Annotated in this window: 63 protein-coding genes (1 of these 63 running past the window's edge); 48 read left to right on the top strand and 15 right to left on the bottom strand. The window is 43.3% G+C overall.

The window, feature by feature from the left end; translation table 11 throughout:
• Nucleotides 1-356 precede the first annotated feature (356 nt).
• The 7 genes from IRJ18_RS15155 to IRJ18_RS15125 form a co-directional block, all read right to left on the bottom strand.
• Nucleotides 357-3,728: a glycosyltransferase gene (locus tag IRJ18_RS15155; protein WP_194107159.1), complete on the bottom strand. Its 3,372-nt coding sequence runs from the start codon at nt 3,726-3,728 to the stop codon at nt 357-359.
• 61 nt (nt 3,729-3,789) lie between these two features.
• On the bottom strand, nt 3,790-3,951 hold the full coding sequence (locus tag IRJ18_RS15150; protein ID WP_228072883.1) for a FeoB-associated Cys-rich membrane protein: 162 nt from the start codon (nt 3,949-3,951) through the stop codon (nt 3,790-3,792).
• A gap of 62 nt (nt 3,952-4,013) precedes the next feature.
• Nucleotides 4,014-5,210 carry a hypothetical protein gene (locus IRJ18_RS15145; RefSeq protein ID WP_194107158.1) on the bottom strand — a complete coding sequence of 399 codons (1,197 nt, stop codon included), beginning with the start codon at nt 5,208-5,210 and terminating at the stop codon, nt 4,014-4,016.
• A gap of 9 nt (nt 5,211-5,219) precedes the next feature.
• Nucleotides 5,220-6,068: a type 1 glutamine amidotransferase gene (locus tag IRJ18_RS15140; protein WP_194107157.1), complete on the bottom strand. Its 849-nt coding sequence runs from the start codon at nt 6,066-6,068 to the stop codon at nt 5,220-5,222.
• Nucleotides 6,069-6,074: 6 nt separating this feature from the next.
• Nucleotides 6,075-7,172 (bottom strand): carboxylate-amine ligase, encoded by a 1,098-nt coding sequence (locus tag IRJ18_RS15135; RefSeq protein ID WP_194107156.1) that lies wholly within the window; start codon nt 7,170-7,172, stop codon nt 6,075-6,077.
• A 131-nt stretch (nt 7,173-7,303) separates the two neighbouring features.
• Nucleotides 7,304-8,362, bottom strand: coding sequence for an ATP-grasp domain-containing protein (locus IRJ18_RS15130; protein ID WP_194107155.1), 1,059 nt, complete (start codon nt 8,360-8,362; stop codon nt 7,304-7,306).
• 66 nt (nt 8,363-8,428) lie between these two features.
• Nucleotides 8,429-9,139 carry an esterase family protein gene (locus IRJ18_RS15125; protein WP_194107154.1) on the bottom strand — a complete coding sequence of 237 codons (711 nt, stop codon included), beginning with the start codon at nt 9,137-9,139 and terminating at the stop codon, nt 8,429-8,431.
• Between the two features lie 268 nt (nt 9,140-9,407).
• Between IRJ18_RS15125 and IRJ18_RS15120 the strand changes: the two genes are divergently transcribed.
• From IRJ18_RS15120 to IRJ18_RS15090, 7 genes are all read left to right on the top strand, one after another.
• Entirely contained in the window at nt 9,408-10,223 is an 816-nt protein-coding gene (locus IRJ18_RS15120; RefSeq protein ID WP_228072881.1) for an alpha/beta hydrolase, read from the top strand.
• Between the two features lie 247 nt (nt 10,224-10,470).
• A complete protein-coding gene (gene map / locus IRJ18_RS15115; RefSeq protein ID WP_194107153.1) occupies nt 10,471-11,235 on the top strand; it encodes a type I methionyl aminopeptidase in 765 nt (254 codons plus the stop codon).
• Nucleotides 11,236-11,401: 166 nt separating this feature from the next.
• A complete protein-coding gene (gene typA, locus IRJ18_RS15110) occupies nt 11,402-13,213 on the top strand; it encodes a translational GTPase TypA (protein ID WP_194107152.1) in 1,812 nt (603 codons plus the stop codon).
• Nucleotides 13,214-13,350: 137 nt separating this feature from the next.
• Complete coding sequence (locus IRJ18_RS15105; RefSeq protein ID WP_194107151.1) at nt 13,351-14,670, top strand: flippase; 1,320 nt, start codon at nt 13,351-13,353, stop codon at nt 14,668-14,670.
• Nucleotides 14,667-15,314, top strand: coding sequence for a class I SAM-dependent methyltransferase (locus IRJ18_RS15100; RefSeq protein WP_194107150.1), 648 nt, complete (start codon nt 14,667-14,669; stop codon nt 15,312-15,314). The genes IRJ18_RS15105 and IRJ18_RS15100 overlap by 4 nt, the downstream gene beginning before the upstream one ends.
• Nucleotide 15,315: 1 nt before the next feature.
• Nucleotides 15,316-16,089, top strand: coding sequence for a class I SAM-dependent methyltransferase (locus tag IRJ18_RS15095; RefSeq protein ID WP_194107149.1), 774 nt, complete (start codon nt 15,316-15,318; stop codon nt 16,087-16,089).
• Nucleotides 16,090-16,152: 63 nt separating this feature from the next.
• Nucleotides 16,153-17,055, top strand: coding sequence for a glycosyltransferase family protein (locus IRJ18_RS15090; protein ID WP_194107148.1), 903 nt, complete (start codon nt 16,153-16,155; stop codon nt 17,053-17,055).
• Nucleotides 17,056-17,061: 6 nt separating this feature from the next.
• Here IRJ18_RS15090 and IRJ18_RS15085 read toward each other — a convergent pair whose 3' ends face one another.
• Nucleotides 17,062-17,898, bottom strand: coding sequence for a hypothetical protein (locus tag IRJ18_RS15085; RefSeq protein WP_194107147.1), 837 nt, complete (start codon nt 17,896-17,898; stop codon nt 17,062-17,064).
• 21 nt (nt 17,899-17,919) lie between these two features.
• Complete coding sequence (locus IRJ18_RS15080; RefSeq protein WP_194107146.1) at nt 17,920-18,312, bottom strand: acyl-CoA thioesterase; 393 nt, start codon at nt 18,310-18,312, stop codon at nt 17,920-17,922.
• A gap of 437 nt (nt 18,313-18,749) precedes the next feature.
• On the opposite strand from IRJ18_RS15080, the gene rplC reads away from it, so the two are divergent.
• From rplC to rplQ, 29 genes are all read left to right on the top strand, one after another.
• A complete protein-coding gene (rplC, locus tag IRJ18_RS15075; RefSeq protein ID WP_194107145.1) occupies nt 18,750-19,367 on the top strand; it encodes a 50S ribosomal protein L3 in 618 nt (205 codons plus the stop codon).
• Between the two features lies 1 nt (nt 19,368).
• The gene (rplD, locus tag IRJ18_RS15070) at nt 19,369-20,001 is read left to right on the top strand and encodes a 50S ribosomal protein L4 (RefSeq protein ID WP_194107144.1); all 633 of its coding nucleotides are present in this window, start codon (nt 19,369-19,371) and stop codon (nt 19,999-20,001) included.
• Between the two features lie 2 nt (nt 20,002-20,003).
• Nucleotides 20,004-20,294: a 50S ribosomal protein L23 gene (gene rplW, locus IRJ18_RS15065; RefSeq protein WP_194107143.1), complete on the top strand. Its 291-nt coding sequence runs from the start codon at nt 20,004-20,006 to the stop codon at nt 20,292-20,294.
• An 8-nt stretch (nt 20,295-20,302) separates the two neighbouring features.
• On the top strand, nt 20,303-21,127 hold the full coding sequence (rplB, locus tag IRJ18_RS15060; RefSeq protein ID WP_194107142.1) for a 50S ribosomal protein L2: 825 nt from the start codon (nt 20,303-20,305) through the stop codon (nt 21,125-21,127).
• Nucleotides 21,127-21,393 carry a 30S ribosomal protein S19 gene (gene rpsS, locus IRJ18_RS15055; RefSeq protein WP_194107141.1) on the top strand — a complete coding sequence of 89 codons (267 nt, stop codon included), beginning with the start codon at nt 21,127-21,129 and terminating at the stop codon, nt 21,391-21,393. Before rplB ends, rpsS begins: the two co-directional genes overlap by 1 nt.
• A gap of 6 nt (nt 21,394-21,399) precedes the next feature.
• Complete coding sequence (rplV, locus tag IRJ18_RS15050; protein ID WP_194107140.1) at nt 21,400-21,828, top strand: 50S ribosomal protein L22; 429 nt, start codon at nt 21,400-21,402, stop codon at nt 21,826-21,828.
• A gap of 6 nt (nt 21,829-21,834) precedes the next feature.
• Nucleotides 21,835-22,698 carry a 30S ribosomal protein S3 gene (gene rpsC / locus IRJ18_RS15045; RefSeq protein WP_194107139.1) on the top strand — a complete coding sequence of 288 codons (864 nt, stop codon included), beginning with the start codon at nt 21,835-21,837 and terminating at the stop codon, nt 22,696-22,698.
• A 54-nt stretch (nt 22,699-22,752) separates the two neighbouring features.
• Nucleotides 22,753-23,175: a 50S ribosomal protein L16 gene (gene rplP, locus IRJ18_RS15040; RefSeq protein WP_194107138.1), complete on the top strand. Its 423-nt coding sequence runs from the start codon at nt 22,753-22,755 to the stop codon at nt 23,173-23,175.
• A gap of 138 nt (nt 23,176-23,313) precedes the next feature.
• Nucleotides 23,314-23,523, top strand: a complete 210-nt coding sequence (gene rpmC, locus IRJ18_RS15035) for a 50S ribosomal protein L29 (protein WP_194107137.1) — start codon at nt 23,314-23,316, stop codon at nt 23,521-23,523.
• 11 nt (nt 23,524-23,534) lie between these two features.
• Nucleotides 23,535-23,789: a 30S ribosomal protein S17 gene (gene rpsQ, locus IRJ18_RS15030; protein WP_194107136.1), complete on the top strand. Its 255-nt coding sequence runs from the start codon at nt 23,535-23,537 to the stop codon at nt 23,787-23,789.
• Between the two features lies 1 nt (nt 23,790).
• Nucleotides 23,791-24,159: a 50S ribosomal protein L14 gene (rplN, locus tag IRJ18_RS15025; protein ID WP_073405786.1), complete on the top strand. Its 369-nt coding sequence runs from the start codon at nt 23,791-23,793 to the stop codon at nt 24,157-24,159.
• Between the two features lies 1 nt (nt 24,160).
• Nucleotides 24,161-24,502 (top strand): 50S ribosomal protein L24, encoded by a 342-nt coding sequence (rplX, locus tag IRJ18_RS15020; protein ID WP_194107135.1) that lies wholly within the window; start codon nt 24,161-24,163, stop codon nt 24,500-24,502.
• Nucleotides 24,502-25,065 carry a 50S ribosomal protein L5 gene (gene rplE, locus IRJ18_RS15015; RefSeq protein ID WP_194107134.1) on the top strand — a complete coding sequence of 188 codons (564 nt, stop codon included), beginning with the start codon at nt 24,502-24,504 and terminating at the stop codon, nt 25,063-25,065. Before rplX ends, rplE begins: the two co-directional genes overlap by 1 nt.
• The gene (rpsN, locus tag IRJ18_RS15010) at nt 25,058-25,327 is read left to right on the top strand and encodes a 30S ribosomal protein S14 (RefSeq protein WP_194107133.1); all 270 of its coding nucleotides are present in this window, start codon (nt 25,058-25,060) and stop codon (nt 25,325-25,327) included. The genes rplE and rpsN overlap by 8 nt, the downstream gene beginning before the upstream one ends.
• 220 nt (nt 25,328-25,547) lie before the next feature.
• Nucleotides 25,548-25,946, top strand: coding sequence for a 30S ribosomal protein S8 (gene rpsH / locus IRJ18_RS15005; protein ID WP_194107132.1), 399 nt, complete (start codon nt 25,548-25,550; stop codon nt 25,944-25,946).
• Between the two features lie 22 nt (nt 25,947-25,968).
• On the top strand, nt 25,969-26,526 hold the full coding sequence (gene rplF, locus IRJ18_RS15000) for a 50S ribosomal protein L6 (protein ID WP_194107131.1): 558 nt from the start codon (nt 25,969-25,971) through the stop codon (nt 26,524-26,526).
• A gap of 5 nt (nt 26,527-26,531) precedes the next feature.
• Nucleotides 26,532-26,882: a 50S ribosomal protein L18 gene (gene rplR, locus IRJ18_RS14995; protein WP_194107130.1), complete on the top strand. Its 351-nt coding sequence runs from the start codon at nt 26,532-26,534 to the stop codon at nt 26,880-26,882.
• 12 nt (nt 26,883-26,894) lie between these two features.
• The gene (gene rpsE / locus IRJ18_RS14990; RefSeq protein WP_194107129.1) at nt 26,895-27,413 is read left to right on the top strand and encodes a 30S ribosomal protein S5; all 519 of its coding nucleotides are present in this window, start codon (nt 26,895-26,897) and stop codon (nt 27,411-27,413) included.
• 6 nt (nt 27,414-27,419) lie between these two features.
• The gene (rpmD, locus tag IRJ18_RS14985; RefSeq protein WP_173415966.1) at nt 27,420-27,599 is read left to right on the top strand and encodes a 50S ribosomal protein L30; all 180 of its coding nucleotides are present in this window, start codon (nt 27,420-27,422) and stop codon (nt 27,597-27,599) included.
• Nucleotides 27,600-27,603: 4 nt separating this feature from the next.
• Nucleotides 27,604-28,050 carry a 50S ribosomal protein L15 gene (gene rplO, locus IRJ18_RS14980; protein WP_194107128.1) on the top strand — a complete coding sequence of 149 codons (447 nt, stop codon included), beginning with the start codon at nt 27,604-27,606 and terminating at the stop codon, nt 28,048-28,050.
• A gap of 6 nt (nt 28,051-28,056) precedes the next feature.
• Nucleotides 28,057-29,403, top strand: coding sequence for a preprotein translocase subunit SecY (gene secY, locus IRJ18_RS14975; RefSeq protein ID WP_194107127.1), 1,347 nt, complete (start codon nt 28,057-28,059; stop codon nt 29,401-29,403).
• A 16-nt stretch (nt 29,404-29,419) separates the two neighbouring features.
• Complete coding sequence (map, locus tag IRJ18_RS14970; protein ID WP_194107126.1) at nt 29,420-30,202, top strand: type I methionyl aminopeptidase; 783 nt, start codon at nt 29,420-29,422, stop codon at nt 30,200-30,202.
• Between the two features lie 74 nt (nt 30,203-30,276).
• Complete coding sequence (gene infA, locus IRJ18_RS14965) at nt 30,277-30,495, top strand: translation initiation factor IF-1 (RefSeq protein WP_100342660.1); 219 nt, start codon at nt 30,277-30,279, stop codon at nt 30,493-30,495.
• Nucleotides 30,496-30,509: 14 nt separating this feature from the next.
• The gene (gene ykgO / locus IRJ18_RS14960) at nt 30,510-30,626 is read left to right on the top strand and encodes a type B 50S ribosomal protein L36 (protein WP_022833269.1); all 117 of its coding nucleotides are present in this window, start codon (nt 30,510-30,512) and stop codon (nt 30,624-30,626) included.
• Nucleotides 30,627-30,701: 75 nt separating this feature from the next.
• Nucleotides 30,702-31,079, top strand: a complete 378-nt coding sequence (gene rpsM / locus IRJ18_RS14955) for a 30S ribosomal protein S13 (RefSeq protein WP_194107125.1) — start codon at nt 30,702-30,704, stop codon at nt 31,077-31,079.
• 130 nt (nt 31,080-31,209) lie between these two features.
• The gene (gene rpsK, locus IRJ18_RS14950) at nt 31,210-31,599 is read left to right on the top strand and encodes a 30S ribosomal protein S11 (RefSeq protein WP_194107124.1); all 390 of its coding nucleotides are present in this window, start codon (nt 31,210-31,212) and stop codon (nt 31,597-31,599) included.
• Between the two features lie 65 nt (nt 31,600-31,664).
• Complete coding sequence (rpsD, locus tag IRJ18_RS14945) at nt 31,665-32,273, top strand: 30S ribosomal protein S4 (protein ID WP_194107123.1); 609 nt, start codon at nt 31,665-31,667, stop codon at nt 32,271-32,273.
• A 95-nt stretch (nt 32,274-32,368) separates the two neighbouring features.
• The gene (locus IRJ18_RS14940) at nt 32,369-33,361 is read left to right on the top strand and encodes a DNA-directed RNA polymerase subunit alpha (protein ID WP_194107122.1); all 993 of its coding nucleotides are present in this window, start codon (nt 32,369-32,371) and stop codon (nt 33,359-33,361) included.
• Nucleotides 33,362-33,551: 190 nt separating this feature from the next.
• Nucleotides 33,552-34,172: a 50S ribosomal protein L17 gene (rplQ, locus tag IRJ18_RS14935; protein WP_194107121.1), complete on the top strand. Its 621-nt coding sequence runs from the start codon at nt 33,552-33,554 to the stop codon at nt 34,170-34,172.
• A 74-nt stretch (nt 34,173-34,246) separates the two neighbouring features.
• On the opposite strand, the gene IRJ18_RS14930 is transcribed toward rplQ, so the two are convergent.
• Together IRJ18_RS14930 and IRJ18_RS14925 are read right to left on the bottom strand one after the other, a co-directional pair.
• On the bottom strand, nt 34,247-35,173 hold the full coding sequence (locus tag IRJ18_RS14930; protein ID WP_228072879.1) for an MBL fold metallo-hydrolase: 927 nt from the start codon (nt 35,171-35,173) through the stop codon (nt 34,247-34,249).
• Between the two features lie 372 nt (nt 35,174-35,545).
• Nucleotides 35,546-36,223: a peptidase associated/transthyretin-like domain-containing protein gene (locus IRJ18_RS14925; RefSeq protein WP_194107120.1), complete on the bottom strand. Its 678-nt coding sequence runs from the start codon at nt 36,221-36,223 to the stop codon at nt 35,546-35,548.
• A gap of 92 nt (nt 36,224-36,315) precedes the next feature.
• Here IRJ18_RS14925 and IRJ18_RS14920 point away from each other — a divergent pair, with 92 nt between their 5' ends.
• From IRJ18_RS14920 to IRJ18_RS14910, 3 genes are all read left to right on the top strand, one after another.
• Complete coding sequence (locus tag IRJ18_RS14920; RefSeq protein WP_194107119.1) at nt 36,316-36,729, top strand: GNAT family N-acetyltransferase; 414 nt, start codon at nt 36,316-36,318, stop codon at nt 36,727-36,729.
• 161 nt (nt 36,730-36,890) lie between these two features.
• Entirely contained in the window at nt 36,891-38,018 is a 1,128-nt protein-coding gene (locus tag IRJ18_RS14915) for a M42 family metallopeptidase (RefSeq protein ID WP_194107118.1), read from the top strand.
• Between the two features lie 69 nt (nt 38,019-38,087).
• Nucleotides 38,088-38,987 carry a nucleotidyltransferase family protein gene (locus tag IRJ18_RS14910; RefSeq protein ID WP_194107117.1) on the top strand — a complete coding sequence of 300 codons (900 nt, stop codon included), beginning with the start codon at nt 38,088-38,090 and terminating at the stop codon, nt 38,985-38,987.
• Nucleotides 38,988-39,148: 161 nt separating this feature from the next.
• Here IRJ18_RS14910 and IRJ18_RS14905 read toward each other — a convergent pair whose 3' ends face one another.
• Nucleotides 39,149-39,541 (bottom strand): T9SS type A sorting domain-containing protein, encoded by a 393-nt coding sequence (locus IRJ18_RS14905; RefSeq protein ID WP_194107116.1) that lies wholly within the window; start codon nt 39,539-39,541, stop codon nt 39,149-39,151.
• A gap of 325 nt (nt 39,542-39,866) precedes the next feature.
• On the opposite strand from IRJ18_RS14905, the gene IRJ18_RS14900 reads away from it, so the two are divergent.
• Nucleotides 39,867-42,173, top strand: coding sequence for a glycoside hydrolase family 31 protein (locus IRJ18_RS14900; protein WP_194107115.1), 2,307 nt, complete (start codon nt 39,867-39,869; stop codon nt 42,171-42,173).
• Nucleotides 42,174-42,331: 158 nt separating this feature from the next.
• On the opposite strand, the gene dnaK is transcribed toward IRJ18_RS14900, so the two are convergent.
• Entirely contained in the window at nt 42,332-44,242 is a 1,911-nt protein-coding gene (dnaK, locus tag IRJ18_RS14895) for a molecular chaperone DnaK (RefSeq protein ID WP_194107114.1), read from the bottom strand.
• A gap of 380 nt (nt 44,243-44,622) precedes the next feature.
• Between dnaK and IRJ18_RS14890 the strand changes: the two genes are divergently transcribed.
• From IRJ18_RS14890 to msrB, 4 genes are all read left to right on the top strand, one after another.
• Nucleotides 44,623-46,950 (top strand): penicillin-binding protein 1A, encoded by a 2,328-nt coding sequence (locus IRJ18_RS14890; RefSeq protein WP_194107113.1) that lies wholly within the window; start codon nt 44,623-44,625, stop codon nt 46,948-46,950.
• Between the two features lie 164 nt (nt 46,951-47,114).
• Nucleotides 47,115-50,318: a DPP IV N-terminal domain-containing protein gene (locus IRJ18_RS14885; RefSeq protein WP_194107112.1), complete on the top strand. Its 3,204-nt coding sequence runs from the start codon at nt 47,115-47,117 to the stop codon at nt 50,316-50,318.
• A gap of 120 nt (nt 50,319-50,438) precedes the next feature.
• Nucleotides 50,439-51,041 (top strand): fasciclin domain-containing protein, encoded by a 603-nt coding sequence (locus IRJ18_RS14880; RefSeq protein WP_194107111.1) that lies wholly within the window; start codon nt 50,439-50,441, stop codon nt 51,039-51,041.
• Nucleotides 51,042-51,418: 377 nt separating this feature from the next.
• On the top strand, nt 51,419-51,898 hold the full coding sequence (msrB, locus tag IRJ18_RS14875) for a peptide-methionine (R)-S-oxide reductase MsrB (protein ID WP_194107110.1): 480 nt from the start codon (nt 51,419-51,421) through the stop codon (nt 51,896-51,898).
• On the opposite strand, the gene IRJ18_RS14870 is transcribed toward msrB, so the two are convergent.
• Nucleotides 51,888-52,244, bottom strand: a complete 357-nt coding sequence (locus tag IRJ18_RS14870; protein ID WP_194107109.1) for a GIY-YIG nuclease family protein — start codon at nt 52,242-52,244, stop codon at nt 51,888-51,890. The two genes, msrB and IRJ18_RS14870, sit on opposite strands and share 11 nt — an antisense overlap.
• Nucleotides 52,245-52,327: 83 nt before the next feature.
• Here IRJ18_RS14870 and IRJ18_RS14865 point away from each other — a divergent pair, with 83 nt between their 5' ends.
• The 4 genes from IRJ18_RS14865 (at nt 52,328) to bioD (ending at nt 55,347) form a co-directional block, all read left to right on the top strand.
• Nucleotides 52,328-53,107: an XRE family transcriptional regulator gene (locus IRJ18_RS14865; RefSeq protein ID WP_194107108.1), complete on the top strand. Its 780-nt coding sequence runs from the start codon at nt 52,328-52,330 to the stop codon at nt 53,105-53,107.
• A gap of 63 nt (nt 53,108-53,170) precedes the next feature.
• Entirely contained in the window at nt 53,171-53,545 is a 375-nt protein-coding gene (locus IRJ18_RS14860) for a Spy/CpxP family protein refolding chaperone (protein WP_194107107.1), read from the top strand.
• Nucleotides 53,546-53,620: 75 nt separating this feature from the next.
• On the top strand, nt 53,621-54,742 hold the full coding sequence (locus IRJ18_RS14855; RefSeq protein ID WP_194107106.1) for an aminotransferase class I/II-fold pyridoxal phosphate-dependent enzyme: 1,122 nt from the start codon (nt 53,621-53,623) through the stop codon (nt 54,740-54,742).
• On the top strand, nt 54,739-55,347 hold the full coding sequence (gene bioD, locus IRJ18_RS14850) for a dethiobiotin synthase (protein WP_194107105.1): 609 nt from the start codon (nt 54,739-54,741) through the stop codon (nt 55,345-55,347). Before IRJ18_RS14855 ends, bioD begins: the two co-directional genes overlap by 4 nt.
• Nucleotides 55,348-55,459: 112 nt before the next feature.
• Here the strand turns inward: bioD and IRJ18_RS14845 are convergent, their stop codons facing one another.
• On the bottom strand, nt 55,460-56,454 hold the 3' portion of the coding sequence (locus IRJ18_RS14845) for a RagB/SusD family nutrient uptake outer membrane protein (protein ID WP_194107104.1). Its footprint extends 409 nt past the window's final position; only the last 995 of its 1,404 coding nucleotides appear in the window; its start codon lies beyond the right edge, outside the window; it ends in the stop codon at nt 55,460-55,462.

Here is a 56,454-nt window from a genome sequence, read left to right as displayed (position 1 = left end):
ATAACGGCATCAGGAAAATCGTTTTATATCATTTCATTTAGGTTTAAAAGGACATACCCCTCCACCCCTCTCAAGAGGGGAATCGCACAAGCCACGCCTTTCTACCGCCATTGTTGGTGTTGTCACCAACAATTTCTAAAGAGACTGCGCAGTGTTTTTGGAGACAAACCAACAGCGGCCCGAAGTGAATATCCTGTGGGATGCCGGAATAAATTCGGCATGACGATGTGGGATGGGGAGATGTTTCCTATCGCCACTGTTGGTGTTGTCACCAACAATTTCTAAGGCTCCGGGCAAGTTGTTGATGACAAACCAACAACGGCCCTGAAGGCATGGCGATGTGGATAGGATGGAAGTTATTTCCCGCTGGCGCCGGGTTTCATTTTTACCGTACCGGTGCGTTTTAATACGCCCCAGCCGCTTAACTCGCCTTTTAAGGCCCGGCGGACCGATTTAAACAGCACCCAATACATTAACTGACGCCACACAAAACGCTGCGGGATAATGTAAACCAGCTTTTTGTAGTCCTCTTTCTCCATCCAGAAGGCCAGCATAGATACCAGCAGATCTATCACAATAAACACCGTGTAGTAAGCGATGATCTTCCCGGGTTTATCACTAAACAAACCAAATATCATTAATATATCGGCCAGCGGCGAGAACAGCGGCAGTGCAATTTGGAACAGCAGGATGTTAGGCATACCCACCATGCCAAAAAATTTATATTTTTTGTTGAAAAGGGCATCCTTGTTTTTCCAGAAGCTTTGTATCACGCCGAAACTCCAGCGGAAACGCTGTTTCATCAATGCGCTCAGGGTTTCAGGGGCTTCGGTGTAGGCAATAGCATCGTCGCAGTTACGCACAATGTAACCCAATTTCAGGATACGCATGGTCAGGTCGCAATCCTCGGCCAGGGTATCGGTTGTAAACCCGCCCGATTTAAATATGGCCGATTTACGGAACGCGCCAATAGCGCCCGGCACTACGGTAATGCTGTTTAACAGGTCGAAAGCGCGGCGGTCCATATTTTGGGCGGTAATATATTCAATAGCCTGCCAGTTAGTGATCAGGTTATGGGTGTTGCCCACTTTTACGGTACCCGCAACCGCGCCAATCTCGTCGTCGGTAAAATAGCGCATCAGGTGGTAAACCGCGTCGGTTTTTAGTTGGGTATCGGCATCAATACAAATTACATATTCGTATTGGGCATGGGTAATACCAAAGTTAAGGGCGGATGCCTTGCCACCGTTGGGTTTAGTTAATACTTGTACCAGCGGATGATCGCCATAGGCTTTAGTAACTATATCCAGCGTTTTATCTTTTGACCCGTCATCAATAAATATAATTTCGAAAACCGGGTATTCCGTCAGTAGCAAACTTTCAATGGTGCGTATAACAGTAACCTCTTCATTATAACCGGGTACAATAATACTTACCGGCGGCAGCATAGTCGGGTCGGGCATGTGTTCTTCTTCCCGCTTGTTGTCAAAATACTGCCTGAATGCTAATATGCCAATTAAAAGTATCCGGCCAATGGCCAGGAAAATGGCCGTAAGGAAAATATATTGCAATATCCAGTTACTGTAAAAATAGCTGGCAATAAAAATATCATACAGCGTACCGGTAACACCGCTGTTGGCATCGTCTTTTATAGCCGGCATCAGGTCGTCGCGCTTTTTATCCAAAATATCGGCAATAGTAGTAAACTGGTAGCCGTGACTTTTAAAGTAATGGATAATGGCAGGCAGGGCTTTTACGGTTTCTTCGCGGGTATCGCCGCCGGCATCGTGCAGCAATATCATCGAACCCTTATCATGATCGCGAATGGTGCGGGCAATAATACTATCGGCGGTTACGCCGGGTTGCCAGTCCCATGGGTCGATAGATTCGCCGATGTTAATATAGCTTTGGCGGCGGCTTTCGGCCACGGGGATAACCTCGGCCAGTGTTTGCGGCTCAGCATCGGCGTTAAAAGGCGGGCGGAACAGAATGGTACTACGCCCGGTAACCGATTCTATCAGCTTGCGGGTAGCGTTCAGTTCAAGGTTTACCCGCTGGATGCTTACCGTTGAGATGTCGGGATGAAAATAGGTATGGTTACCTATCTCGTATCCTTCATCATATTCCCGCTTAAGAATAGGTATAGCTTTTTCGGCCATTGACCCTACCACAAAGAATGCCGCAGGTACATGTTCGCGTTTCAAAATATCCAGAATGCGCGGCGTGTAATCAGGGTCGGGGCCGTCATCAAATGTCAACACTACCTTACCGGGTTTGTAGCCGTATTTGCGGATTACATATTTGGTAGGCAGATTAATATATTGCTGGTTGGTAATAGTAAAGGTTTGGGGATCAAGCGTGATATTGATCTTACCCTTATCCGGGGTAGTCACCAGGTCCAGCACCTCACCGTCGCCGGCATAATCTATATGATTATTTAACCCAACCGAAGTGAGCGGGGTAGTGTCAACACCAGTTTTGCGTAAAGAATCAATAGATAGATTTTTTTGAAAGAACGACCATAAACGTGGGTCTTCGACACCTACACGCCACAACGCAACGCCGCCGGTGGCCCAGTCGTCGGCCATGCGGATAATGTTAAAATTGGTTGCCGCATCGGTAAAGTATACGGTATGCTTAACACTATCCTGCGCTGTATAAATATAGTGCAGGTTGGCCGATTCGGTATCGTATTCTATTTTGCTTTTGTTTTCCTGAGCGGTACTAATAGCCTGCTGATAACCCATGGGGCTGCCCGGGCGGTTCTCGCCCCAATCGTACCCGCCGGCAGCGATGGTTAATATTACTTTGCTACTGGGTATCTCGTTGCAAACCCTGTCCAGTATCTCTTCTACCCAGTGCTGGTTGGATATATCGCCGGGGGTGGTGTTCTCGCCGTGCTGATCTATCGCAAATACAAAAAGATAGTCATTATAATGCTGCAGCATTTTCAAATCGTAGGCTTCGTCATCGGCAGCTACGTTTTGTGTTACCAGAAACTTTTGAGGGTGCAGGGTTTGGTACAGTTCTTTTTGAAAGGCAATATAATCTGGCGCATTACGGTCTTTAATGTCTTCAAATTCAAGGTTAACGCCCTGAAAGTTATATTTTAATAGTTTGGCAACAATACTATTGATAAATACGGTACGCGATTTTTTATTTTTAATGATACGCATCACATCGCGCGAATCCAGATACCCCGATGCATTGTTTACGTTAATATAGTTTGATAGCGAAATTATAACTGGTTTGTTATAGCGCCGGTTAAGGTTTATAAGCCCCGTATCCAGTTTTAAAGTAACCGTATCAGCTTTTGGGGTTATTACAAACCCCTCAGTAACAATCATATCCATGCGGGCTATATGATCGCGTAACGATGTGTAGGCTTGTGTTTCCCAGGCACGGTAAAAGCCTACATTTAGCCTGTCTTTATTATTGGGGTGTTTGCGGCGGTGTATCAGCAAATTGTGGCGTAATTCTACCAGTCGCTGGGTGTCAATTTTAAAATCCTTGAACTTACGTGTGCGCTTAATATAATCAAGGTCTTCTTTGGTGAATTTTTTTACGGCCTGGTTAAGGTTGGGTAAAGAAGGATATTTGGTAGAATATATGGTAATTATAGCAGCAACAATACTGCTGACAATAACGATAATAATAGCCCTGCTAAGCCACTTGAAACGGTTCCACCTACCGGGGGTATCAGCCTGAAAAACCTGTTTGCCAGCCATTAAAGGATATAATAATTAATCGGTTTAATTGTTTGCAATGAATTATGGTAAACAATTAGGGTTATTTGGATGCGGGTTTGCCTTGTTCAATATTCGAAAAATCAACTCCGCATTTGCAATTGCTGCCGCAGCCTTTTTTTACAAAAAGCGAATTGTAAAACATTTTGCCAATGTAAAACAATGCCCCTGCAAAAACTACCGCAATAATGATGCTTTGTATCATGATGCAAATTTAACTATTATATGTATATATACGATAGTATTGTAACAAAAGTATGCTGATCTTTACTTTTTGATGAAGGCTACCGTACCGCCCACCCAATCAAAATCCTTGTTATAACGCACACCAATCATTTTACCGCGACTTAGCCTGCCGAGGGTAATAGCCAGTGTGGGGTCTTCATCACCATCGGGCCATAGGTACAGTAACCGTATCTCAGCTTTTACGCCGCCATCGGGAGCTTGTATGGCGGGTTCGTAGTTTACCTTTTCCTGTAAGATCCAGTTCTCAGGGTTTTTAATAGCGCTGATATCTTCAGCCTGTACATCAATAATCACCCCCTGACCAGCAAATGAGAACAAGGGCTTTAACACGTAGTTCTCCAGGTCTGCAGGCATTTCTTCTATCTGGTTTAGGAATTGTGTTTTGGGCACAAAATCTCCTTCAAGAAAGGGCATGGTGAACTTGCTGATGCGATAGAACCAGTTAGGGTGCGGTATCCATTCCACATCAAGTGGTTGGCGGAAATCTACCACCTTGTCAAATATATGCGGGTCGCCGTCAATCTCGTCAAATATCAACCGGTTATATATCCTGCGGATGCGCTTCAGTTCGCCATCATTATCTTTATAATAAAGCTGATCGCCTTGTTGCACCAGATCATGCAGCGAAACTACGGGTATGCCCAGGTAATTTTGAGTAATATAAAAATCGACGGATGTTTTTTGTTCGGGCGCGTTCACGTCCATCAGCACAACCTCATCAGGCTGATGTTCGCCAACGATGGTTTTGCGCAAGAGTTCTATATAGCTTTCCTTGTTTAATCCGCTCAGGTAACCCGTCCATTCTTCGGGGATATCGAATGCCTTATGGTAATGCTCATCGGCATAAGCCTGGAAGCCGAACAGCGAGGGGAAACCCTGTAGTTCTATTAGTTTAGGTGTCAGTTCGCCGTGCTCATCGCGGCAAACGCCAAAATCCAAAGCAATGATATGGGCGTGGTCATTTTCGTTAGCTACCCACCATTTATCGGGGATGGCGCGCTCGGTCAACTCTTTAAAATCAGGTTGTTTAATGGTAGCAATAATATCCTCACCCGCCTGTAAAAGTTTGGCATAAAAATCATCCGAAATAAATATCGGTGTTTCGGCCAGGCGGAAGGGGATAGGTGCACGCAAGCCGGTATTCATATCAGTAAGTAGCTGCTGATATTTGGCATCGGTAAAGTTGGCATTAAATGCCTGGCGGGCTGCTGCGTCCATAGGGATTATTTATTTCGCAATTGACATTTCGCCTTTCGCAATTATTTGCTGCACTGCCTCATCCAAAAAATTAGGGATCAGCGTGTTTTGCGTGTGCATTATTTTGTCCGGGTCATCCAGGCGTTCCAGCATATCGTTGTATTTATCTTTGCCATGTTCGCTGATCACTTCCTGTTTCCTTTCTTCGGTCATTAAGTGCATTTTCATGCCCCGGGCATCGGCTTCAGGATGGAACTGTGTGCCGATAAAATAATCGTTGAAACGGATAGCCATCATAGCGCGGGACAGATCGACATAGGGCCGCTCTTTTTCAATAGCCAGTAATTGCATACCCATTTCGGTAAAGCGTTTTTCATCAGGGTGTATTACCTGCCAGCTGCGGGAATCGACGCTGTAGAACGGATCGGATAAGTTTGCTAAAACTGGTTCGCGCTTTCCGGCTACGGTTAAATGCACAGGCAAAATGCCAAACGATGGCGAACGCCGCTTGTTAATAAGGCCTAATTTATACCTGCGGCACATCATCTGGAACGAGTGGCAAACAAACAGCACATGTTTTTTATCCGGCGCGGCGGAATTATTGTGGGCTTCCAGTTCGTCCATTAATTGCATAAAGCCAATGTCCCAGGGTTCGGTTTCGCTACTCAATGGGTCGCCAGGGCCGCCGCTGCATATGTAAATGTCAAAATCAGTCCCGGGTAATATATTAGCGCCACGGGTATCAAAAACCTGGTACGTTAAGTTTAAATTGTTTTTTGTACGATACCTGTCCAGGATCTCCTGGAACCCGCGCATACCCTGGTTAACTATACCTGCGTATAGGTCGATAATGGCTACTTTAATTGTGTTTTCTGTCATTCCCACTTATATTCCCTTCAATGTTTGCGATGTGATATAATCTACCACATCTGCAAAGTTATTATTTTGCTGGTAAACCGCCAGCTGCCTGTCGGCGCCGGTGCCGTTTTCCAGTATTTTTAATACATAATTCAAATGCTGGCGACTGCCCAGTTCGTCTACCACATCATCCACAAAATCCAGCAGTTCCATAATCAGGGCACGGGTGTTCACTTCCATTTCCTTGCCAAAATCTATCATCTTGCCGTCAATGCCATAACGTGCCGCCCGCCATTTGTTTTCGTTGATAAGGGCACGGTTATAGGTAATAAACGTCATGTTTTGCTGGCGCAGTTTGTATAACTTGGCACAAAGCGCCTGGAATAGCGCCGTAAATGCCATGGTTTCCTCTACCAGCATAGGGCAATCGCAAATGCGGAACTCTATAGTTTCAAAAAACGGGTGCACGCGGATATCCCACCATATTTTTTTGGCGTTATCAATACAGTTGGTTTTTACCAGCAGTTTCACATAATTATCGTAATCCTCGATACTGTTAAAAAAGTCGGGGATGCCTGTGCGTGGAAACTTATCGAACACTTTGGTGCGGAACGATTTATAACCTGTATTACGCCCTTCCCAAAACGGCGAATTGGTTGACAGCGCGTAAACGTGCGGTAAAAAGTAGCGCACCTGGTTGGCAATATGTATAGCCATATCCCGCGACTGGATACCCACGTGTACATGTAAACCAAAAATAAGGTTACTGCGCGCGGCTTCCTGCAACTCATCCACAATATCAAAATACCGCGGGTGATCGGTGATCAACTGGTGCTGCCAGTGCGAGAAAGGGTGCGTGCCTGCCGCGCCAATGCGCAGGCCCAGGTCACCGGCCAGTTGGGCAACAGTGAGGCGTAGTTTGGCTACCTCCTTATGCGCTTCTTCGGTGTTGCGGCAAATGTGGGTGCCTACTTCAACCACAGCCTGGTGCATTTCGGCCTTTACCTGGTCTTCATGTATCTTTTGCGCGCCATCCACAATTTTTTGCTCGTGCGATGTTAGCTCCCGGGTAACCGGGTCAACCACCATAAATTCTTCTTCAACACCTAAGGTAAACTCGTTCATAATTGGTTAGGTTATGGGTTTCTCTATTGCTCATTAATGCGTCATTGCGAGGAACGAAGCAATCTACCGATAAGCAAATCCGGAATAGATAGTTTGAAGATTGCTTCGTTCCTCGCAATGACGATGGTTTATTATTTTTTAGCAGCCGGTTTTTTTGCCGCGGCTTTTGCCGGCGCTTTCTTTACTTTTGGTATCTCGCCAATACTCACATCGCCTTTTACGGCTTTGACCGATACTAATGGTTTGCCCGCCGCGCCGGTTTTTACATATTCGCCCCAGGTTAAATTGTCCTGGTTGTCTTTTTGTTTTTTGGCGCGCTCAATAGCGTAATCAGCCGATGTTTCCACTACCCAATCGAAGTTTTCCTGACCGACGCTGGTCACTTCAGCATCCGGAGCGGGATTGCAAAAGTCGATAGCGTAGGGTACGCCGTTGCGTACGGCAAATTCAACAGTGTTAAAATCGTAACCTAAATACTGGTTAAGTTTCAATACGTAATCTTTAACGGTATCCAGCAATTTTTTTGAAGCCGGGGCTTTGCCATGTTCGTAACGTAGATGGTGCGAATTGCGCGGTTCATATTGCATAATGCGCACATGTTTGCCGCCAATACAATAACAGCGGAAGTAATCGTCAAAGATGATCTCCTCCTGCAGCATCATTACGTACTGCTTGGTTTGATTGTATTTGTCCCAAAGGTCGTCAAGACTGTTGATCTGGTACACTTCCTTCCAGCCGCCGCCATCAAATGGTTTCATATAGGCCGGGAACCCTACATAAGTAAAAATGCCTTCCCAGTCTAACGGATAGGCCAGGTTACGGAACGATTTTTCGGTAGTATCATCAGGTAATTCTTTTGATGGCAGGATCACCGTTTTAGGTACCGGTACGCCAATCTTCACAGCCAGGGCGTTATTGAAAAATTTCTCGTCGGCGCTCCACCAAAAGGGATTGTTAATAACAGCGGTACCGCAAATGGCCGCGTTCTTTAGCGCCGCGCGATAAAAGGGCACATCCTGCGATATACGGTCGATAATAACCGAATAGCCCATAGGTTCGGCCTGCATTACTTTATCTATGCGGACAAATTCGGCGCTGATACCTTTGCCCCCCGTCTTTTGGTTCACCCGGTCGACAAATGCCTGCGGGAACGAATTTTCCTGCCCGAAAAGGATACCTATTTTTTTCATATGTGTCTGTGTTTGTATTGCGGTTATCGGTTTGCTGTTATAGTGCCATATCCTTGTCTAATTTGTTTAACCCTTTATCAACGATAAATAATGCGGGAACATTTCGCGCCAGATGGGCCAGTCGTGGTTAGCGAACGGGCGGATATCCAACCAATGGTTAATACCCTTAGCGTTCAAAATGTTTGACATCTCCATATTATAACCCTTGCACATATCATGTTCAGATGTCCCCAGTATAATATTCATTTTCCATAGGTCGGGGTTATTATCGCCCGGCACAAAATCTACCGGGTTGTTGTAAAAAATATCGTCGTTATAAAAGCCGTCGGTAAATTGCTTAATGTCAAACGCGCCGCCCATAGTAAACAGGTTGCTCACTTTATCGGGATGTTTAAAAGCAAAATTGGCAGCGTGGTAACCGCCAAAGCTACAGCCAGCTACGGCTACTTTGCCAACGCCGGTCTCGTGCATGGTCCAGGGCGCCAGTTCCTCGTTCAGCATACGGTCGTACCAAACATGGTTATAAGCCCGTGCAGCAGGGTGTACTTCCTTGTTGTACCAGGTCAGGTGGTCTATACTATCCGGACAGTATATTTTTACCAACCCCTGCTCAATAAACCACCGCGCGCTTTCAATAAGGCCTTCATCCTTGTTTTGAAAATAACGGCCTTTGGTGGTAGGGAACAGGATAAGCGGATAGCCCCTGTCGCCAAAAACCAGCATCTCAAGGTCGGTACCCAGGTTATGCGAATACCAGCGGTGATATTGTTCTGTCACAATATATCTTGATTTTTAAGTACGGTAAGATAAGTGCTTTGTTTTAAAAAGACAACACCGTGTAAATTAATAGGTTTTAATTTTATGTTTAGGTTGATAAGCGTACTTTTGTGGCTTTAATATTTGTCTTTTAGTTAGACCCCTTATTAACGAAACTGCAACTTGCAGAGACAGCGTCTTCCCCTGATTCAGGGGAAAACTAAGACAGTGCTATAGCAATGGCTTACAAAGGGGTGAATAATTGACATATGCATATATAATACTATTGATGATGAATTTGTGCTGGCCCGATCTTGAAATGACCGTTACCGAAACGCTTTTAACCATAAACTCTACCCACCTTAATCGCGAGGTTACATATACCCTGCTGCTGCCAAATGAATTTGCCGGTACCGAGCCACTAAATTTATTATTGTTGAATGACGGACAGGAAGCCGAAAACCTGCAGTTGGCTGATACATTGCAAGACTTATATAATGCCAACCGCATTAAGCCAACAGCCATAGTCGCGATAAATTGCGGCGACGAGCGCATACAGGAATATGGTGTAGCTGGTCATCCTGATTTTAAAAAGCGTGGTTCAAAAGCCGACCTTTATACCAAGTTTATTATAGAGGAATTGCTGCCTGATATCAGGAATCAACTGGGGATGGGGGTGTTTGGTACTGTGGCTTTTGCGGGGTTCTCTTTAGGTGGCTTATCGGCGCTGGATATTGCCTGGAATAATCCGGATGTATTTAATATGGTGGGTGTGTTCTCGGGCTCGTTATGGTGGCGTAGTAAGGATTTGGGCAAGGGCTATACGGATGACGACCGGATAATGCACCGTATTATCCGCGAAAGCAAAATCAAACCCAACCTGAAGTTCTGGCTGCAAACCGGCACCAAAGATGAAACCGTCGACCGCAACCGCAATGGCATTATTGATGCTATTGACGATACTATTGACCTGATAAAAGAACTGCAGGCCAAAGGCTATACCCGCGATGATATTACTTATATTGAAATGGTAGGCGGCGAACATAACGTTGCCACCTGGGCCAAAGCCATGCCTAAGTTTTTGGTGAAAGCGTTTGGGAAGTAAGTAAGTCATTTGTCACTGGTCGTTAGTCATTAGTGCAGAACCGCTCGAAAAGTAAACCCGATTGTAGCGGAAACCCCGCAGCGTGTTGGGGCGTGTGTGCAAGAAAGCGAGGAGTTGGAACGGAAAGCGGGAATAAACATTGATTGTAGCAATAGCATTGCTTTCCCAAAACAAACACACATTTAGTCTGTGTTTGGTAATAGCATCGAACATATTAAGTGTTAAATTTACCATAGATAAAAATAAAATGTCTATAACCACCGAAAACGAAAGAATTGGGATGCAGCAGGCAAGCGATGCTGTTGCCATCACCCTTAAGAAAATGCGGGAGTATGCCAGACCAGGTATTTCGACAAAGGAACTTGACGAGTACGGCGGCGAATTACTGGCACAGATGGGCGCCCGTTCTGCACCAAAGCTAACTTATGATTTCCCAGGGCATACCTGTATTAGCATTAACGAGGAAGCCGCGCATGGCATACCATCGGCAGATAAGCTATTGAAAGAGGGTGACCTGGTAAATATTGATGTATCGGCAGAACTGAATGGCTATTGGGCCGATAACGGCGGTTCGTTTGTATTGGGCGAGGATATCCACGGCCATGGCAAACTGGTGGAAGCGTCGAAAGAAATATTGAGGAAGGCGATCAGTAATATCAAAGGCGGTGTCAGGATATCTGAGATAGGCAGGTTGATAGAAGCCGAAGCCAAAAAAGCTGGTTACACGGTAATTAAAAACCTTACCGGACATGGCGTAGGCCGCAGCCTGCACGAAGAACCGCACGAGATAGCTAACTACTGCGATAGGTATAACACCGCGCGTTTCAAAAAGAATTCGGTAGTGGCCATAGAAACTTTCATTTCCACACGGTCAACAATAGCCGATACCCAGGCCGATGGCTGGACGCTAACGGGGAATAAAGGTGGTTTTGTTGCACAGCACGAGCATACTATTATGGTAACCGGCGGACAGCCGGTGATATTTACGGCGCAAAACGGTATTTGGGATTAATTGGGCAAACTGCAATGTAAACAATTGCTAATGACCATAAATTGGGGACTTACGTACGATCATTCCCGTAATTAATTTGTCATTTACACAGGTTAGGTTTGTGTTAATCCTTTTTATTCCCATATATTAACCTTACCTTTGCGCAAAATTTAAGAGGCGCATTTCAATGCAAAAAATAAGAAACATCGCGATTATCGCACACGTTGACCACGGCAAAACTACTTTGGTTGATAAGATCCTGCACAGCTGTGCAATTTTCCGTGAAGGCCAGGAAACTGGTGAACTGATATTGGATAACAACGACCTGGAACGTGAACGTGGCATTACCATCGTATCAAAAAACGTTTCGGTAATGTATAAAGACGTTAAGATAAACATTATTGATACCCCTGGTCACGCCGACTTTGGCGGCGAGGTGGAACGTGTGTTGAAAATGGCCGACGGCGTTTTACTACTATGCGATGCTTTTGAAGGCGCTATGCCGCAAACCCGTTTTGTGACACAAAAGGCTTTGGCTTTAGGCTTAAAACCAATTGTGGTAGTAAACAAGGTAGATAAAGAAAACTGCCGCCCTGAAGAAGTTTACGAGCAGATTTTTGAATTATTCTTCAACCTTGAAGCAACTGAAGAACAACTGGATTTCCCGGTTATCTACGGTTCATCAAAACAAGGCTGGATGAGCACCGACTATAAAAAACCTACCGAAGATATCTTCCCGTTAATGGATGCTATCCTGGAGAATATCCCGCCGGCACCTATTAATGAGGGTTCCCTGCAAATGCAGATCACATCGCTGGATTATTCATCTTTCGTTGGCCGTATCGCTATTGGCCGTGTAGCACGCGGCACCATTAAAGAGAACCAACCGGTTTCTTTGGTAAAACGCGATGGTACTATCCAGAAATCGCGTATAAAAGAACTATACACTTTTGAAGGTTTAGGTAAAGTAAAAGCAACCTCAGTATCAGCCGGCGATATTTGCGCCGTGGTTGGTATTGATGGTTTTGATATTGGCGATACCATTGCCGATTTTGAAAACCCTGAACAATTGGAAGTTATCCATATTGACGAACCTACCATGAACATGCTGTTCACCATTAATACCTCACCGTTTTTTGGTAAAGAAGGCAAGTTTGTAACATCACGCCACCTGCGCGACCGTTTGTACAAAGAGATGGAGAAAAACCTGGCGCTGAAGGTTGTTGAAACCGAATCGCCGGATTCGTACCTGGTTTATGGCCGTGGTATCCTCCACTTGTCGGTACTGATTGAAACCATGCGCCGCGAAGGTTATGAGTTGCAGGTTGGTCAGCCGCAGGTAATTGTTAAGGAAATTGACGGGGTGAAATGTGAGCCGGTTGAAACACTGATCGTTGACGTTCCGGGTGATGTTGCCGGTAAGGTAATTGAACTGGTTACCCAACGTAAAGGCGACCTGTTGGTAATGGAACCAAAAGGCGACTTGCAACACTTGGAATTCGAGATCCCTGCACGCGGTATCATCGGTTTGCGTAATAACGTATTAACCGCTACCGGCGGCGAGGCTATTATGGCACACCGCTTTAAAGCTTACGAGCCATGGAAGGGTAATATCCCGGGCCGTTTAAATGGTGTATTAGTATCTATGGATACCGGTAAAACCACTGCTTTCGCTATTGATAAGTTGCAAGACCGCGGCCGTTTCTTTATCGATCCGGGTGTTGATATTTACGAAGGCCAGGTATTAGGCGAGCATATCCGCGATAACGATTTGGTGATCAACCTAACCAAAGGCAAGCAGTTAACCAACATGCGTGCATCAGGCAGCGATACCAACGTTAGGATTGCCCCGGCTATTAAATTCTCGTTAGAGGAGTCGATGGAATACATACAGGCAGATGAATACATTGAGGTAACCCCGCAAAGCATACGTTTACGTAAAATATTCCTGAACGAGAACGAGCGTAAGGTAAACGCTAAAAAGTTTGTGAACCAATAATTGTAAGTGATTAGTTGGTTAGTGATTAGGTTGCTACTCAGATACGAATCAATTATCCAACTTCGGTTTAACTAATAACAAGAGCTTTCTGTAATTACAGGGAGCTCTTTTCTTTTTTATACATTTGCGCCTTAACTATGCGTATCCCCAACATCCCCGGTTTTGACCAGCAGGCCCTTGAAAAGTATTTTAAAAATACGGGCTGGTTGTTTATTGGGCGCGTTGGCAGCTTGCTGATAAAAATGGCCGTTAGTATTATGGTGGCCAACTACCTCGGTAAAGCTACGCTGGGCGTTATAACCGGCGGTGTAACTTATGTTTACCTGTTTGCTGCAATTGCCACCTTAGGACTGGATCAGTTTATTGTTAAGGAGCTGCATCAATACCCCGAGAACCGCGATCAGATACTGGGGACTTCCTTCGGCATGAAAATACTGGCGGGGCTATGCTGCATTCCGCTTATTTGGTTAACCTATCAAATTTATCCTGCCAAAGGCACTCCATATAATTACATTCTTATTTTTTCCAGTATGGGTGTAATTCAAGCCTTCAATGTTATCGATTCTTATTTTCAGTCCCAGGTTCAGTCTAAATATATTATGCAAGTGCAGGTTGCAGGTAACCTGGTATCGGCAGCTATAAAGCTTGCTTTAATATGCCTGCACATGCCATTGATATATTTTGTTTATGCTTATGCTTTAGATATCCTGCTGATATCGCTTGGATATTATTTTACGTATCAGCGTAAAGGGCGCAGCATGTTTAACTGGGTGTATAATAACCAATTAGCCCGAAAGCTGTTATTATATTCATGGCCGTTAATTATTTCAGGTATAATGGTATCGCTTTACATGAAAATAGACCAGTTAATGTTGCAAAATTTGTATAGCGTTGCCGAAGCTGGCGCCTACAGTACAGTAGCCAGTTTAAGCGAAGCATGGAACTTTATACCCTCGGTAATTGTAACCTCGTTGTTTCCGGCTATACTAAATGCCCGTCGCGATGATATTGGGCGCTACAAAAAACGTATCCAGCATTTGTACGATTTGATGGTATACATCAGTTTACCTATTGCTATCACCATCACCTTTGCCGCACCCTTTATTTATAAATACCTGTTCCGCCCGGAATACGCTTATGCTGCGCCTACCTTGTCGGTACACATATGGTCGGGTGTATTTGTCTTTTTAGGGGCGGCCAGCAGCCAATATTTAATTGCAGAAGGTTTCAATACACTCACATTTGTGCGCACAGGCTTTGGGGCAATAGTTAACATCCTTTTAAACTTATTGTTGATTCCTAAAATGGGGATGATGGGAGCGGCCATAGCTACTTTGGTGGCCTACGCCAGCGCTACTTTTTTTATATTGTTTATTCCCAAAGTAAGTAAACAGGGTATTATGATGTTAAAATCATTATTCCTAATTTCACTCTTTCAAAAAATTATTAAACGTTGAGTAATTTATCATCTATAATAGGCTTGCTGACTAAGCCGGCAAGGTTGCGTTCCCTGCTTTCATTCAACAAAAAAGGTTATTTAAAAGAGATTGGCTGGTTCAACTCGTTAGAACGCCAGGCGCCTGTTGACAGGCTTGGTAACCCTATACCATGGGTAACCTATTCGTTTATCGATTTTATGAAAGAACGTATTAGCAAGCAGCATAGCGTTTTTGAATTTGGTTCGGGCAACTCTACTTTCTTTTATGCCAAATATGCTGGTAAGGTAGTATCGGTTGAGCATGACCAGGAATGGTATAACAAAATTGTAACTACAAAGCCCGATAACGCCGAAATGATATTTACTGAGCTTAAAACCAACGGCGACTACTGCCGCATGCCGGTAAAACTCGACCAAAAGTTTGATATTGTCATTGTAGACGGTCGCGACCGGGTTAACTGTTGTAAACAGGCAGTTGATGCTTTAACACCGGAAGGGGTAATAGTGCTGGACGATTCGGAACGGGAGTTTTATAATGAAGCGATTATGTTTTTAAAAGACAAAGGGTTTAAACAGCTATCGTTTAGTGGTATATCGCCGGGCTTGTTCTATAATAAAGCTACTTCGGTTTTTTATAAGGCAGCTAACTGTTTAGGGATATAAAATGGAAGGGAAGGTTATCAGCACCAATGTAAAGGCTGCTTACGACGAGTTTTACCAAAAGCACGATGTAGCCTGGCGTATGCTGGGTGCCAAATATAAAGCACAGCATATTATTGATGTGTGCAAGGGCCATTCATTTAACACGGTGCTTGAAGTTGGCGCCGGCGATGGCAGTATCCTGAAATTATTGTCTGAACAAAACTTTGCACCGGGATATGATGCGGTAGAGATATCGGACAGCGGGGTAGGGTTAATAAAAACCGCCGGGATAAAAAACCTGCGTTCGGTGCAGGAGTTTGATGGTTATAAGTTGCCTTTCGGCGATGGTAGTTTCGACCTGATCATCCTCTCGCACGTGCTGGAGCATGTAGAACACGAGCGGATGCTGCTGCGCGAGATAAAACGGGTAGCTAAGATGTTTGTGATAGAAGTGCCGCTTGATTACCGTGTGGGCGTGGATAAACGTATTAAACATTTTTTGGCTTACGGGCATATTAATGTATATACGCCAACATCGCTGCGCTATTTACTGGGTACCGAAGGATTGGAGGTTGTTAACGACCTGACCAGCATGATTGAACCGGAAGTTACCCGCTTTAATACCTATATTAACCAGAAGAAAAATAAAAATTTACTAACCAGTATAAAAATTACTGCCGAATACACGTTAAAGAACCTGATGGCCGGTATAATGGGGAAGAAAAAACGTGAAGGATTGGCTAATGCCTACACCGTTTTGTGTAAAAAAGCCGAACATCAACCGGAGTTGTTTTAACTAATACCGATATATTATTGAATTAAAGCTTGGTGTGTTCAGCCTTTAGCTTTCTCTTATAAAATGCAAAAACTTGCCCCAATAGCCCTGTTTGTTTATAACCGGCCCGACCATACGCGCCGCACGCTTAGCTATTTGCAAAAAAATGTATTGGCCGATGAATCGCGCCTGTTCATTTTTTCGGATGCGGCTAAAACTGCTGCCGAACAGGATAAGGTAACCGAGGTACGTAACATTATAGGCAATATAACAGGCTTTAAAACTGTAAAGGTTATTGAGCGCAAGCAAAACATGGGCTTGGCTAATTCCATTATTGATGGGGTTACCCAACTGGTAAATGAATATGGTAGTATAATTGTGTTTGAGGATGACCTGCTGTCATCACCTTATACGTTGCAATATTTTAATGAAGCCCTTGCCCGTTACCAGAACGAAGAGCAGGTGATGCATATTGGGGCGTATATGTATAACCTGCAGGATAAAACCTTGCCGCAAACCTTTATGTTCCGCGCAGCCACCAGTTGGGGCTGGGCCACCTGGGCCCGCGCCTGGAAAAGTTTTGAACCCGATATTGATACATTGATGCCACAGTTTGACCAGCAGAAGATCAACAGGTTCTCTATTGAAGGTACCATGAATTTCTGGAAACAAATGCAGGGTTTCAAAGCCGGTAAAAATAACTCGTGGGCTATACGCTGGTATGCCTCTATATTTCTGAAAAGTGGTTTAACGTTAAACCCCTCGCATTCATTAATACATAATATAGGTAACGATGGCACAGGTACGCACTCCAATAACGAACATATGTATGGTGTGCAGGTAGCCCAAAAGCCGGTAACGTCATTCCCCGATGTTATCGAAGAAAATCAGCAGGCTTACCAGGCCATTAAACATTTCCTTCGCCATCGTAAAGGTACTATCTGGCAAAGGGTAATACGGTTTGTGCAACAGCAGGTAAGAAGATAATAACCACTATTTCGACATATAAACTACCGGGTAATCCTTAAAACGCGACCGCCACTCTTCAATGGTATTAGGTAGCTTTTCCGCGTAAGCTTTGTTATTAGTGAAATAGTATACTTTTTCGCCGTTCAATACTGCCGCCCAAATGGTGTTTTCCTTATCTATCATTATAATATTTTCCATAAAGGTATATAAACCTCGTACCCCGGAGGCAAATACAGTGGCGTGCAAATCAGGGTCAAGGTCCTTGTCGCGGGTACGGTCTTCGGTTAACTGTGTGCTCTCGACAAAATGATCATAGCTGGTATCAACCAGTTTGCGGAAGATGGCATCCTGTTGCTCGTTTAATATCTTAATGCTAACCAGCGTTTCTTTTTTTCCTTCTTTGGGCAAGTATTTTAAGTTTACAAAACGACCACCAAAACCAACGCCTATGCCACCAAAGCCTATGCCCTCGCCAAATTTTTCTTCAGCCTGGATAACAGAATCGCCTTGTAACTTCATAATAAATGAGGCGCCTTTTATATCTTTGTCAACATAGATAGCCGTGTTGCCATTAATAAATGCTTTGCCTTCAATCTGACCGGTGTGCCCGCCACTCTGAGCATCGGCGCTGAATACAAGAGAATCACCCTCAATGCTTTTTATTTCAATACCTGCGCCTTCCTGAAACTCGCGCCTTTCCCAATTACCAACCCACAGGGAATGATCGGTTGATGATGATATGTTGTTGGCTTTAACAATGGCATGTTTGATTATTTTATTTTGCGCTTGTGGACCCGTGCAACCTGAAATTATGGTGCAGTATACCAATAGTGATACAGATAATAAGGTGTGGATATTCATATGGCTAATTAAAGGTTAGGTTCAACTTTCCCTCAGGCGTTCATCGGTATAATGTATTTCGGTTTTGCCGTGCGGGACAGGTGTGCCGTTCTCATCAACACTTACAAACACAATTTTATCAACCGTAAGTATCACCCGCTGGGTTATTTTATTGCGCACCTGGCAGGTGAGCGTTAATGATGTGCGCCCAAAATGTGTAGCCTTAATCCCCAATTCAATAATATCGCCCTGTTTGGCCGAACTAATAAAGTTGATCTCGGAAATATATTTGGTTACGCAGCCATTAGTGCCCAGCTGTATGATAGCGTAAATAGCGGCCTCCTCATCAATCCAGCTAAGCAAACTGCCGCCAAATAAGGTGCCATGTGCGTTTAAGTCTTCGGGCTTAACCCATTTGCGTGTATAGAAGTTCATAAGATATAGTGCCTGAAAGATAAGAAAAAGGAATGCTGCGTGTATAGATCAGGATGAATATATTATAAATACTGAACCGGGTTCGGCACTACGTAAGGGATCTTAGCGATAGGAATTGCAGTGGAAATCCCGCAACAAAGCATAGCGTAGCGAGGAATTGCAACGGAAAGCCCGGACCGCAGGCATCGACCTAAATCAGAATGTTCGGAATGACAAACCCATCGAAATCGCTCACCTCCCTCATCTGGTACCCTGATATTTTCTAAATATAATCTCCCTGCCTCCCCCAAAACTATCGCTGCAAAAAACTTTGAAAAATAACTGGTTAACTATTTGACAGTTAATTTAAAATTTCTATCTTTGCCGTCCCTTTCGGGGGGATAATATGTCTTGAACGAGGCCCTACTGCTTCGATGGACACTAACAACATAAAGAAAATGTCAGGATTAATTGGTAAAAAAGTAGGTATGACCAGCATATTCGACGAGACAGGGAAGAACATTCCTTGTACAGTGATCGAAGCTGGCCCTTGCGTGGTAACCCACGTTAAGTCTGTAGAAACAGACGGATATGCAGCTGTTCAGCTAGCATATGGTGAAGCAAAGGACAAACACACTTCCGCACCTTTAAAAGGCCATTTCCAGAAAGCCGGTGTTACCCCAAAACGTAAACTGGTTGAATTCAAATCATTCGAAGAAGAAAAATCATTAGGCGACACTGTTGCTGTTGATATCTTCGAGGTAGGCGATTTCGTGGATATTGCAGGTACTTCAAAAGGTAAAGGTTTCCAGGGTGTGGTAAAACGTCACGGTTTTGGTGGTGTGGGTATGCAAACTCACGGTCAGCACAACCGTTTACGTGCGCCAGGTTCTTTGGGTGCATCATCATGGCCTTCACGCGTATTTAAAGGTATGCGTATGGCTGGTCAAACAGGTAATGTGCGTGTTAAGGTTCAAAACCTTGAAGTGGTGAAGGTATTCGCTGAGCAAAACCTGTTAGTAGTTAAAGGTTCCGTACCGGGAGCTAAAGGTTCATACGTAATAGTGGATAAATAAGATGGAAGTTAAAGTATTAAATGTTTCAGGTAAAGAAACAGGTGCCAAGGTGCAGCTTCCTGAATCGATCTTTGCGATTGAGCCTAATGATCATGCTATCTATCTGGATGTTAAGCAATATTTAGCTAACCAACGCCAGGGTACGCATAAATCAAAACAACGTAATGAAATTGCAGGTTCAACCCGCAAATTATATAAACAAAAAGGTACAGGCGGTGCCCGTGCCGGTAGCGTAAAATCTCCATTGTTTAATGGTGGTGGCCGTGTATTCGGTCCGCAGCCGCGCGATTACAGCTTTAAACTGAACAAAAAGTTAAAATCACTGGCTCGTAAGTCAGCTTTAACTTACAAAGCTCAGGACAACAACATTTTAGTATTGGAAGATTTTAGCTTTGATACCATCAAAACTAAAAGCTACATTAAAATGGAGGCTGATCTGAACGTTACTAATGATAAAACATTATTAGTAATAGCCGGTGCCGAAAATAACAATGTGTATTTATCAAGCAGGAACCTGAAAAAAACGAAAGTAATTTCGGTTGAGCAGTTAAACACTTATGATGTGTTGAACGCCGGCAAATTACTGTTAACCACAGGTGCTGTTAAAACTTTGGAGGAAGCATTCGCTAAGTAATTATGCAAGTATTAACAAAACCCTTACTTACCGAAAAAGTAGCTCAGTTAACTGAGAAACTTAATCGCTTTGTTTTCAAGGTTGATCACAGAGCTAACAAAATACAAATTAAAGCCGCGGTAGAGGAAATGTATGGTGTAACAGTAGTTGCCGTAAATACAATGAAATACGCAGGCAAATTAAAAAGCCGTTCAACTAAAGCTGGTGTAGTAACCGGCCGTATAGCTACTTACAAAAAAGCAGTTATTACATTGAAAGACGGTGAGACAATTGATTTTTATAACAATTTATAAAAAGGGAGATGGCAGTTAAAAGATTTAAACCGGTTACCCCGGGTACCCGCTTCAGGGTAGGTGCCGATTACTCTGACGTTACCACCAACGTTCCTGAAAAAACGTTAGTAGTAGCTATCAAGAAATCAGGCGGACGTAACAACTCCGGTAAAATGACCATGCGCTATTTGGGCGGTGGCCATAAAAAATCGTATCGTTTGATCGATTTTAAACGTAACAAATTTGACATCCCTGCAAAGGTTGCTACAATTGAGTATGATCCAAACCGCTCGGCACGTATTGCTTTATTAGTATTTGCTGACGGCGAGAAAAGATACATGATCGCTCCTACAGGTTTAACAGTTGGCCAAACCGTAGTGTCGGGCGAGAACGTTGCACCAGAGGTTGGTAACACTTTACCATTAAAAAGCATACCACTGGGTTCATTAATTCATGCAATTGAATTGAACCCTGGCCAGGGCGCGGTTATTGCCCGCTCGGCAGGTACTTACGCGCAGCTTGCTGCCCGCGATGGTAAATATGCAGTTATCAAATTGCCTTCAGGCGAAACCCGTATGATACTGGCTACTTGTTTAGCAACTATTGGTACCGTTTCAAACGCCGAGAAAGCGAACGAAGTGTTAGGTAAAGCCGGCCGCAAGCGCTGGTTGGGCCGCCGCCCACGTGTACGTGGTGTAGCAATGAACCCGGTAGATCACCCTATGGGTGGTGGCGAGGGCCGTGCTTCAGGTGGTCACCCACGTTCACGCAAAGGTTTATTAGCTAAAGGCTTCAAAACCCGCGATAAAAAGAAATCATCTGATCGTTACATCATTGAAAGAAGGAAGAAATAATGGCTCGTTCAATTAAAAAAGGACCTTATATTGATCATAACCTGGATAAGAAAGTACTTACCCTGAATGAATCAAATAAAAAATCGGTTGTAAAAACATGGTCACGCCGTTCCATGATCTCTCCTGATTTCGTGGGTCATACATTTGCAGTGCACAACGGCAACAAGTTTATCCCTGTGTACGTAACAGAAAACATGGTAGGACACAAGTTAGGTGAATTTGCACCAACCCGTACCTTCCGTGGTCACGCAGAAAAGAAAAAATAACAGGCAATGGAAGCAAATACAAAAATTAAAAAGTCTGTAGCTATCAGACAACGCAAAGAAGCGGCGAAAGCCCAGGAAGGCGGCGCTTCTGTTGCTAAGTTACAGAACTGCCCAACCTCTCCGCGCAAAATGCGTTTGGTTGTGGATCTTATCCGTGGCGAAAACGTAGAGAAAGCTTTATACATTTTAAAGTTCACTAATAAAGAAGCCGCTATCCGTGTAGAAAAATTGTTGTTATCGGCAATTAAAAACTGGGAAGCAAAAAACGAAGGCAAACGTGTTGAGGACAGCGCTTTATATGTAAGCGAAGTATCAGTAGGCGGTGGCCGTCAGCTGAAAAGGTTACGCCCTGCACCGCAAGGAAGGGGATACCGTATCCGCAAGCGCTCAAACCACGTAACCCTTATTGTGGATAGTAAAAACGTTAACAATTAATTTGAAATGGGACAAAAAGCACATCCAATAGGTAATAGGTTAGGCATCATCAGAGGATGGGATTCTAACTGGTTCGGTGGCAACAACTACTCCGACAAATTAGTTGAAGACGAAAAGATCCGCAAGTACATCTCGGCCCGTATTTCAAAAGGCGGTGTATCTAAAGTGGTTATCGAACGTACTTTAAAACGCATTACAATTACAATACATACTGCCCGTCCGGGTATCGTTATCGGTAAAGGCGGCCAGGAAGTTGATAAGATCAAAGAAGAATTAAAGAAACTGACTAAAAAGGACGTTCAAATTAACATCTTCGAGATTAAACGCCCCGAGCTTGATGCACAATTAGTTGCTGAAAGCATAGCGAAACAACTGGAAGCACGTATCTCTTTCCGTCGTGCCATGAAAACTACCATCGCATCAACCATGAGAATGGGCGCCGAAGGTATCAAGGTAATGACTTCAGGCCGCTTAGGTGGTGCCGAAATGGCCCGTACCGAGCAGTACAAAGAGGGACGTATCCCATTGCACACGTTCCGTGCCGATATCGACTACGCTTTAGGTGAAGCCTTAACTACTTATGGTAAAATAGGTGTTAAAGTGTGGATTTGCAAAGGCGAGGTTTACGGTAAACGCGACTTGTCGCCTAACATTGGCCAAACCAGCAGCGCAAGCGGCAAAGGCGGACGCCCTGAAGGTGCAGCAGCATTTGGCGACCGTGGTGGCCGTGGCGGTAATGACCGTGGTGGCGATCGTCGCCAGGGTGGCGACCGCAGAGGCGGCCCAGGTGGCAACCGTGGCCCAGGCCAGGGTGGTAACCGTGGCGGACAAGGCGGTGGTAACCGTGGTGGCCAGGGTGGCAGAAGATAATTAACAGAATCAAAGTCGAGATAGACATCGTTTAGAATATAAAAGCTTAAAAAAATGCTACAGCCAAAAAGAACGAAGTTCAGAAAGATGCAAAAAGGCAAGATGAAGGGCAACGCCAGTCGTGGTGCTGAACTATCTTTCGGTTCTTTCGGTATAAAATCACTCGAGCCGGCCTGGATCACCAGCCGTCAGATCGAGGCTGCGCGTATCGCTGTAACACGTTTCATGAAACGTGAGGGACAAGTTTGGATCAGGATATTCCCTGACAAACCGGTAACTAAAAAACCAGCCGAGGTACGTATGGGTAAAGGTAAAGGTGCTCCGGAATATTGGGTAGCGGTAGTACGCCCCGGAAGGATCATTTTTGAGGCAGAAGGTGTGCCATTGGATATTGCCAAAGAAGCACTTCGCCTGGCCGCGCAAAAATTGCCGGTACAAACAAGGTTCGTAGTTCGTAAGGATTACGCCGAAGCATAAAAAACGTGGTAGCTACAGGTGGTAAACAGTTTAATGAATACCTGTAGTGTAATATAAACAATTGTAAGTTGATGAGTTGTGGGTTTACTGTTTACAAAACCAACAACCCACAACTTGCGGCATACAACAAGTTAACAAATGAAGAACTCAGAAATTGCAGAGCTATCAACTGAAGAGTTGGCAGCAAGAATTGGCGAGGAAACGAAAAATCTGAATAAACTGAAATTCGCGCACGCGGTTTCGGCTATTGAGAACCCTACCCGTATCACTAAAGTACGCAAGGACATCGCCCGTTTAAACACAGAATTAACCAAACGCAAAGCCGCACCAGCGCCCGAGGCGAAATAATTTATCAGGAAATGGAAAGAAATTTAAGAAAAACACGTACCGGCCTGGTAGTTAGCAACAAGATGGAAAAATCTATCGTTGTAGCGGTTGAACGTAAAGTAAAACACCCGATCTACGGTAAGTTTGTGAAAAAAACTACCAAATTTATGGCTCATGATGAAGACAATACCTGTGGTATTGGCGATACCGTATTAATTATGGAAACCCGCCCATTGAGCAAAAGCAAAAATTGGAGATTGGTTCAAATTTTAGAGAGGGCTAAATAAGATGGTACAACAGGAATCAAGGCTGAATGTAGCCGATAACAGTGGCGCTAAAGAAGTGCTGGTGATCCGTGTGTTGGGTGGTACCGGTAAAAGGTATGCATCAATAGGCGATAAAATTGTAGTTACCGTAAAAAGCGCATTGCCATCAGGCAACGTTAAAAAAGGTACAGTATCTAAAGCAGTAGTAGTTAGGACTAAAAAAGAAATCCGTCGTAAAGATGGTTCTTATATTCGTTTTGACGATAACGCAGCCGTTTTGTTGAACAACCAGGACGAGCCAAGAGGTACCCGTATTTTTGGCCCGGTAGCAAGGGAATTGCGTGAAAAACAGTTCATGAAAATTGTATCATTAGCACCGGAGGTATTATAATATGGAAAAGAAAATAAACAAACCTGCCAAATTAAAGATCAAAAAAGGTGATCTGGTTAAGGTAATTGCCGGCGACTCTAAAGGTACACAAGGCAAAATAGTTGAAATTATTATTGCTAAAAACAGGGCTATTGTTGAAGGTGCCAACATGGTATCAAAACATACCAAACCTAACGCTGCCAACCCTAACGGTGGCATTGTTAAGCAGGAAGCCGCTATTCATATCTCAAACCTGGCTTTGGTTGATCCAAAAACAGGTGCAACAACCCGCGTTGGCCGTAAAAAGAACGATGCAGGTAAATTAGTAAGGGTAGCAAAAAAATCAGGGGAGGAAATTAAGTAATGACTTACGTACCAAGATTAAAAACTAAGTATTCGGACGAGATCCGCACCGCGCTGAAAGATAAATTTCAGTACAAAAGTGTAATGCAGGTTCCGAAACTGGAGAAAATTGCCATCAACCAGGGTGTTGGTGCTGCTACTACTGATAAAAAACTGATTGACGTAGCTATTAGCGAGTTAAGTACCATTACCGGTCAGCAAGCTGTTGCTTCAAAATCTAAAAAAGATATCTCGAACTTTAAGTTACGTAAAAATATGCCGGTTGGTGTACGCGTTACTTTACGTGATAATACAATGTATGAATTCTTAGATCGTCTGATCTCTGTTGCCCTGCCACGTATCCGTGACTTTAAAGGCATCAACGATAAAGGTTTCGACGGCCGCGGTAACTATACATTAGGTGTTACCGAGCAAATTATCTTCCCGGAAATTAACATTGACAAGATCAATAAAATTATGGGTATGGATATTACCTTTGTAACCTCGGCAAAAAATGATGTTGAAGCATTAGAGTTGCTGAAACAATTTGGTTTACCATTTAAAAATCAAAATAACAATGGCTAAAGAAGGCGTAAAAGCACGTGAAGTTAAACGCGCTAAATTAGTTGCTAAGTATGCTGAAAAAAGAGCAGCACTTAAAGCAGCCGGTGATTATGAAGGTTTAGACAAATTGCCTAAAGCAGCATCACCAGTAAAATTACACAACCGTTGCAAGCTTACTGGCCGCCCGCGTGGTTACATGCGCCAGTTCGGTATCTCGAGGGTAACTTTCCGCGAGATGGCGCTGGCTGGTAAAATACCGGGAGTTAAAAAAGCAAGCTGGTAATAAGCTGAAGGCTAAAAGCCAAAAGCTTTAAGCCTGAAAGAGATAGAGCGCAAGCTTATAGGAAAAAGCGAAAAGCAGGAAAGAGAAAGCATTATGCTTTTAGCTTTCTGCTTTTAGCTTTTTTTTCTACCTTTGCGGCTCGATTTTAAAAAAGAATACAAACCGATAGAAGGTCGCCCCGGATGTTACGGGAAGGAAACCACTATCATAAACAATAAAAATGAATACAGATCCAATCGCAGATTATCTTACACGAGTAAGGAATGCTATTAAGGCCAACCATAGGGTTGTTGAAATTCCTGCATCAAATCTGAAGAAGGAAATCACGAAAGTGCTTTTCGACAAAGGTTACATTGCCAATTTTAAATTTGAGGATAATGGTCCTCAGGGCATCATCAAAGTTGCTTTGAAATACCACCCGATAACTAAAATCCCGGCTATTCGCAACATATCGCGTATCAGTAAACCAGGTTTGAGGAAATACGCAGGCACCGCAACTATGCCACGTGTATTAAATGGTTTAGGTATCGCTATCGTCTCTACATCAAAAGGCGTAATGTCTGACAAAGAAGCACGTCAGCAAAACGTAGGTGGCGAAGTTTTGTGCTATGTTTATTAATAGTTTAAGGAGGAATTAATCAATGTCAAGAGTAGGAAAAGCACCTATAGCATTACCGGCAGGCGTTACTGTAACCGTATCAGGTGATAACCTGGTAACCGTTAAAGGCCCTAAAGGTGAATTGCAGCAGGCTGTGGATAGTGATATCACTATTGCACAGGAAGATGGCCAATTGTTAGTACAACGCCCGTCTGAACAAAAACGTCATAAAGCGCTGCATGGTTTATACCGCGCGTTATTAAATAACATGGTAATTGGTGTAACCACAGGTTACAAAGTGGAGCAGGAATTAGTGGGTGTAGGTTACCGTGCCACCAATACCGGCAATACATTAGATTTAGTGTTGGGTTATTCTCACCATTATGTATTCGAATTGCCAAAAGAAATTAAAGTTTCAACAACTGCTGAGAAGGGTAAAAACCCAACCATCATCCTGGAATCAATCGACAAACAACTGATCGGTCAGGTAGCGGCAAAAATACGCTCGTTACGTAAACCAGAGCCTTACAAAGGTAAAGGTATCAAGTTTGTTGGCGAGGTGTTAAGAAGAAAAGCAGGTAAATCAGCATCTAAAAAATAATCGTCATGGCAGCTAAACTATCAAGAAGAGACAGAATAAAAAAAGGCATCCGGAAACGTGTTTCTGGTTCGGCCGAGCGCCCGCGCTTATCAGTGTACAGGAGCAATAAAGGTATTTATGCCCAGATCATTGACGATGTAACCGGTAAAACGTTAGTTTCAACATCATCTTTATCAAAAGATTTTGCTGAAAAAGGCAACAAGTCAGATCAATCAGTTGCCGTTGGCAAAATGGTTGCTCAAAAAGCTATTGCAGCAGGTATCACCTCTGTAGTGTTTGACCGTAATGGTTACTTATATCATGGCCGTGTTAAATCATTGGCTGAAGGTGCACGTGAAGGTGGTTTAATTTTTTAAACGGAACAGAAGATGTCAACAATTAACGTAAAAAGAGTAAAAACAAGCGAGATCGAATTAAAAGACCGCTTGGTAAGCATACAACGTGTTGCCAAAGTAACCAAAGGCGGCCGTACTTTCAGCTTCAGTGCCATTGTGGTAGTGGGCGATGAGAATGGTGTTGTTGGTTACGGTTTAGGTAAAGCAAAAGAAGTAACCGAGGCTATTGCCAAAGGTGTTGATGATGCTAAAAAGAACCTGGTAAAAGTGCCAATTATTAATGGTACTGTACCGCACGAGCAATATGGCAAGTTTTCAGGTGGTTTTGTATTTATTAAACCGGCTGCAAACGGTACTGGTGTAATTGCCGGTGGTGCAATGCGTGCCGTGTTAGAATCGGCCGGCGTACACAACGTATTAGCTAAATCAAAAGGATCATCAAACCCGCACAACGTGGTTAAAGCAACTGTATCGGCGTTATCGCAAATGCGCGATGCTTATACTGTAGCACAGCAACGCGGTATTAATTTAGGTAAAGTATTTAACGGATAATCAGTCATGGCAAAAATCAAAATAACTCAGATTAAAAGCGTGATCGATAGAAGTGAGCGCCAGAAAAAAACCATCGAAGCTTTAGGTTTAAAGAAAATTAACCAAAGTGTTGAGGTTGAAGCTACACCTGCTATTATTGGTATGGTGCGTAAAGTAAATCATTTGGTAGCAGTAGAAAATATTTAATATTATGAACTTAAGTAATTTAAAACCTGCAGAAGGTTCTACTAAAAATAGAAAAAGAATTGGCCGTGGTACAGGTTCTGGCCGTGGCGGTACATCAACCCGTGGCCACAAAGGCGCAGGGTCGCGCTCTGGTACCAGCACCAAGGTAGGTTTTGAAGGTGGCCAAATGCCATTACAACGCCGTGTGCCTAAGGTTGGTTTCAAAAATCCTAACCGCGTTGAGTATGTAAGCTTAAACCTGGATGCACTGCAAATTTTGGCAGACACCTATAAGCTTACTGCAATTGATTTTGATGTAATGAAAGAACATGGTTTAGCATCTAAAAACGACCTGGTAAAAGTATTAGGCCGTGGCGAACTAAAAGCTAAATTAGAAGTTAAAGCACATGCGTTTTCTGCTACTGCACAAAAAGCTATTGAAGCAGCCGGCGGTTCAATCGTTAAAATGTAAATTTCGATGAAGAAATTTTTCACAACATTATCCAATATCTGGAAAATTGAGGATTTAAGAGTGCGTATTATTAACACACTCTTATTTCTTTTAATATACCGTGTAGGTTCATACGTTGTTTTACCTGGTGTAGACGCGAATGTGCTAAATGCTCAGCAAGGTAAAGAAGGCCTGCTTGGTTTATTAAATATGTTTGCCGGTGGGTCATTCTCGCGGGCATCTATTTTTGCATTAGGGGTAATGCCATACATTTCTGCATCCATTGTGATGCAGTTATTGGGTATTGCTGTTCCTTATTTTACTAAAATGCAAAAAGAGGGTGAAAGCGGCAGGAATAAAATTAACCAGTGGACACGCTACATGACCATTTTTATTACCGCGGCGCAGGCTGTTGGTTATGTGCGCTCGCAAATACCGGCTAACGGGCACCTGATGACAGATCCATACTTTACCGTGTTAACTACTTTAACCTTAACCGCAGGTACTTTATTTGTAATGTGGCTGGGCGAGAAAATTACCGATAAAGGTATTGGCAACGGTATCTCATTAATTATTATGGTGGGTATCATCGCATCGTTACCCGGTGCTATTGGCAGCGAGTTTAATGATAAAGTTATTGGTACCGGCGGCGGCCCGATCTTCTTTATTGTTGAGTTGGTTGCGCTGATGGCGGTAGTAATGTTCACTATCCTTATTGTACAGGGTACCCGCAAGGTTGCTGTGCAATATGCTAAACGCATAGTAGGTAACAAGCAATATGGTGGTGTACGTCAGTACATCCCGTTAAAAGTTACTGCGGCTGGTGTAATGCCTATCATTTTCGCGCAAGCGTTAATGTTTATCCCGGCAACTATCGGGTCGTTTTTCCCTAAGATAGCATCAAGCAGTATTGTTATAGCTTTATCAAACTATACTACATGGCAACATAACCTGGTGTTTGCGATATTGATCATCCTGTTCACTTTCTTTTATACAGCTATTACGGTTAACCCAACCCAAATGGCTGATGATATGAAGAAAAACAATGGCTTTATCCCGGGTGTTAAACCTGGCCAGGCTACATCAAGCTTCCTGGATGGTGTAATTTCTAAGATCACTTTGCCGGGCTCTATTTTCCTGGCTATTGTGGCTATCATCCCGGCATTTGCAAATATGGCGCATATTAACAGTCAGTTTGCACGCTTTTTTGGTGGTACATCACTGATTATATTGGTGGGCGTTGTTTTAGATACCCTGCAGCAAATAGAAAGTCATTTATTAATGCGTCATTATGATGGGTTAATGAAAACCGGAAGGATTAAAGGCCGCAGCGCAGTACCAACTGCAGCAGGCACAACCCCACCGGTTATCTAAAAAAATAAAAATAACTATGCCAAAGATCCATTATAAGTCTGTCGAAGAGATAGAACTGATAAGAGAAAGTTCTTTGCTGGTTTCAAAAACACTGGGCGAAATTGCTAAGGTGGTTGCGCCCGGTGTTAAAACAATTGAACTGAATAAGCTGGCAGAAACCTATATCCGTGATAACGGTGGGGTGCCTGCCTTTTTAAACTATAGCGGTTTCCCTTACTCTTTATGCATCTCTTTGAATGACCAGGTAGTACATGGCTTTCCGGGAAATTACGCGTTGAAAGAAGGCGACTTGCTATCGGTTGATTGCGGCGTTATCCTGAATAAGTACTACGGCGATTCAGCTTATACCTTTGCCGTTGGCGAGGTAAGCGAGGTGGCGCAGAAACTGATGAAGGTTACCAAAGAATGCCTTGAACGCGGTGTAGAGAAAGCCATAGTGGGCCAGCGCATTGGCGATATTGGCTACGCAGTGCAGGAACACGCTGAAAGCAACGGGTTTGGTGTAGTGAAGGAATTGGTTGGCCATGGTGTGGGTTTACGCCTGCACGAAAAGCCTGAAGTGCCAAACTACGGTAAACGCGGCAGCGGCATTAAACTGGAAGAGGGGATGGTGATTGCCATTGAGCCTATGATAAATGCAGGCCGTGCAGGGGTGAAGTTTTGGGATGATGGCTGGACAGTATCAACCGTAGATGGAAAACCATCGGCCCATTATGAGCATACGGTGGCCGTGAAAAAAGGGAAAGTGGATATACTTTCGACATTTTCATATATAGACGAAGTTTTAAAAGAAAAATAATAAAAATTAAATTATTTTATTTAATTTTGCGTCCCGCTTTGGGAGGCGGATAATAAAGTAATAATCAATAATATATGGCTAAACAGTCCTCAATTGAGCAAGACGGAACAATTAGAGAAGCATTATCAAATGCTATGTTTAGAGTTGAATTGGAGAACGGGCACGAAATTATAGCACATATATCAGGCAAAATGCGGATGCACTACATCAAAATTTTACCTGGTGATAAGGTGAAACTGGAAATGAGCCCGTACGATTTAACAAAAGGCAGGATAACCTACAGATATAAATAATATATAAAAGAGAGATGAAAGTTAGAGCATCCATTAAAAAACGCAGCGCTGATTGCAAGATCATTCGCCGTAACGGGAAACTTTACGTGATAAACAAAAAGAATCCAAAGTTTAAACAGCGTCAAGGGTAATTAAAAAAGATATTGTAATAATTCGTACAACGGTAGCCGCCGTTCGGTTATTACGTAACAACACAAATTAGAAATATGGCAAGGATAGCAGGTATTGATTTACCAAAGAATAAAAGAGGCGAGATAGGGCTTACCTACATTTACGGTATAGGCCACACTACAGCTCAGAATATTTTAACTGAAGCTGGTATTGACTTCAACACTAAAGTACAGGACTGGACTGACGAGCAGTTAACAGCCATCCGTACCATTATTAACGATAAAATTAAGGTTGAAGGCGCCCTGCGTTCTGAAGTACAACTGAACATTAAACGTTTAATGGATATTGGTTGCTACCGCGGTACCCGTCATCGTAAAGGCTTGCCATTACGTGGCCAGCGCACCAAAAACAACTCACGTACCCGTAAAGGTAAACGTAAGACAGTTGCCAACAAAAAGAAAGCTACTAAATAGTGATTAGTGATTTGTGAGTAGAGATTCGTTCTTTACTCATTTTTCATTAGGAATATATATCAAATTAAAATGTGTTTTGGGTCTTGGTTTTAACAACCTAATAATCCATAACAAAAAGTAAAAACATAAAATGGCTAAAGCTAAAAAAGTAACCAAAAAGCGTATCGTAGTGGTTGAACCTGTAGGTCAGGCACACATTAACGCTACATTCAACAACATTATCATTACCTTAACCAACAACAGCGGCCAGGCTATATCATGGTCTTCAGCTGGTAAAATGGGTTTCAAAGGTTCTAAAAAGAACACCCCTTATGCAGCCGGTCAGGCAGCTTCGGATTGCGGTAAAGCAGCATACGATTTAGGGTTACGTAAAGTTGAAGTATTTGTAAAAGGCCCGGGTTCAGGTCGCGAGTCAGCTATCCGTACTTTGCAGACTACCGGTATCGAGGTTACTACAATTAAGGACATTACACCACTGCCGCACAACGGCTGTCGTCCTGCAAAAAGAAGAAGAGTTTAATTAACTAATTTTTAAAGCTAAGATTCAGCGGCTGCGGGCCGTATGATACTTTAAAAGAACATACAATGGCAAGATACACAGGACCAAAATCAAAAATTGCGCGTAAGTTTCGCGAGCCGATCTTCGGCCCGGACAAGGCGTTAGAAAGAAAAAACTACCCACCGGGTATGCACGGCCCCTCAAAAAGGCGTGGTAAAGAGTCAGAGTACTCTGTACAGTTAAAAGAGAAACAAAAAGTTAAATACACTTACGGTGTATTGGAACGTTATTTCGAAAACCTGTTTCACCGTGCTTCTGCTAAAGAAGGCATTACCGGCGAGAACCTGTTAAAATTCCTGGAAGCCCGTTTAGATAACGTGGTTTACCGTTTAGGAATTGCCCCAACCCGTTCTGGTGCACGCCAGCTGGTTGGCCACAAACACATTACTGTTAACGGCGAAGTTGTGAATATTGCTTCGTACACTGTTAAACCAGGCGATGTGGTTGCCGTACGCGAAAAATCAAAAACGTTAGAGGCAATTACCGCATCAGTAGCGGGCCGCAGGATTAGTAAATATACATGGCTTGAATGGGATGCCAACGCCTTAACCGGTAAGTTGTTAAACTATCCAAACCGTGATGAGATACCGGAAAACATCAAGGAAAACCTGATCGTCGAGTTATACTCTAAATAATAATACGATACTTTTCTGGAAAATGGTTGGCAAAATTCTGTCAATCATTTTCCAGTTTAATCAAATCAATAAACAAACAATTAACAAGGATATAAATGGCAATATTAGCATTTCAAAAACCAGACAAGGTTATCATGCAGAAGTCGACCGACTTTGAGGGTACGTTTGAATTTCGTCCGTTAGAACCAGGCTTCGGTGTAACTATTGGTAATGCTTTACGTCGTATCTTACTTTCATCGCTTGAAGGTTATGCGATCACTTCTGTTCGTTTTTCAGGTGTTACGCATGAGTTCTCAACCATTAAAGGTGTTGTTGAAGACGTTACCGAGATCATCCTGAACCTGAAACAAGTTCGTTTGAAGAAAACAGGCGAATCTGGCGACAGCGAAAAAGTATTTGTGATCATCAACGGTCAGGATACCTTTAAAGCTGGCGACATCACCAAATTCTCAAACAACTTTACTGTTTTAAATCCCGACCTGGTGATCTGCAACATGGATACATCGGTTACACTGGAAATTGAACTTACGGTTAATAAAGGCCGCGGTTACATTGCCAGCGAGGAAAATAAAAACCCTGATGCGGCTGTAGGCGTTATCGCTATCGATTCTATCTACACCCCAATCAAAAACGTAAAATATACCATCGAAAACTATCGTGTGGAGCAAAAAACCGACTATGAGAAATTAGTTCTGGATATTGCTACCGATGGTTCTATTCACCCTGAAGATGCGCTGAAAGAAGCAGCTAAGATCCTTATCCAGCACTTTATGCTGTTTAGCGATGAGAATATGATGCTGGAAGCGCAGGCTAAGGAAGAAACTAAAGAAGTTGATGAGGAAATTCTGCACATGCGCAAAATCCTGAAAACTGAATTGGTTGACCTTGACCTTTCTGTACGTGCACTGAACTGCTTAAAAGCAGCTGATATCCGCAGCCTGGCTGACCTGGTATCATACGACGTTGCCGACATGCTGAAATTCAGGAACTTTGGTAAAAAATCATTGACTGAAATTCAGGACCTGGTTAAATCAAAAGGCTTATCTTTTGGTATGAACCTATCTAAATTCAAGTTAGACGAAGAATAATACTGATTAGAGGTTAGACATTAGTTGATTAGCTAATATCTAACCTCTTTTTATTTATAAAGTATTGATTGGAGAGGACACAGTGACTAATCTCTGATCACTAATTAACAAGTCACTAAACATCGCGTAATTCCGCGGGCTTGACTGAAAAGCCGCCCAACGGTATGCACGTGCCACAAACAACAAAACAATGAGACACGGAAAAAAAGTTAACCACTTAGGCCGTACCGACAGTCATCGTAAAGCGATGATGAGCAACATGGCTACTTCACTGATACTGCACAAGCGTATCACCACTACACTGGCAAAAGCAAAAGCACTACGTGTTTATGTTGAGCCCCTAATCACTAAATCAAAATCAGATACTACTCACTCACGTCGTACTGTATTTAGCTATCTGCAGGATAAAGATGCTGTAAGCATCCTGTTCCGCGAAGTTGCTGAAAAAGTTGCAAGCCGTCCGGGTGGTTACACCCGTATCATCAAAATGGAAAACCGTTTAGGTGATAATGCTGAAATGGCAATGATTGAATTAGTAGATTACAATACTGTTTACACTAAAGGCGATGCTGCCGTTGCTAAGAAATCAACCCGTCGTCGTGGTGGTTCAGGCAAAGGCAAAACTACTGAAGCTGCTCCGGCTGCCGAAGTTAAAGCTGAACCTGTAGCAGCCGTTGTTGAAGAGCCTAAAGCAGCAGCACCAGTTGCTGAAGCAGCAGCACCGGTAGTAGCTGAAGAAGCTGCACCAGCTGCAGAAGAAGCTCCGGAAGCACCAGCTGCCAACGAAGAAAACGCAGAAAAAGGCGAGTAATTTATTCCGCTTTTAAAGCACAAAAAACGCCCCGCTCGGTTCGAGTGGGGCGTTTTTTTGTTTGGAGTATCGTTTTATTTTAACTCATCATAAGCTGCGCCTAAACTGGCTTTAATGCCATTTCCCTGCCAATCGGTTACACCCGGTATAGCAGTTGCTGTTAATACTTCATCTTTTGTTTTGCCGGCTTTTATTTGTGCACTCACAAAATCAACCAGGCGGTCCATATAGTTTTGCATAGCTTTAATATCATCCATGCTGCCCGTCACCTTTTCGGGATCGAAAGCATGGCCAAAGACAAACAGCGTATCTTTATTAAACTGCTTTTGCGCTTTCTGTAAAGTAACCGACCAATTTTTGATGGAAGCGCCATGCGCCGGATCAACCACCGGATAGCGGCGGTTAAACACCAGATCGCCGGTATGCACAATATTAGCATTTTCAAAATGGATCATCGCGTCGCCATTGGTATGGCCGGGGCCCCAATAATAAGCGTGGATATGCTCGTCGCCAACTTTCATTTTCCATTGGTCGGTAAAGGTGGTATCAGGGTATAACTGTTTCGCTTCAGAATTGCCTTTAATGGCTACATCTTTTTGGTTAGCCAGCGAATTGGCATGCGCAGCTACATTTTTCACCAGGCCTTTAAAAGCAATGTTACCAGATGTATGGTCGCCATGATGATGGGTATTGATAAGCCATTGGAAAGGTTTGTCGGATTGTTTTTGCAGTTCGGCAATTACATGTGGCGATGTATCGGGAAATTCGGCATCTACTACTACAATACCATCTTTGTTTGATAGCCAGGCAATAGTCCCGCCCCGCTCGGTAAAGATGCCCATGTTGCTGCGCAGGGGTTTAAACTGGTAAGTTTGTTGTGCCAACAGGTTTGCAAAACTGCTTTTATTGAACAATGCCAGCGCTCCGGCTGATAATAAACTGGTGTTGATGAATTGACGGCGATGCATGTTAGTTGATTTAGTGTTTTGAAATGGTTTCATAAATATAACGACAAAACACTTTATACCGTTGCTACCGATTGGCTATTCCACAGGAATGTTACTAATTGTTTACCCGTTTAAAGAATATTGTTTATGATTAGATAGGTGATTCCATAACACCAAACGTTCCCATGGAACGTTGCTATCTTTTTGATATTTACGCTACCTACCAAACATCCCTATGGGATGAATAAATATCGTTCCGCAGAAACGATGGGTGGAGAGATATTTATTCTACCTACCAAAACGATCCTATGGGATGAATAAATGCCGTTCCGTAGGAACGATGGGTAGGTAGGGTATTATGCAAATTATTTACGACGTTCCATCGGAACGTTTGGTGATATTATTTACTGACGGTTATCCCCCTTACTAATATAACCGCTGCGTCTTCCTTTTCCCGGGCGGCAGTGCCTTCCACTTTTTGTAAGAGTCGTTAATGTAGGCTGCCAGCGAAGGGCCATTGTTATTCATTATATAAGCATAGGTTGGGCGGTACAGTGTCATGAAATCTTCCAGCTCCTGGCCACGCAGGGGCACAATGCTGCTTACATAAACCCGGTTAAATACCGAATCGATATGCCGCTCTTGTTCCTCGCGTTCAAAGTAGCGTTTTAACCGCCGTGCGTTCCGGCCTTCTCTACTAAACCAGGTACTTGGCGACATGGGGTAAACCTTACTTTTACGGTAAACGTCGGCATACTCAACCCGCGGGTTAAATGTAGTACGGGTAGCCGAAATATTTACTTCGCGTAATGCTATTCCCTGTACAACCATTTCAACCCGTTTATATTTCATATCAGTTACATATAAGGTGTCTGATACATATCCCGGCGATGAAAATATCAAGGTATGCCCGGGTTCGGTGCTAATGTCAAAATTCCCTTTCTTATCGCTCAATGCAACCGACTTACTATTCATATCGCGTATAAAAACATTTGATATCCGCTGGTTCTTCCCCAATTCAACAACCGAGCCTTTTAATATCTGTGCATGCAGGGGCCTGATGGCAAAAAATAGGATAATAAACACAAAGTATTTCGTTTTCATGGCAGCAAGTTACATACTACAACCTGCTTAATTGACTATTGGTTTTATATTTAACACATTTGCACTACATTTAACAATTGCCCTACATAGCGATGCCCCAGGTTGACATAGAACAAATTACGCAGGAGCTTACCTGGCAGCTGCGACGCGACATACTTTACCCCAGCGAGTATAAACATAACATGGCCATGCCTGAAGATGACCACGGCACGCATTTCGGCGCTTTTGTTGAGGGCAAACTGACAGGCGTTGTTTCTTTATTTAATACAGGCGCCGATTTCCAGTTCCGCAAGTTTGCTATAGATACGCCCATGCAGGGCAAGGGTGTTGGGGCTATGCTTTTACAATATATTACTGATTACGCTATTGAAAACGGAGGCAAGCGCCTGTGGTGCAATGCCCGCGATACTGCTACCGATTTTTATACTAAAGCCGGGTTTGCAGAAACCGGAGAAACATTCAGCAAAAATGGATTAAACTATGTGATTATGGAAAAGGCCATTTGATTTGCCAATTTGATGGTAAAGAGAATTAATAGGTTTAATAGCGGGGAGATAAATCTTTTTTCATGACATTGTGTAAAAAGCACACACTGTACCGTATTAATTATTGCATTATCAACCGCTTTGTTATATTTGCGCACTGCGGTAGTTAAAGCAGAACACTTATGTCTAAAAAAAACACTGAGGATAATAAGGATAAAAAACAGCATGTCCCGGTTGTCACCGATGCCTCTTTAGCCTTCTTTGAAAAATATATCAATAACCCATCGCCAACCGGCTTTGAATACATGGGGCAGCAACTATGGCTGGATTATATTAAACCCTATATCGACGAATATTACACCGATAATTACGGTACGGCCGTAGGCGTAATTAATCCAACAGCCGAATACAAGGTAGTAATTGAAGCCCACGCCGATGAGATATCGTGGTTTGTAAACTACATTACTAACGATGGTTTGATCTACGTTATTCGTAATGGTGGTTCCGATCATCAGATCGCCCCATCAAAACGGGTGAATATCCATACCGATAAGGGCATTGTAAAAGCGGTATTCGGCTGGCCTGCTATCCACACCCGTTTAGGTGGCGAAAAGGAAGAAGCCCCATCGTTAAAAAACATTTTTCTTGATTGCGGCTGCACCACTAAAGACGAGGTTGAAGCATTGGGCATCCATGTAGGTTGCGTAATTACCTACGAAGACGAGTTTATGGTGCTGAACAACCGTTACTACGTTGGCCGCGCGCTGGATAACCGTGCCGGCGGCTTTATGATTGCCGAGGTTGCCCGCTTGCTGAAAGAAAACAAAAAGAAGCTGCCGTTCGGGTTGTATATCGTAAACGCCGTACAGGAAGAAATTGGCCTGCGTGGTGCAGAGATGATAGCCCACCGCATAAAACCTAACGTTGCCATTGTGACCGATGTTACACATGACACCGGTACGCCGATGATCAATAAAATAACCCAGGGCGATTTGGCTTGCGGCCGCGGACCGGTGGTATCTTATGCACCGGCGGTACAAAACAACCTGAACAAATTACTGATAGCGACTGCCGAAAAGGCAAATATCCCTTTCCAGCGCCAGGCTTCTTCACGGTCTACAGGTACCGATACCGATGCGTTTGCCTATTCAAACGATGGTGTGCCATCGGCATTAATATCGCTACCGCTGCGCTATATGCATACCACGGTTGAGATGATCCATAAAGAGGACGTAGATAACGTGATCAGCCTGATTTATGAAACATTATTGAATATTGAAGCAGGGCAGGATTTCAGGTATATAAAATAATTGCCGATCTTAAAACCATTTAACAAAAATCACCTTTTACAATAGCAAATATCATCACCAATTAAAACAATGAAACCAACACTTTTAATATTGGCCGCAGGCATGGCCAGCCGCTATGGCAGCATGAAACAGGTTGACGGCTTTGGCCCTAATGGCGAAACCATTATCGACTATTCTATTTACGATGCCATTAAAGCGGGCTTCGGTAAGGTAAGCTTTATCATCCGCGAAGAGTTCCTGGATTCGTTTAAAGCCATATTTGAACCTAAGCTGAAAGGCCGTGTAGAGACCGATTATGTTTTTCAAAGCTACGACCTTAAACCTTTTGGTATTGATAAAACTATTGAGCGCGCCAAACCATGGGGAACTGCCCATGCGGTATTAGCGGCCCGCAACCAGGTACACGAGCCTTTTTGTGTGATAAACGCTGATGATTATTATGGCTATGATGCTTTTGAAAAAATGGCCAAGTTCCTGACCAGCGAAGTACGCGACGATCATTACTCGCTGGTGGGTTATCAGATCGGCAATACATTGTCTGAATATGGTTCAGTATCGCGCGGTGTTTGCGATATCGACGATAAGGGCAACATGGTTGGCGTAACCGAGCGCACAGAAGTTTATTTTAAGGACGGCGGCATTGTTTATAAAGATGCGAACGGCGAAAGCCCGCTGCCCGAAGATACCCGTGTATCTATGAACTTCTGGGGCTTTACCCCGGCCGTGTTTAAACAGAGCGAAGAAATGTTTAAGCGGTTTGTGGCGGCTAATGAAAACAACCCTAAAGCCGAATTCTTTATCCCGTTGGTGGCCGATGAACTGATAAAAACCGGCACTGCTGATTTTAAAGTTATACCAACTGCTTCTAAGTGGTTTGGCGTAACTTATAAGGAAGATAAGCCTATTGTGCAGCAAAGTATCTCAAATTTGGTAGCCAATGGCACCTACCCAAGTAATTTGTGGGCGTAAGGCCTCAACCTGCCCTCTCCAAAGGAGAGGGTTTTAAAGCATTCATGAGTACTTATTTCTGTGTCCTCTCCTTTGGAGAGGGTTGGGGTGAGGCTCCAAACAAAAATCCCGCCTTTTGAGCGGGATTTTTACATTTAACTAAACTTTAACTTAACCTATTATTATATTTTGAAGAAGAATAATTTTTTATCGTTGTCATCACGGTAAATGTGTACTATTCTTTCAGACACGGTGTTGTTAGAAGTAACCTTAACGGTGTAATCGCCATCGGCTAATTCGCTCAGGTCATACCCTTTTTTTGAAAAGGTATTTTTTCCAGCTAATTTATCCTTAAAAATAATATTACCCTGAGCATCGTTGATAGTTACAAACGAGTCGTTTACGTTTGCTTTGCGCACCATTACAGAAATACCAAAATCAGTTAAAAGGGGATTGAACGAAATTACATCTTGTTTTTCCGCGGCAGGGCCGGTTGTTTTATCGGTTGCAAATACACCTGTGCTTAATAAAGCTAATACTACTAAAAGTGCTGAAGATTTGATGAAAGTTTTCATGATTATTGAGTTTTTTTATTTGATAAATATTTTTTGTTTGATTGTTTCAATGACCAAAACAACAACTTCTTTCCCGGTTAAAAATATGTAATAGACCATCTTGCGTTATAAATCGACAAACACCCGATAACGCACTATAACAGCAAAAACAGTATGATATAGTACATTTTGGGCGGTTGATAGATAAAATAGGGGGCTTCATCTATTGGTTTGTAAGGTTGGTAGATGAATGGAAGAGTTTAATTGGTGATAGCTCTTGATTGAACGATTGTCCACTGATAACTACCGGGAGGCAGATCAGCCTGTTTCATTACCTGTTATTGCAATGTGTTGTTTTTTACAAACCAATGCTTCAAAAGCCTGTTCTTTTATTATGCAAGTCGAACTATCAGGAAACACCCAGCATATCAGTCAGAAAGAAAATCATATTATTCTAAAAACCCCGCAGGCAGAAGCCAGGGTTTGGGTTTACTCGCCAACCATTATCCGGGTAAATATCAGTAAGCATTTTAACACCACCGATCATTCATTCGCGGTCATACAATCACCTGAAGGCAATCTCAGATATGATGAATCGGCGGATGAGCTATCCATTTATACCGGCGAATTAGAACTTCGTATCACCAAAGCACCGCTACGATTTAACTTTTACACCCCCGATGGCATTTTGTTAAGTGGCGATGATGAACGCTTTGGTACTGTTTGGCAGGGAGAAAGCGTAACCAACTATCGCCGTATGTTTAAGGGCGAACGTTTTATTGGTCTGGGCGAGAAAACCGGGAACCTTGACCGGCGTGGCAGCAGTTATATAAACTGGAATACCGACGCGGTTGATTATCATGCCAAATCCGACCCTTTGTATAAAACCTTCCCGTTTTTTGTGGGCTTACATAGCGGCCTTACTTACGGCTTTTTCCTGGATAATACCCATCGTTCCTATTTCGATTTTGGCGCCAGTACCGACCATAGCATGTATTGGCTTGGCGCCGATGGCGGCGACATGAATTATTACTTCTTTGGTGCGCAGGGTGTGGCCGAAATTATAAAAGATTATACCTGGCTGACTGGCAGGATGGAAATGCCGCCCCTTTGGAGCCTGGGCTACCAGCAATGTCGCTGGAGCTATATGAGCGCCGGTGAACTGCTGGACATAGCCCGCAACTTCCGCAAATGCAACATCCCGGCCGATGTGTTGTACTGCGATATCGATTATATGGACGGCTATAAAATATTCACCTGGGATAAGAAGACTTTTCCCGATCCGAAAGGATTGATAGATGAACTAAAAGCGATGGGCTTCAGGTTAGTAACTATTGTCGACCCCGGCATTAAAATAGAGGAAGGCTACAAACAATATGATGAAGGAGTAGCAAACGACTACTTTGCTACTTATCCCAATGGCGAAAAATATATTGGCGAGGTATGGCCCGGACGCTGCCACTTCCCTAATTTTTACGATGCTAAAGTGCGCGACTGGTGGGGTAAATCGTTCAGTGCGCTGACAGAACCCGGCGTGGCAGGTTTTTGGAACGATATGAATGAACCTGCCGCCTGGGGACAGAATATTCCCAATATGGTGAAGTTTGGCGAGCATTATATGCCAGAGGTACGGAATGCTTATGGTATGCAAATGTCGCGGGGTACTTATAAGGGCACTAAACATCTTTTACAAGGCCAACGGCCCTTTGTGCTCACCCGGGCTGCTTATGCCGGTATACAGCGTTATTCGGCGGTGTGGACGGGTGATAATACGGCTAACGATGCGCATATGTTGCTGGGCTGCCGTCTGGTAAATAGTTTGGGCATAACCGGGGTAGCATTCACCGGTGTTGATATAGGGGGCTTTAGCGGCAACCCCACCCCCGAATTAATGGTACGCTGGAATTCGCTTGGTGTTTACACCCCCATGTTCCGTAACCATGCCATGATAGATACCGCTATGCGCGAGCCATGGCGCTGGGGTAAACAAAACGAGAAGATCATTAAAAAAGATATTGAGCAACGCTATAAATTGCTACCATACATTTATTCGTCCTTCTATCAATCGCACCAAACAGGGTTACCAATTAACCGCACGCTGGCTATTCAATATCCGTTTGACGAAATTGTGTACGAACATATCTATCAAAACCAGTTCATGTTTGGCGATAACATTTTGGTGGCACCGGTAGCCAGTACCGAACGTGCCATTAAAGTTTACATGCCCCCCGGCGAATGGTACCGCTTGAGCACTGATAAAAAAATTAATGGTGGCAAAGAGGTTAAAGCAGAGGCGCTGTTGACCGATCTTCCCGTGTTTGTAAAAGCGGGCGCCATTATTCCTATGCAAAGCGTAGTGCAAAATACAAACGAGACAGGTGACGGCGTTTTGCAGCTTCACATTTGGAATGGCAAGCAAGCTACATCATTCACCTATTATGAGGACGACGGTGTTAGTTATGATTACGAGCAGGGTAGTTATTATAAGCGCGAGATTAGCTTCGACCCAAGGAAGAAGCAGGTGGTTTTATCGGTTGTTGAAGGGAGATTTGAATCGAGATTTAGTAAGGTGCGTTTTGTTTGGCATGGCTTTGAGAAGATGAAGGATAAGGTGGTGGAGTTATTAAGGGATGAGATGGTTATTGCTTTTTAATTTTTGTCATTGCGAGGAGCGTAGCGACGTGGCAATCTCGTAGTATGATTTGCGTACTACGAGATTGCCACGCTGCCGCTCGCAATGACAAAGATATACAATCAAAAAGCCCCGCCGGAAAAATCCGGCGGGGCTTTCAATTTATATACTTGATGAAATTATTTTACTTCTTCGAAGTCAACATCAGTTACGCTGTCGGCGCCGCCCTCTGGCTTGGCACCTGCTTGCTGACCGGCACCTGCATCAGGGCCTGGTTGACCGGCTTCTGCCGATGCTTTGTACATATCTTCAGAAGCAGCCTGCCATGAAGCATTTAGTTCTGTTTGTGCAGCATCAATATCAGCCAGGTTTTTGGCAGCATAAGCATCCTTCAGTTTTTTCAAACCCTCTTCAATAGGTGCTTTTTTGTCAGCAGGGATTTTATCGCCGTACTCTTTCAACTGTTTTTCAGTGCTGAAGATCAGGGCATCGGCTGAGTTCAGTTTTTCAACTTCCTCTTTAGCTATCCTGTCGGCTTCGGCATTTGCTTCAGCTTCATCTTTCATCTTCTTGATCTCGGCCTCAGTTAAACCTGAAGAAGCTTCGATACGGATCTTCTGCTCTTTACCGGTCGCTTTATCTTTAGCAGATACATGCAATATACCGTTAGCGTCAATATCGAAGGTTACTTCAATTTGAGGAACACCGCGCGGTGCTGGTGGTATACCATCCAGGTGGAAACGGCCTATGGTACGGTTTGCCGAAGCCATTGGGCGCTCGCCCTGTAAAATGTGTATCTCTACAGATGGCTGACTGTCTGAAGCGGTAGAGAATACTTCCGATTTTTTTGTTGGGATAGTAGTGTTAGCTTCAATCAGTTTGGTCATTACACCACCCATGGTTTCAATACCTAACGAAAGCGGGGTAACGTCTAACAATAATACGTCTTTAACCTCGCCGGTTAATACACCACCTTGTATAGCTGCACCAATAGCAACTACCTCATCAGGGTTAACACCTTTTGATGGGGCTTTACCAAAGAATTTCTGTACAGCATCCTGTATAGCAGGGATACGGGTTGAACCACCTACCAGGATGATCTCGTCGATATCAGATACGCTGTAACCTGCATTTTTCAAAGCAGTTTTACAAGGCTCGATAGTGCGTTTGATCAGGCTATCGGCCAGTTGCTCAAATTTTGCACGGGTTAATGATTTAACCAAGTGCTTAGGCATACCATCAACAGCCGTAACATATGGCAGGTTAATTTCGCTTTGGGTAGTGCTTGATAATTCTATTTTAGCTTTCTCAGCAGCTTCTTTTAAACGTTGTAAGCCCATTGGGTCTTTACGCAAGTCAATGCCTTCTTCGTTTTTAAATTCGTCTGCCAGCCAGTCAATAATTACCTGGTCAAAGTCGTCACCGCCAAGGTGGGTATCACCATCGGTTGATTTTACTTCGAAGATACCATCACCCAGTTCCAGTACAGAAACGTCATGTGTACCACCACCGCAGTCAAACACCACAATTTTCATATCCTTGTGTGCTTTGTCCAGGCCATAGGCAAGGGCAGCAGCGGTAGGCTCGTTAATAATACGTTTAACGGTTAAGCCAGCAATTTCACCGGCTTCTTTGGTAGCCTGGCGTTGCGCGTCGTTAAAGTAAGCGGGTACGGTAATAACCGCCTCCGTAACTTCCTGACCTAAGAAATCCTCGGCAGTTTTCTTCATTTTCTGAAGTATCATAGCCGAAATTTCCTGTGGCGTATATTTACGGTCGCCTATCTCTACACGTGGGGTGTTGTTATCACCTTTAACCACTTTGTAAGGTACGCGATCAGCTTCTTTAGTAACCTCGTTAAACTGGTTACCCATAAAGCGTTTAATTGATGAAACGGTTTTGGTTGGATTAGTGATGGCCTGGCGTTTAGCAGGGTCGCCTACTTTACGCTCGCCATTATCCACAAACGCCACTACAGATGGTGTAGTACGTTTACCCTCGCTGTTAGCAATAACTACGGGTTCGTTACCTTCCATTACTGCCACACAGGAGTTTGTTGTTCCTAAGTCGATTCCAATGATTTTAGACATATATGATTGATTTTTTCCTTTACTTATAAATTACTTAACACAGCTATATTAACAATGGCTGTGCCAATGTGATTATGGCAGTTTTTCAAGTCGAAAGTCAAAAGGTAAAAGTCAAAAAACGTATTAAATCGTCATAGGATGTGACGGAACGGTGACAGGTTGGCAGAGATTGATTTAATTCAACGCTAAAAATCAAGACTAAATAATTATTGATCTTATTCAGCTTTTTAAGGATAGTAAATTGGTGAGATTAAGTAGCAATAGGTATAATTTGATTAAAACGGTTGAAATTATACTAACACAATTCCGCTTTCAAAATTACGTTGTTAAATTTGTGTCTGCTGTTAGGTTATAGCGGCATAATTTTCCATATTTACCACATGTTCAAAAGCATCAGTAATAAATACCTGCGGTATTTCACCATATTCATATATTTTGTTATCCTGTTTTTCTGTGCCATCGAACTTAATTTCCTTTGGCTGTTTGGTTATACTCCTGATATGCAGGATATTAGAAACCCCGTTATCTCCGTTGCCAGTGAGGTTTATTATTCAGATGGCACCCTGATAGGTAAGTATTATCACGAGAACCGTTCGCCGGTTGAATACAATAAAATATCGCCCAACCTGGTACACGCATTAGTCGCTACAGAGGATGTGCGTTTTTACAAACATGGCGGGGTCGATTTCTATGGCTTTTTTACCAGTATGGTTTCTACCGCTAAAGGCGATAAGCGTGGCGGCAGTACCATTACACAGCAATTGGGCAAAAACCTGTTCAGCACCCGTAAAAGGAAATCGCAGGGGCTCATCAGGCATATCCCGGTACTGCGTACCGTAGTGTATAAGATAAAGGAATGGCTGACGGCGTACAAAATTGAACACGTTTATAATAAGCAGCAAATACTGACCATGTATTTTAATACGGTACCGTTTGGCAATAATTCGTTCGGTATCAAAACAGCATCGCTAAAATATTTCAATAAAACCCCCGATGTGCTGAACCCCGCTGAAGCAGCAACACTAATAGGCATGCTGAAGGCAACATCAACCTATAACCCTATTAATAATCCCGATAAGTCGTTGCAGCGCCGTAACATCGTGCTGGGACAAATGGAGAAATATGGTTACCTGAAAAAACAGGAATATGATGCCAATGTGGCTAAACCGCTGGGCCTCGACCTGAGTTTTGTAGATAATGAATCGACCGGCGATAGTTACCTGCGCCAGGCAGTAGAGAAATGGCTGAAAAAATGGTGCAAGGATAATGATTACGACCTGTACGAGGATGGCCTGAAGATATATACTACCATAGATAGCCGCCTGCAAAAATATGCCGAGGAAGCCGTAGCCGAGAAAATGAAAATGCTGCAAAGGCGTTTTTATGGCATCTGGGGTAACAAAAACCCATGGAGGGATAGTAAGGGTGTGGAGATTAAAGACTTTCTGCTGAAAGCTGAGCAACGTTTACCGGTTTATGCCGTACTTAATAAAAAGTACAACGGCGATACGGTGCAGATAAATAAATACTTCGAAGCTAAAAAGAAGATGCGGGTTTTTACCTGGCACGGCGAGCGCGATACCGTGCTAAGCAGTGTAGATTCTATAAAATATTATACCAAATTGCTGAACACGGGTATGATGACCATGGAACCATCAACCGGAAAAATAAAAGTTTGGATAGGGGGGATAGACTATAAATATTTTAAGTACGATCACGTCAATCAGGCTAAACGCCAGGCTGGTAGTACATTCAAGCCGTTTGCTTATCTCACCGCGCTGGATAACGGTTACACCCCCTGCGATAAGTTTACCGATAAGCCCGTATCGATCAGTTATACCTATGATGGTAAACAAGAAACCTGGTCGCCCAACAATGCCGATTTTAAGTTCAGTTATATGGATATGTCGCTGCGCTGGGCTATGGGTAAATCGGTAAACAGTATTACTGCACAGGTAACAGAAAAAGTTGGCTGGGATAAAATTGTGGATTATGCGCATAAAGTAGGTATCGAAAGCCCGCTGAAAGCTATACCGTCGGTTTCACTGGGATCAAATGATGTTTCAGTTTACGAAATGGTACGGGCCTATAGCACCTTCCTGAACAAGGGCCAAAAGGTAGACCCGCTGCTGGTAACGAAAATTACCGACCAGCAGGGCAATGTGGTAGGCGAGTGGACATTAAAACAAGAGCAGGTGATCAGCCCGGAAGTAGCATGGTTGATGCTGTACATGTTCCGCGGCGGGATGGAGGAACCAGGTGGTACATCGCAAGCCCTGTGGGAATATAATGGGCTTTGGAAAAAAGATAACCAGATAGGCGGCAAAACCGGTACATCAAGCGATTACGTAGATGGTTGGTATATGGGCATTACTAAGGACCTGGTGACAGGCATATGGGTGGGGGCAGATGACAGGAGCGTGCACTTTAATTCCAGCGAAAGTGGGGAAGGTTCGCACACGGCATTGCCAATATTCGGCGCCTTTATGGAAAAGGTTTATGCCGATCCAAAATCGGGTTATACCTATGGGCCGTTCCCTAAACCCTTTGTTAAGATCACTAAAGAGTATAATTGCCCATCGCCGCGTATGGCCAGGGACAGTGGTGAGGTAGACAGCAGTTGGGCGCCGGTAGATACATCGGCTGTACCTACGCAACAACCACAGCCAATTGAACCGGAAAAGACGGAACAAAAACCACCGCGGTAAGCAATACCAGGCAGGCGTAGCATTTTGCTGGCTGTTAGCGTAATAACCGATAGTACCGGGATAGTTTACGTGACGTTATAGATGGCATATATAAATACGAGCCTCTTTTTTAAGTGGCGCAATAAGTTTAAATTTATACGTTAAAATAGCTCAATACCCTTTATATGGATAATAATTACTACCTATTGAGAAAGGCAAAAAAATATATCGCGATAAGCATTTGTTTATTGGCGGGTTTGTTTGTTAGCCAGTCGGCCAGCGCGCAATATTTCGGACAAAACAAGGTGCGCTATAAAAAACTGGATTTTAAAGTGTACAAAACCCCGCACTTCGAGATCTATTACTACATGAAGAACGATAGCCTGCTAAAGCGTTTTGCGCAGGAAAGCGAGCTATGGTATACACTGCACCAGCAAATATTCCGGGATACCTTCCGGAAGGCTAACCCAATTATCCTTTACGCTAACCATCCCGATTTTCAACAAACTACCGCTATTGATGGCGAAATTGATGTAGGTACCGGCGGTATAACCGAAGGCCTGAAAAACCGTGTGGTGATGCCGATAATGGAAACCAACCAAACTACCCGCCACGTAATAGGGCACGAATTGGTGCACGCTTTCCAATACCATTTGCTATTGGGTAACGATACCACCAATACGGATAACATCAACAATATCCCGCTGTGGATGATTGAGGGTATGGCCGAATACCTGTCCATTGGTAAAAAGGATGCTTATACAGCTATGTGGATGCGCGATGCTTATCAAACCAAAGATATCCCATCGGTAAAGGATTTAACAGAGACAAATAAATACTTTCCATATCGTTATGGCGAGGCGTTCTGGTCGTTCCTGGGGTCTACTTACGGTGATACTATTATAGTGCCGTTCTTTAAAAATACAGCCCGTTTTGGCCTGGAATACGGTATCCGCAGGACATTTGGATATGATGAGAAAACGCTGTCGGCCTTATGGAAAAATGCGATAGTAAGTGCTTATAAGCCTTATGTAAAAGATACCGTGAATACCCCGGTGGGTAAGAAACTGATAGATTATAAAACCGGCGGCGATTATACAGTGGCCCCATCGGTTAGTCCTGATGGTAATTACGTCACGTTCCTTTCCAGTAAGGAATTGTTTACGATAGACCTCTTCCTGGCCGATGCGCATACAGGGCGGATAATAACGAAACTCACCAGCAAGGTTAGCAATACGCATATTGATGAGTTTAACTTTATAGAATCGGCAGGTACATGGTCGCCCGATGGTAAGAAGTTTGCCTTCAGTATTTTTAGCAAGGGCCGTAACAAAATGCTGGTGGTAGAGATACCGAGCGGCAAGGTGATCGATGAAATTTCTATGGGTAAAGCCGAGCAGTTCAGTAACCTGTCGTGGAGCCCTGATGGCGACCATATCGTATTTCAGGGTTTATCTGAAGGCCAGGGCGACTTATATATGTACAGCTTTAAAGATAAAAAGGTTACCCAGCTAACCAACGATAAATACTCAGATTACCAGCCAAGTTTTTCAAGGGATGGTAAAAAGATCATCTTTAGCAGCGACCGCAAAACTTACGATCAGAACACCACCTCGCAGGCCATATCCTTTAACCTGGCCGAACTGGATATAGCTACCGGTAAAGTAACTGATATCAATGTATTTAACGGTGCCAATAACCTTAACCCGGTCTATTCGTCGGATGGCAAGCAGGTTTATTTCCTGAGTAACCGCGATGGTTTCCGCAACCTGTACCGTTATACCCTGGCCGATGGTAAGGTTGAGCAAATGACTAACCTGTTTACGGGTATCAGCGGTATCACCGAGTTCTCGCCCGCGCTGAGCATTTCTGCCAATAACGATGTATTGTACTCTTATTATAAAGCACAGAAATATACCTTCTACAATGCTAAGGAGAGTGATTTTAAACCGGTAGTTGTGCAACCGCAGGAAACCAATTATGATGCTGCTATGCTGCCGCCATTTAAAGCAGTGGGTGTAGATTTGCTGAACGCTAACCTGAACAATTATTTATCCTATCCGCGTATCCCTGCCGATTCTATCCGCCAGATAAAATACCGTCCGCAATTTAAGCTGGATTACTTGGCCAGCAGCGGTGTTGGTGTAGGCGTAAGTAACTATGGTACAGGTTTGGCCAGCGGTATCCAGGGTGTGTTCAGCGATATTTTGGGGCGTAACCAAATTTATGCCGGCGCCGCTGTAAATGGCGAGGTTTATGATTTTGGCGGTCAGCTTACTTACATTAACCAGCAAAGCCGCTGGAATTTTGGTACCAGCATATCGCATATTCCGTATCAATACGCTACTTATAATATAGTGCCTACTACTTATACCTATAATAATCAAAGTATCCCCGCCTACGAGGAAAGGTACGATATTATAAGGATATTCCAGGACCAGGTAGGGGCGTTTATAGCCTATCCTTTTTCTAAAGTTAACCGTATTGAATTTGGTGCCGGCGCGGCTTATTATTCATACCGCGTAGATCGATACAGCACCTATTATGATGCTAACGGCTATACCATCGATTTTCAAAAACACCACATTTCCCGTGCCGATTACGAATCCGACCCTGCCAATGGAGGCGTTAGCCTGCAACCCTTCACCGTGTTTAACTTTAATACCGCTTTTGTAGGCGATAACTCGTATTTCGGTATCGCAGCACCATTAAATGGTTTCAGGTACCGTATAGGCGGCGAATACAACTTTGGTACTTATACTTATTTTGCCCCAACTATAGATCTGAATAAATACTGGCGCGTTAAGCCGGTAACATTTGCAGCCAGGCTATATGGCTATGGCCGTTTTGGGTCGGCAAATAACTTGTACCCGTTATACCTGGGTTACCCTTTCCTTATCCGTGGTTACGAATCGCAAACGTTTTATAGTAATAATAACAAAACCCCAACTAACGGCTTCACTATCGATCAGCTATCGGGCAGCCGTATAGCAGTAAGCAGTTTTGAGGTTAGGCTGCCGTTTACCGGCCCGGAGAAACTGGCGGCTATTAAGTCAAAATTCCTGTTTTCAGATCTGAACCTGTTTTTTGATGCAGGTTTAGCCTGGAATGCCGGTAACCAGATAAAATTTCAAACTAGTCCCGATCTGATCGGGTATCAAACCCGGTTAGATGCCAGCAATAACGTAGTTACCGATCCGGTAACCAACCAACCAATTAAAGACCCGGTTTACAATCCTAACCAACGTGTACCGGCCTTAAGCGCTGGTGTATCCTTAAGGGTAAATGTATTTGGCTACTTTATATTAGAACCTTACCTGGCCTGGCCAATTAACCGTACTGATGTGAGCAAGCCGGTATTTGGCTTGGGCTTTACACCGGGCTGGTAAGCAGCAATATTTTAAACAACATAAAAAAAGGAAGCAATTTATACTGCTTCCTTTTTTTAGTTTTGCACCCTGTTTGTTTTGGCAGGCAAATTGATAACTGTTTTTTCTAATCGTATATAAATGAAAAGGACCTGGTTAATTGTGATGTTGAATTTAGTAGTAGCCATAGCCATGGCACAAAAACCCGATAGCGTTGCACTGAAATTGCAGAAGAATAAAGGCGTTAAGAGCGCGACTGTGAATGGTTATATCATGCTATCCAGCCAAAATATTATTCAAAACTTTACCAATGCTAAAAATTACAGCGTTTTGCTTAACGCGATAAAGGCAGCGGGACTAACCGAGACATTTGAAAGCAAAGGCCCTATTACTATTTTTGCCCCAACTAATTCAGCATTTTCCAAAATGCCCGCAGGCGCGCTGGATACCTTATTGCTGCCAGCCCATAAATACGATTTGAGCAGCCTGGTTACTTACCATGCCATTGCAGGTAAAGTAAGTGCAAAAGATATATCGCGCAACATAAAGGAGCATAAAGGTGCGGCTACCTATATTACGTTGGCCGGCAGCAAATTAACAGCTACTTTTGATGCATATGGCAATATTATATTAACTGATGAAACCGGCGGAAGGTGCGTGATCAGTCAGTTTGATGTGGAACAAAGTAATGGTATGCTGCATGTGGTTGATAGTGTAATTGTTCCTAAAATAAAGGTGATATAAAATAGCTGTCAGCTTCAGGGATCGCTTTTAAACTCTCCTCCGTTTTTGACGCTACAGCCTTTTTACTTTGTCTAAACCGTCCCATAAATGGGACGGCAATGAAATGCTTACCTTATTTTTTATTGCCGTTGGCTTCAGCCAACGGGATACGCTCGGATAATAAGATGGCTTTAGCCTCAAATTTATACGATGCTGCTTTAAAAACGATTTCCTGCTATCAGCTTTCTTTATATTATAATTCCAATAAATCCGTTAAACAGTAGTAGGTACAGCTTATTAATAAATAGTTGTAAGGCATTGATCTTTATTGCGACTTATTAATAACAATGGGTGTCCGAACAGGAAACTATTGTGTTTAATTAAACGTATTTATAGATATGAAAAAGTTAATGCTATCGTTTACAGTTTTTTGCGCTATCGCAATCATCAGCTGCCAAAATACAATCGGCCAGGTTAAACCTGATCCTAAAAGGCCAAAATCGAAACCTGCGGCCGAATGGAAAAAAATATTAAGCCCGAACACTTACGAGATTATGGTGAACAGCGATACGGAATATCCGTTTAAAAACGCTTATTATGATAATCATCAAAAAGGGGTGTATGTAAGCGCGGCTACTGGCGACGTGCTATTTAAATCGGAAGATAAGTATGATAGTGGCACCGGTTGGCCAAGCTTTGTAAAGCCCGCTGCCCCTAATATGGTAGAAATACGCACCGACCCCGATGGCTCGCGTAGCGAGGTAATCGAAAAAAGCACCGGCTTGCACCTTGGTCATGTGTTTGACGATGGCCCGGCCAATAGGGGTGGCAAGCGCTATTGCATGAATAGCGGCGCACTGAAATTTATTAAAAAGTAAGGCTTTTACGGGCTGATGTTACGGCGGGGCGCATAGCCGCTCTGCTGTACATCTCCTGTTCTATTTTTAAACCTTTGGTCAGGTCCATCCAGTCAGAATTGGCAGAACGGATCATCTTCTCTTTTTGCGCGCGGGTAAAGGTACTTACATATTTAAAACGGTCCATTGCCTGTTCCTCGCTGTTTATCTCTTCAAAATAAACCAGCCGGGTTAAATGTTTCGAACTATCAAAAAACAGGGTAGGCATTTCGCTGTAAAACTCTAAGGTTTTTAGCAGATCGGTACATAGGCCAACATGTAAATTATTACGGTTTCTGTCTGTGATGATATAAATAAAGCTCTTCATTTTAAAAAAATTTTGCTGGTTCGGAATTTATTACTAATTTTATGAGCATAAAAATACTAATAAATTTAGTAAATCCAAATTTTATGTCAATTATTTCACAAAATATTAAGTTCCTACGCAAGAAAAAAGGTTTAACCCAGCAGGCTTTCGCCGATGAGGTTGGTATAAAACGTTCGTTAGTAGGTGCTTACGAAGAAGATCGTGCCGATCCTAAATATGGCCTACTAAAAAAATTAGCTTTATATTTTGATGTAAGTTTAGACGACTTTATTAATGAAACCATTGATGCTAATTGGGCACCAAAACCTAAAGGCGATCCTAACAATCTTCGCATCCTTAGTATTACTGTAGATAAAGAGGATAACGAGAATATTGAAATGGTACCGGTAAAAGCCAGTGCGGGTTATTTAAATGGCTATGCCGACCCGCAATATGTGGCGCAATTACCCAAATTTTATTTGCCCATGTTTAAGCAGGGTACCTACCGCGCGTTCGAGATAAGCGGCGACTCCATGCTGCCATTACAATCGGGTAGTATTATTATAGGCGAGTATCTGGAGCGCTGGAGTGATATTAAACCGGGTGACACCTATGTTGTAGTATCAAAAAGCGAAGGGGTAGTATATAAACGCATCGGAAATAAATTTAAGGATAGTAAGAAACTAAAGCTGGTATCGGATAACCCGGTGTACGATCCGTATGAAGTTAGCGGCGAAGACGTTCTGGAGATATGGAAGGCCAAAGGATACTTTAGTACCCACCTGCCCGAACCTGCCCCCGAGCCCACCATGGAAAGCCTGACAGGCATGATGGCGCAAATGCAACGGTCAATTGCCGACCTTCAAAAAAACAGCAACAATTAAGTTACATGGCTGATATTAAACTATTACCATATATCTTTATCTAAACTTAAAAACTGGAAAATAATGAAAAAATTAATGTTAGTATGTTGCTTCGTTATCGGCGCAACAGTAGCAACCTTCGCCCAAGGCGGTGGTATGCGCAGAAGCCCTGAAGAGCAGGCAAAAGCTTTACAAACTCAGTTAAAGTTAACTGACGATCAAACAGCTAAAATTACTGCAATTTATGCAACGCAAGCAGCTAAAAGAGACAGCATGATGAAAGCTGGCGCAGACAGGTCGGCAATGCGTCCCTTAATGCAAGCTTCAAATGAAAAAATTCAGGCAATACTTACAGACGAGCAAAAAGATGCTTACAAAAAAATGATGGCTGAAAGAATGAGCCGTATGGGCGGCCAGGGCGGCGGCGGTGGCACACCTCCTCCTCCACCATCAAAATAAATTTTTTGAGATAAAGGATTTTAAAGAAAGCGGCTTTTGGGCCGCTTTCTTTATTTTAGCATAAATTATTCTACTTTGAGCAGCGCGGATCAGTTCATACAAAACAAACTACAGGAGAGGCAGGCAGCAGGCAACTATCGTCAGCTGCGCCCTGAAGCTGGCTTAATTGATTTTTGCAGTAACGATTATCTTGGCTTTGCGCACTCAGCAATATTAAAAGCTAACATTAACGCCGAAATAGGGGCGCAAGCACACGTTTTGAATGGGGCTGCCGGTTCGCGGTTACTGGCTGGCAATACTTATTATGCTGAAGCATTGGAGGCAGAAGTTGCAAGCATTCACGGTTATCCTGCCGGACTGATCTACAACTCGGGATACGATGCCAACCTGGGCCTGTTATCAGCATTACCGCAACGGGGCGATACTATTATTACCGACGAATTAGCGCACGCTTCAATTATTGATGGTGCACGGTTAAGTTACGCCAACCGCTATAAGTTTAAACATAACGATCTTAATAGCCTTACCGAATTACTAAAATTAGCTAAAGGGACAGTTTATGTAGCTATAGAAAGCATTTATTCGATGGATGGTGATGCTGCGCCCCTGGCAGAGATTTGCGCTATCGTACAAAAATATAACGCCAACTTAATTGTCGATGAGGCACACGCCACCGGCGTATTTGGCTTGGGGCTGGTGCATCAGCTTAATTTACAAAAGCAGGTTTTTGCCCAGGTAGTAACATTTGGCAAGGCTTTAGGCTGCCATGGCGCCGCGATTTTGGGCAACGGCCTGCTGCGCAATTACCTCATTAATTTTAGCCGTTCGTTTATTTATACCACGGCCGCGCCAATGCATAATTTGGCGGCTATTAAAATGGCTTATCAACTGCAGGAGCGGTCGGGTGCCGAACAGTTATTACTGCAACAAAACATCCGGTATTTTAAAGACATCTTTCAAAACCCCAGTTTTGAATTGATAGCCAGCGATAGTGCCATACAATGTATCCTTTTAAAAAGTAATGCTAAGGCCAAAGCCTTAGCGGGTTTATTGCAAACTAATGGGTATGACGTGAGGCCTATTTTAAGTCCCACAGTGGCCGCGGGCAGCGAGCGGTTACGCATATGCATCCACAGCTATAATACCGGACAAGAGATTGCAGGAATGCTGAATTTGATCAATAATTTCACCACATGAACCAACCTATATTTATAACAGGCATAGGTACTGATATTGGTAAAACTATCGTATCGGCCATTATGGTAGAAAAACTACAGGCCGACTATTGGAAACCTGTTCAGTCGGGCGATTTGGAGAACAGTGATACCATTAAAGTTAAACGATTAGTATCCAACCCCAAATCGGTTTTTCACCCCGAGGCGTACCGTTTAACAGAACCATATTCACCACATAAGTCGGCCGCGCTGGATGGTATTGAGATAGATATTGATAAAATTACCCTGCCTGAAACCAATAATCAGCTAATTATAGAAGGCGCAGGCGGGTTAATGGTGCCGTTAAACAGTACACACTATATTATAGACCTGATCAAACACCTGAATGCCGAGGTTATATTAGTATCCCGCCATTACCTGGGTAGTATTAATCATACGCTGTTATCGATTGATGCATTAAATGGCCGGGGTATACCGGTAAAGGCCATAGTAGTAAACGGGAATACCGATGAATATTCAGAGCAGGCTATCCGTACATATACAAAAAATGTTGTGCCCATTTATCATGTGCCCAGCATACTTGAAATTAATAAGGGAAGTATACTTAAAGTAGCAGGTAATTTATAAAGCATTGTAATATTATCGATTAAATCAAGAGAAAGATTTGAATTAATCGAACCTTTACTACAAAAAAAGCGCCCCGTAATGAGGCGCTTTTCTTTTTGTATCTGATCAAAAATTAATAACCAGGATTTTGCACCAGATTAGGATTTTTGTCTGTATCGTACTTTGGTATTGGTAATATAACATAGTTAGAACCATAAGGTTGCGCAAGCACAACTCCATGTGCTGGAATGCCACGACCTGTTCGTAAGTAATCAAATTCACCTTGGCCTTCAAATGCTAGCTCAATACGCCTTTCTGTTAAAATAGCGTTGATCAAATCCGTTTTAGTAACAGCAACAACAGGTGTAGCCTGAGATCTTGTCCTAACTTGGTTTAACAGGCTAAGAGCGGTAATATCAACGGTTGCAGAAAGGTTAGCCAAAGCTTCTGCTTTGATCAATAAAACCTCCGAATATCTTAACACAGGTACCCAATCGGCTGTTCCGACGTATTTACCGGTCCAATATGAACCACCTTGTAAAAATATCATATTTTTAAAACGGAGATCTTTAGTTTGGTCCATTAAGGCAACATATTCATTGCTAACCTGTATATCTCCACGCTTAGCAGGGTTATAATGTTGACCTAAAGCATTGTTGGTATTAGGGTTATCAGCACCATTCATTGCCACAGAAAAGATACTTTCTTTAGTAGTATATGTACGGAATGGGGTCAACGGATCTGGATTTAAAGTATATCCGCCTGCTATTACCTTATCAGCGTAAGAATTCGCATTTGAGTACTTATTTTCATATAAATAAGTACGGGCCAACAGCGCCTGTGCAGCCCCTTTGGTTGCCCTTGCCACATTTGAGAAATTAGGATCGTTATACGTTACTGGTAATTTTGCTTCAGCATCTAACAAATCTTTTTCTATCTGTGCATATACAGCGGCAACAGTTGCCCGGGGAAGTTGGTTTGTTGCATCAAAAGGAGAGTCGGAACTTGTTAACACAAGTGGGACACCTGCGTGTGTTGCGCCTGCGCTAAAGCTATAAGGTTGTGCAAATAGGTTTACCAAATAAAAGTAATTCAAAGCACGTATAAATTCAGCTTCGCCGGTATATT

Source organism: Mucilaginibacter boryungensis, assembly GCF_015221995.1.
GTDB lineage: Bacteria > Bacteroidota > Bacteroidia > Sphingobacteriales > Sphingobacteriaceae > Mucilaginibacter > Mucilaginibacter boryungensis.
Note: the sequence above shows the minus strand (reverse complement) of the source record. Positions and strands in the feature narration are given on the sequence as shown.

Bases quoted from the DNA above. Each gene is read 5' to 3' on its own strand.
- IRJ18_RS15155 (WP_194107159.1), bottom strand. From the start codon at position 3,728: ATGGCTGGCAAACAGGTTTTTCAGGCTGATACCCCCGGTAGGTGGAAC.
- IRJ18_RS15150 (WP_228072883.1), bottom strand. From the start codon at position 3,951: ATGATACAAAGCATCATTATTGCGGTAGTTTTTGCAGGGGCATTGTTT.
- IRJ18_RS15145 (WP_194107158.1), bottom strand. From the start codon at position 5,210: ATGGACGCAGCAGCCCGCCAGGCATTTAATGCCAACTTTACCGATGCC.
- IRJ18_RS15140 (WP_194107157.1), bottom strand. From the start codon at position 6,068: ATGACAGAAAACACAATTAAAGTAGCCATTATCGACCTATACGCAGGT.
- IRJ18_RS15135 (WP_194107156.1), bottom strand. From the start codon at position 7,172: ATGAACGAGTTTACCTTAGGTGTTGAAGAAGAATTTATGGTGGTTGAC.
- IRJ18_RS15130 (WP_194107155.1), bottom strand. From the start codon at position 8,362: ATGAAAAAAATAGGTATCCTTTTCGGGCAGGAAAATTCGTTCCCGCAG.
- IRJ18_RS15120 (WP_228072881.1), top strand. From the start codon at position 9,408: ATGATGAATTTGTGCTGGCCCGATCTTGAAATGACCGTTACCGAAACG.
- map (WP_194107153.1), top strand. From the start codon at position 10,471: ATGTCTATAACCACCGAAAACGAAAGAATTGGGATGCAGCAGGCAAGC.
- typA (WP_194107152.1), top strand. From the start codon at position 11,402: ATGCAAAAAATAAGAAACATCGCGATTATCGCACACGTTGACCACGGC.
- IRJ18_RS15105 (WP_194107151.1), top strand. From the start codon at position 13,351: ATGCGTATCCCCAACATCCCCGGTTTTGACCAGCAGGCCCTTGAAAAG.
- IRJ18_RS15095 (WP_194107149.1), top strand. From the start codon at position 15,316: ATGGAAGGGAAGGTTATCAGCACCAATGTAAAGGCTGCTTACGACGAG.
- IRJ18_RS15090 (WP_194107148.1), top strand. From the start codon at position 16,153: ATGCAAAAACTTGCCCCAATAGCCCTGTTTGTTTATAACCGGCCCGAC.
- IRJ18_RS15085 (WP_194107147.1), bottom strand. From the start codon at position 17,898: ATGAATATCCACACCTTATTATCTGTATCACTATTGGTATACTGCACC.
- IRJ18_RS15080 (WP_194107146.1), bottom strand. From the start codon at position 18,312: ATGAACTTCTATACACGCAAATGGGTTAAGCCCGAAGACTTAAACGCA.
- rplC (WP_194107145.1), top strand. From the start codon at position 18,750: ATGTCAGGATTAATTGGTAAAAAAGTAGGTATGACCAGCATATTCGAC.
- rplD (WP_194107144.1), top strand. From the start codon at position 19,369: ATGGAAGTTAAAGTATTAAATGTTTCAGGTAAAGAAACAGGTGCCAAG.
- rplW (WP_194107143.1), top strand. From the start codon at position 20,004: ATGCAAGTATTAACAAAACCCTTACTTACCGAAAAAGTAGCTCAGTTA.
- rplB (WP_194107142.1), top strand. From the start codon at position 20,303: ATGGCAGTTAAAAGATTTAAACCGGTTACCCCGGGTACCCGCTTCAGG.
- rpsS (WP_194107141.1), top strand. From the start codon at position 21,127: ATGGCTCGTTCAATTAAAAAAGGACCTTATATTGATCATAACCTGGAT.
- rplV (WP_194107140.1), top strand. From the start codon at position 21,400: ATGGAAGCAAATACAAAAATTAAAAAGTCTGTAGCTATCAGACAACGC.
- rpsC (WP_194107139.1), top strand. From the start codon at position 21,835: ATGGGACAAAAAGCACATCCAATAGGTAATAGGTTAGGCATCATCAGA.
- rplP (WP_194107138.1), top strand. From the start codon at position 22,753: ATGCTACAGCCAAAAAGAACGAAGTTCAGAAAGATGCAAAAAGGCAAG.
- rpmC (WP_194107137.1), top strand. From the start codon at position 23,314: ATGAAGAACTCAGAAATTGCAGAGCTATCAACTGAAGAGTTGGCAGCA.
- rpsQ (WP_194107136.1), top strand. From the start codon at position 23,535: ATGGAAAGAAATTTAAGAAAAACACGTACCGGCCTGGTAGTTAGCAAC.
- rplN (WP_073405786.1), top strand. From the start codon at position 23,791: ATGGTACAACAGGAATCAAGGCTGAATGTAGCCGATAACAGTGGCGCT.
- rplX (WP_194107135.1), top strand. From the start codon at position 24,161: ATGGAAAAGAAAATAAACAAACCTGCCAAATTAAAGATCAAAAAAGGT.
- rplE (WP_194107134.1), top strand. From the start codon at position 24,502: ATGACTTACGTACCAAGATTAAAAACTAAGTATTCGGACGAGATCCGC.
- rpsN (WP_194107133.1), top strand. From the start codon at position 25,058: ATGGCTAAAGAAGGCGTAAAAGCACGTGAAGTTAAACGCGCTAAATTA.
- rpsH (WP_194107132.1), top strand. From the start codon at position 25,548: ATGAATACAGATCCAATCGCAGATTATCTTACACGAGTAAGGAATGCT.
- rplF (WP_194107131.1), top strand. From the start codon at position 25,969: ATGTCAAGAGTAGGAAAAGCACCTATAGCATTACCGGCAGGCGTTACT.
- rplR (WP_194107130.1), top strand. From the start codon at position 26,532: ATGGCAGCTAAACTATCAAGAAGAGACAGAATAAAAAAAGGCATCCGG.
- rpsE (WP_194107129.1), top strand. From the start codon at position 26,895: ATGTCAACAATTAACGTAAAAAGAGTAAAAACAAGCGAGATCGAATTA.
- rpmD (WP_173415966.1), top strand. From the start codon at position 27,420: ATGGCAAAAATCAAAATAACTCAGATTAAAAGCGTGATCGATAGAAGT.
- rplO (WP_194107128.1), top strand. From the start codon at position 27,604: ATGAACTTAAGTAATTTAAAACCTGCAGAAGGTTCTACTAAAAATAGA.
- secY (WP_194107127.1), top strand. From the start codon at position 28,057: ATGAAGAAATTTTTCACAACATTATCCAATATCTGGAAAATTGAGGAT.
- map (WP_194107126.1), top strand. From the start codon at position 29,420: ATGCCAAAGATCCATTATAAGTCTGTCGAAGAGATAGAACTGATAAGA.
- infA (WP_100342660.1), top strand. From the start codon at position 30,277: ATGGCTAAACAGTCCTCAATTGAGCAAGACGGAACAATTAGAGAAGCA.
- ykgO (WP_022833269.1), top strand. From the start codon at position 30,510: ATGAAAGTTAGAGCATCCATTAAAAAACGCAGCGCTGATTGCAAGATC.
- rpsM (WP_194107125.1), top strand. From the start codon at position 30,702: ATGGCAAGGATAGCAGGTATTGATTTACCAAAGAATAAAAGAGGCGAG.
- rpsK (WP_194107124.1), top strand. From the start codon at position 31,210: ATGGCTAAAGCTAAAAAAGTAACCAAAAAGCGTATCGTAGTGGTTGAA.
- rpsD (WP_194107123.1), top strand. From the start codon at position 31,665: ATGGCAAGATACACAGGACCAAAATCAAAAATTGCGCGTAAGTTTCGC.
- IRJ18_RS14940 (WP_194107122.1), top strand. From the start codon at position 32,369: ATGGCAATATTAGCATTTCAAAAACCAGACAAGGTTATCATGCAGAAG.
- rplQ (WP_194107121.1), top strand. From the start codon at position 33,552: ATGAGACACGGAAAAAAAGTTAACCACTTAGGCCGTACCGACAGTCAT.
- IRJ18_RS14930 (WP_228072879.1), bottom strand. From the start codon at position 35,173: ATGAAACCATTTCAAAACACTAAATCAACTAACATGCATCGCCGTCAA.
- IRJ18_RS14925 (WP_194107120.1), bottom strand. From the start codon at position 36,223: ATGAAAACGAAATACTTTGTGTTTATTATCCTATTTTTTGCCATCAGG.
- IRJ18_RS14920 (WP_194107119.1), top strand. From the start codon at position 36,316: ATGCCCCAGGTTGACATAGAACAAATTACGCAGGAGCTTACCTGGCAG.
- IRJ18_RS14915 (WP_194107118.1), top strand. From the start codon at position 36,891: ATGTCTAAAAAAAACACTGAGGATAATAAGGATAAAAAACAGCATGTC.
- IRJ18_RS14910 (WP_194107117.1), top strand. From the start codon at position 38,088: ATGAAACCAACACTTTTAATATTGGCCGCAGGCATGGCCAGCCGCTAT.
- IRJ18_RS14905 (WP_194107116.1), bottom strand. From the start codon at position 39,541: ATGAAAACTTTCATCAAATCTTCAGCACTTTTAGTAGTATTAGCTTTA.
- IRJ18_RS14900 (WP_194107115.1), top strand. From the start codon at position 39,867: ATGTGTTGTTTTTTACAAACCAATGCTTCAAAAGCCTGTTCTTTTATT.
- dnaK (WP_194107114.1), bottom strand. From the start codon at position 44,242: ATGTCTAAAATCATTGGAATCGACTTAGGAACAACAAACTCCTGTGTG.
- IRJ18_RS14890 (WP_194107113.1), top strand. From the start codon at position 44,623: ATGTTCAAAAGCATCAGTAATAAATACCTGCGGTATTTCACCATATTC.
- IRJ18_RS14885 (WP_194107112.1), top strand. From the start codon at position 47,115: ATGGATAATAATTACTACCTATTGAGAAAGGCAAAAAAATATATCGCG.
- IRJ18_RS14880 (WP_194107111.1), top strand. From the start codon at position 50,439: ATGAAAAGGACCTGGTTAATTGTGATGTTGAATTTAGTAGTAGCCATA.
- msrB (WP_194107110.1), top strand. From the start codon at position 51,419: ATGAAAAAGTTAATGCTATCGTTTACAGTTTTTTGCGCTATCGCAATC.
- IRJ18_RS14870 (WP_194107109.1), bottom strand. From the start codon at position 52,244: ATGAAGAGCTTTATTTATATCATCACAGACAGAAACCGTAATAATTTA.
- IRJ18_RS14865 (WP_194107108.1), top strand. From the start codon at position 52,328: ATGTCAATTATTTCACAAAATATTAAGTTCCTACGCAAGAAAAAAGGT.
- IRJ18_RS14860 (WP_194107107.1), top strand. From the start codon at position 53,171: ATGAAAAAATTAATGTTAGTATGTTGCTTCGTTATCGGCGCAACAGTA.
- bioD (WP_194107105.1), top strand. From the start codon at position 54,739: ATGAACCAACCTATATTTATAACAGGCATAGGTACTGATATTGGTAAA.